The sequence below is a fragment of the Sphingomonas sp. CFBP 8760 genome (assembly GCF_014841615.1).
Classification (GTDB): Bacteria; Pseudomonadota; Alphaproteobacteria; order Sphingomonadales; family Sphingomonadaceae; genus Sphingomonas.
In genome coordinates this window covers 56,370-114,040 of the sequence record NZ_JACYUG010000005.1, presented here as the reverse complement: position 1 = coordinate 114,040, position 57,671 = coordinate 56,370, and the positions used below count along the sequence as shown (strand labels likewise).

The following is a 57,671-nucleotide window of genomic DNA, read 5'->3' as shown; positions in this document are numbered from 1 at the left end:
TTCTACGTGCCCTATCCGTCCCTCTCGCCAGCCGAGAAGCTGGCTGGGAGCGAGGCGATCGACTGGGCAGCAGTGAACGTGCCGCCCCCGCTAGACGGCGGACGGCTACCGCAGGAGCTGTTGCTCGAGATGCGCGACGGCGCGCCTGTTTGGCGCGTGACCGGGTGGGATGGAACGCATACCACTTTCGCAGCCAGTCGCGGTACCGTCCTGCGACCCGTCGATGCTCTTTACGCCGGTCGGGTCGCTGGCCGCTTTGCAAACGCACCGACGAAGCACGTAGAACGGCTGACCCGGGATCAGTGGACGGTTGCTGGCGGCTTCGATCGGCACCGTCCCCTTTGGAAGGTTGCGCTTGCCGACGCGTCCGGCACGGAGGCCTATGTGTCCTCGAATACGGGCGCCGTCGTTCAAGTGACCACTCGTCGCGAGCGGTTCTGGAATTGGCTCGGCTCGGTGCCGCACTGGCTCTATCCGACGGCTCTAAGACAGGATCAAACGGCTTGGCGTCAGGTCGTGCTATGGGTGTCTGGTCCCTGCATCGCCGCGGCGGTCGCGGGAATGTGGATCGGCATCCTGCGGACCCGCATCGGCGCACGGCGCTTCAAAGGCGGACGAATGACGCCCTACGACGGCTGGATGCTGTGGCATCATGTCGCGGGGCTGATGGGTGGTGCCTTCCTTGTCGCCTGGATCTTCAGCGGGTGGTTGTCGGTCGACCCCGGCCATCTGTTTCGCGGGACGAAGCCAGACGAGGCGGCGATGCGTAGATATCAGGCGTCCGATCCGATACCGGGCCTGGCACTCGACCGGCTCGGCATATCAGGCGAGGGTGCGGTTGTAGCGGCGTTGACTGACCATGCGAGAACTCCGCTCATCCTGCTGACCTATCACGACGGGCGGCGAGTAGTGTTGAATGCGGCAACACTCGCGCCATCCCAAGCTACAGAGGTGGCCATCGTGAGGGCCGTACGTCATCTGGAGCGCCCTGCGCCGCTACTCTCGGTCGATCGCCTGACGGCGCCCGATGCCTATTGGTATGCGGTTGGGATGCTACCGCGTCTGCCAGTGTTGCAGCTGCGTTTCGCCGATCCGGCACAGACTTGGTTCTATATCGATCCCGCTACCGGGGAAGTTCTCCGGACGGTCGATGAACGACAGAGGGCGTACCGCTGGGTATTCGACCTCCTCCACAAATGGGATCTGAACACGCTGACGCTGCACCGCCCGGCCTGGGATGGTCTGATCTGGCTGTTCTCGATCGCCGGTGTGGTGACATCGATAAGCGGCATTTGGCTAGGATGGCAAAGGCTCGCACGATGAACCGCGGGAACCCCCGTGTAGCGTGCAGGCGGGAGGTGTCTGCTGCGTAGGTGACCCTGCACGCATAGGCTCGACGACGGGGCATCGACTGTCAAAAGCTGAGGCCCATCCGGACAAACATCGTTCGTCCACCAAAGCCAAATGGCGAAACTGCGTTATAGGGTTGGGTCCCGGCATTGTCGGCCCCGTTGGTCCCGGCCGCAACCGAAGCCGTGCTCGACGCGATGTTTTCGTCCGGGTAAACGTCGAACACGTTCTGGGCGCCTGCGCTTAAGCGGAGCAGGCGTGTCGCCTGCCACGAAACCTCGATGTCTGTCAGCACGTCAGCGCCGAAGCGCTGGATGATGTCAGAGTTCGCGCTGGTCGCGGATACTGGCACGAAGGTGACGTCATAACCCGGCGTGAGTGCCGCGATCTGGGCTGGGGTACGGTTGGTCAGCGCCACGGTCGATACCTCGCCGTAGCGCGTGTTTGTCAGCGAGATTGCTAACGGTCCGCGCGAGTAGTTAAGGTCAAGCGTTACCTTGGTTCGCGGCAGGCTGTCCGAGAAGCGCAGCTGTTGCGTCACGTCAAACAGGGGGGTGGTGATACCAAGCGCGGCGAGCGGCGCAGGTGTCCCTGCAATACGATCGAAGACGGTCTTGTTGTAATTACCGGCGAGCGTTCCGCTGAACATTCCGTCCGCGATGCGGGTCCGATAGTTGACGACTAGGTCCACCCCCCGGGTTTTCGTATCGACGGCATTAGTCAGGTAGGACAGAGCGCTGAAATTGCCCTGGCCATTGACCGCAAGGAAGCTGGTCAGCCGCGTGTCCTGGAAGGTGGAAGAGATCGCAATGCGGTCGCGGACCTTGATCTGATAGGCATCGAGCGTTGCCGAGAAGCTACCAGCTTCGAGGACGACACCCGCCGAAACGTTGCGCGACTGCTCAGGCTTGAGGTCGGTAGCCCCGGCTAGGCGCGCTGCCGGACTGTCGACGGACGCCACCCGCACGATCGCCTGCTGGCCGCTCAGGATCAGCGTATTGGAGGCGTTATAACCCGATTGCGCGAGCGCAGGCGCCCGGAAGCCTGTGTTGTACGATGCACGGGCTGCCAACCCGCCAAACAAGCCGAGCCGTCCGGCCACCTTGAAATTCGTCGTGCTCCCGAAGTCGCTGTAGTTTTCGTGCCGCACGGTACCCTGCAGGAGCAGCCGATCGAACAATGTCTTCTCTGCATCGCCGTATACCGCCCAGCTGCGACGGCTAAGAGAGGCACGATCATCGGCACTGTTGCTAGGACCCGGCTGCGCACCGATGATCGCCGGCCGTCCGGCATTCGGCCCATCGAGGATCGGCACACCGCCGTTCAGATACCCTGCGGATGCCCCGGAAAACAGGCGATAGGTTTCCTCACGATATTCGAGGCCTGCAGCAACTTTGAGCGGTTCGGCGTCACTCAGCGATATCTCGCGTGTCACATCGAGATTATTCGTCCACTGGTAGAAATCGGAGCGTAGCCGGTTGAACCGCCGCGGCGTCGATGCCCCGTAAGAGACGTTGACGCTATTGTCGTAATTTAGGTCCTGCGTGTTGAGGCCGTAGACCGTCGATAGGTCCCAGCCAAATCCCGCAAGATTGTCACCGCGCAGTCCAATCGCTGTCGACAAATTCTCGATCTTGGAATCAAGGATGGGCCGATACCCGTCCGGGTTGATGCTGCGTATGGTCTCGTCCTGACCAGCGCGACGGAAAAAATACTCGATGTCGCCATCGAGGCGGTTGTACCCACCAAACGCATAGAGCTCGACATTCTCTGAGGCTGGGGCGACGAAGTTGTAGAACAGCTGTGCGTTCGTATTAGGCTGATCTCCGAAGCGGAACACGTTGCGATCGATCGTCGCCTCGCGCGGGTCGAGCGTGCCGTTCGACGGCGTCAGGCCGGTGCCCGAGCCGTAGTTGCCTGAGATTGCGGTGGGCCTTCCCGCAGCGTTCGTCCCGAAATACTGCTGCCGGGTATCTGGCCGGGACCTGTCCGTTCCTTCATGCTGCTGGAACGACGCAGTCAACCGGAACACACCGTCCTTGCTCACGCGAATACCCGACGAAACACTGGCCTCGCCGTAAGCACCATCCCCTTTGGTCGTGATACCACCAGTGACCTGCGCACTTGTTCCGACCGAGCGGTCGAGGATGAGATTGATGACGCCTGAAATCGCATCCGACCCATACTGCGCAGACGCGCCATCGCGCAGCACCTCCGCGCGCGATAGTGCGAAAGAGGGAATGGCGTTGAAATCGACCGAGACATCGCCTCGCCCAATGCCATTGCTGGAATTAAGATCGCTCGCGGTGTGACGTCGCTTGCCGTTAACCAGCACCAGAACCTCACCCGGTCCAAGACCGCGCAGCGATGGCGGCACCAGGTAATCGCCAACGCCAGATCCCAACGGCCGAGGCGTGTTGAAGCTTGGTACCTCGACCTTGAGCTGCTGGATAAGATCGACCCGACCGCTCTGCTGAAGTTGGTCTCTTCCGATTGAGTCGACTGGCGTCGATGACTGTGTCGACGTCCGTCCGCCAAACCGGCTACCAGTGACGATGATCGCCTCGCCTTCGGTCTCGACCGAGGGATCACGTTCCTGCGCCAGGGCGGGCATCGACGCAGCGGCCGAAAGCAGCAATGCTGCACGACATACACGAGAATTCACGCTAAACCCCTTGTCACGTAATGTTATCTTGTATCCTGATGGGCTTTGACCCGGGGATCGATGAGGGTCAAGCTGGAGGCGCTGAGTTGAACGGACGAAGAGCATTCATGAAGATGGTTGGTGGCACCGCTGCAGGAGCCTCGCTCACCGAAGCGCTGTCAGCACCCGAAAGTGCAGTAAATGATGTACCGGCGCGCTACGACGTTGATTGCCGCTTCACCAATTTCGACGCTGCTTATTATGGCGCGATGAAGCGGACAGTCGCTGCGACGTATCGTTGTCATGGCGAGTGGGTAAACCGTAACAATGCGCTGTTTTACGTAGCGCCCTGCCAGGGCCGTCCCGAGACGAGCGTTTGCATCAGTCCACCGACAGCGTTGCCAGCCTCATTGGAGCTCATACAGATGAGGTCGCGTTATGCGGCGGAGGGACGGAAGCGCTCTACGGCCTCATCGTCAATTAACGGCTCCTGAAGGCCGGTGAGGCGATCATTACTGCCCACGTCGATTACGAGGAGATGCAGCACGCCATGGCGTATCTCGCATCATCCCGCGACGCGCAACATGTCCGTATCGCCATCCCGGAGCCCTCGACGACAGCCAACATCCTTGCAGCCTACGAGAAAGCCTTGCGCGAAACACCGCAGGCGCGACTGTTGCTCCTGACGCATGTGTCGAACCGCAGTGGGCTCGTCCTGCCAATCCGCGAGATTGCGGCGATGGCCCGGAAACGGAACGTCGATGGTATCCTCGACAGCGCACAGTCTGTCGGTTTGCTGCCTGTCGCCGTGGACAACCTTGGTATCGATTTCATGGGGTTCAGCCTGCACAAATGGGTGGCTGCCCCACTCGGCACCGGTGCGCTGTACATCCGCCGCGGACGCCTGAGCGACATCACGCCGTGGCTGGGAAATCATATCCACAAGGATGACGATATTCGCGCTCGTGTGCCGACCGGCACCGTCGACTCGCAGCACGGCTAACCATACCCGCCGCTATCAGCGAGCATCGTTCATTAGAGCAGGCGCGCAAGCTGGAAATCCTGGCGGCCAAACGCGAACACTGGACGAGCGGCGTTCGTAGCCTATCTGGGGTGCAACTGGTTCATTCCGAAGAACTAGATCTGTGTGCTGTCATCGATGCCTTTAGACTACCCGGTCAAAAAAGTTGGGATCAGGCGCGCGCTGCGCAGCAGAGTTTCCTTGCAAAGCATCAATTTCTCGTCGTCGCTAAAAAGGGGCTGGCATCCGGGCCAGTGCTGCGGGTGACGCCCGCCTTATTCAATACGAGCAGCGAACTTGATCGACTGGTGGATGCTATTTGGGCAGAACCCGCTATGTTTACCTGACTACAAGGCGAAAACACGATCGGCCGCCAAGGCGCGCAAGTGAACAGTGACCGTCGCCGGTGACCTCGCTCCACCAGCAGCTACTGATGCTGGACGCGCACCTCGATGCGGCCATTCATTTCAGGCACCCCAGCTACGAATGGCGTAGACAGCAAGATTTCGCAGGTTTCGAACGAATGGATTTCACGCCAAGAAAGGATCGCTTGCATGAGTATTGCCGCAGGTAGCGTTCCAGCGCAGGTGTGACGAAAACACAAGATAGTTGCCAATCGGGGTTGGCGACGGCGTTTTGCGACATCGGGATGATACCGGCCGAAAACACCTGTCTGTCGTACAGTCATGATTGAAACTGGCTTTCCCAACCATCTGACCGCTGAATGGCGATAATGGAAAGGAAAGCCGCCATTCTGACCTTGAACATATTTATAAATAACCGGACATGCGCCTGGTAGTTTTAACTCGTAATTATTGGATTTTTTTATCGATGTGCAATTACCATCGAATATAGAAGGTGTGTTTAGCCAAAGCCGATGGTCGCTTACAAGGCTCTGCAAGTCAGCCGTGTTGAAGATCAGCTTTACACTGCTACACCGGCCCTCCGTTCTTGAGTTGTAAAGCGTGTACGAGTGTCCAATCCTGGTCATTTGCATATGGATCAGCAAAGTAGCCGGGTCGGCCATTCACGGTGGTTGGATAAATGAAGGCGGCCGATGCTCGTCCATCTGCGGTGAACAGGCTGAGATTGTTGCGCAACGTCTTACGAGCCATCGGCTGCCAGCGGCGATCTCCGGTGGCCCGCCCTTGCATGTCCCAGGCGAGGGCATTGAGACTGCTCCAATAGTGAGGAAAGGTATCACCCCACATTTTCGCCTTGCCGAACCAATAACCGTCCCAGTGTCGGATCGAGATGCCGTTCAGATGGTGATCGGGTTGTTGACCGTCAAACAGCTCAAGAAGTTCGATGTGTGGCTGCGCACCGCGGAGCCACTTCACATTGCCCGTCGCCTGATGAAGTTCGAGCAGGATGATAGCGGCCGGCGCCACAATCGACTGTTCGTAATTCACTTCAGAGGCAGGATATTGGGTACCTCGCTGCATCAGTCGGTCACCGTGCTGCACGAACAAGGCAGATATACGAGCATGCTCTGCCATCATTCCGGCAGCGTTCAGCGCCTGCAACCCTTCGGCTACCGGCAAGCCGATTGGATAGAATTCTACGCCGCCTTCGCGATAGAAACTTTCGACGGTGGCCGCAAAGCGGCGCAATGGCGCTGCGTCTTGTGTCAGGCCTGACATTGCGAGGTGCAATTGCATGACCCATGGCCAGTTATAGAGGCGCTTTCGCGGCTGATCCGCATCGTCGAATACATATCCGTCTTCACGCTGCAGATGGGAACAGACGAAGCTATAGTAACGGTCGAGCGAGTGCCGAATCTCGACATTTGGTGATTTGGTTTCTGCCAGCCATTTGGCAAGTAATACACCCATACCGACCCGCTCCCGGCCGCTGTTGCGGTCGCTGGCCCGTTCCCATCTGGCAGGCACATCCGCTTCGTTGTCGAAGACGATGTAGGCTCCGTCCCAAGGATCGCCGGCTTTGTGCCATTGTTGGCGCTGAGCGATGAATTCAACCCGGGCGGCAACGGTGGTGCGCAGATCCGGAACGGTATTGAGGACTGCTCGAGTAGCCAGACCGCTGCCATACCGAAGCGTGGCGATATGCTCACCAACTTCTCCTGCTGCGACATTTGCCTGCCATCCCTTGGACGTTCGTCGTAGCGGAACGGATATGTCGCCTATCTTCAGCGCTGGGGAACTGCCCAGCTGTCCTTGGAAGGTCAGCGTGGACGTCTCGCCTGGAAAACTGGTCCAGTCCGACGCATCGATGCGGACCATCTGCTGCGAACGGCGGAGCGCTTGGGCAAAGAAATCCTGCCAGCCCTTGTGCCAGAACATCGTCCAGCTGACGGTCGCGCTTTGTCCTGGCTGGAGCGTGTCGATTGCCGGGTGGACTAGGATCGTTCCGCGTGTGTTGGACAGCGTCACCTGATCGCGATCCTCGATGCTATAGCCATCCAACGCGCCCTGGGTAACAACCAAGCCGAGGTGCGGCGCCCGACCGCCCATCCGCAGCATTGCGATCCACGACGATGAGCCACCGGTCCAGATGTGGGCATGCGCGCGGTTCTCCAGCACGTCTGTGGCACTAGTGTAATGGTCATTGCACGGCATATAGATTGCAAGCGATGCCTTACCGCGCTCCCGCATCGAAATAGGCTTATTACCAGTGTTTCGGAAAATATAGCTTTCTTCAAGCGCATCGCCGACCAGTTTCCGATCGACTTCTACCAACAGCGATCCAAGCTGATAGCTGATTACAACGCCAGTGTTGCCGATCTGACGGATCGAGGTTGGTTCACCCCATCGTCCACGATGAAGTTGACCTGCACCAAGATCAGCAAAGCCAAGGCCCCACAATGAGCTGCGCGGCTGCCAAGGAGCATTCTGTGGCCCGCCGACCCAGCTCATAGCGGCAGTGTCGGTAGGGTTGATGATCGAGATCAGTGCACCCGTGTTACGATCGATCGAAATCCGGAAAACTGAGCTTTCCAAAAGAAGCCCATCTTTCGGCTGCTCTTCAGCACCTTGAGCGGATGCTGGCAGTACGGCACTTGCCGCCAAAGCTCCACTGACAAGTCCTGACAGCGCACTTCTTCTATCTAACATATGGCCATGCCCTCACTATGTGAGCGGGGTAGCGGTTTACTTCGGCTGCGGAAAGGCTTGCGGTGCTCCCATTGTCGTTTCTGAAGCCCTTGCCGATGCCCAGATGCACTGCATTGGGCGAAATTAGCCCGGCTGCGTGAGCGCCTACCGCCCGCAACGCCCTGCCGGAAAAGACATGATTGACGACAGCGGCGAATCCGCCGAACGGGTCGCCAACTCGTGCCACATCAAATATACGACAAACGCTGCCGGATTGATCTGCTGTGCGGCAACCCCGCTTCAAGGGTTTTCCGTCACCCTTGAACCTGAGGCGGACAGGTGCCATTTTTCTGAAACTCGATCACAATGGGAAAGCCTAGGCTGCCTCTCTGACCATTCCTAATCAGAGCCTAAACGGGAATTATGGCCCGCCGATACCATATGGCCATATGCACGGCATTGATGTCAGCACACATGGCTGCTGCGCAGCTTGGCCTAGCCTGCCTGGTGATATTAGCGGTAGGGGTCGTGTAGCCCAATCCCACCGTGGTCTTCCAATCGGTGGTGGAAGGTAAGCCAATGATATGGCTTGGAATTAATTATCGGTTGGGCTCTCAGGAAAGGCAGCCACCCCGCGCAAAGTCGGCTATCATCTACCGCCTCCCCGAAAGCGGCCCTTCCGTTAACGCCCACAAGCAGCCATTCCGTTCGCGAGGTCGCTGTGCCAACAGGCATGATGCTGTTCCAACCCCGCCTCGCTGTGCTCAGCGACCTGCCGTCCGTCGAGGACATCGTATGGCGCGCCTATTCCCCCTATGTTGAACGCTTAGGCCGTAAGCCCGGACCAATGACGGATGACTATAGCGCCTTAATTGGATCGAGCCGCGTGCATGTGGTCGACCGCGACGGGAGCGTTCAGGCGATCCTCGTGCTTATTCCCGAAGATCACGCCATGCTGCTGGACAACATAGCGGTTGCGCCTTCGGCTCAAAGACGGGGTTTGGGTCGCAAGCTAATCGAATACGCCGATAAGATCGCAAGAGAACGTGGCTACCGGTCCATCACGCTTTATACGAACGAGGTCATGACAGAAAACATCGATCTGTACGCCCAGATCGGGTATCTTGAAACGCACCGAGGCGAGGAAGCTGGTCTAAAGCGCGTCTATATGGCCAAAACCTTGGGCTGATCACCAATACTCGCGGCAGCCACTATGTCTGATGCCACCAACCCGCGACCTTCGCAGGGGATAAGCGGGGCTGGAAACCGTTAGTCTCGGGGAGCCTATTTGCGGACATTCGCAGCATCCGGCAACTTGGAGGCTTAACCTCTGCCTTGAGGGTACTCGGATGACAATGCTTTATATCTTCTCAGGCAGCGATAGATGTTTCGCGACCACAGCCGAAGTAGACGGGGCAAATCTGCCTCCAGCTCATACACCTTGTAGGCTAACGTCTACGGTCCGCGCCGATGACCCACGACTTGAGCTTGGGATGGGCAAAGGCACGCTCGCAGATATTCGTACTCACGGCTATTCTCTGAGAAAAATAATTGTCACCTTCGAGCCTTCCACGACCATGCCAGAAGCGATAGCGGCTCGATCTGATGTTGGCTCACCACCAAACATGGCCATTTAGCGATGTTCTCGCCGGTTAGCGAATAGCCATCCGATCGCACCTACAGCGATGAAAGCAGCAGCGATCGACACGATGATAGCGAGCTTATCAGGCCGCTGCTCCGCAACGCCCCGCACCACAACACTGCCGAAAATAGAAGCAGTCCACGTCGTAGCCAGGTTGAACGTGACACCATCATAGTGCCATCGGCGTCGACAAATGTCTCGTCAAGACGGACGTCTGCTCTCCACCACTTTCGGCCATTGGTTGTCGTCGATCCGGCGCCTTAATTCCCGATCGTTTGTGCGACACCCTTGGCCATCCCGGTCGCTGTTGATGAGCAGCCGGATCAGGCATCAGCTTCGCTCCGGCGCGGCAGCTTCCGGGAACACCTCACCTGGACTATGACAGGTGACATGGCGCACGAACTCGACGACATCGCCGCACAGATGGAATGCCCGGTTTGCGGGCGTACCTTGAACGTGCAGTACAAGACGCTGCGTCTTGAGAGAACCATCGAATGCCCGGGCTGCGGAGAGACGATCCGACCCATCGATGATACCCCGATCGGTCGCGTCCAGAAGCTCATCGACGACGACGGCGACTAGGCTGCACCTTTTGCCGGTAACGGCAGCCGATCACTCGCCGTCACAGCCCCTTCCCGCATAGGGTTACGCGAAGCCCTCGGCAGCGTGATTACGGAACGCTTCTTCGTCGCGGACATAGGCGCTGAGCATTTCGATCGACTTGTGCCGGCTGTGTTCCTTCATCTTGAACAGGGTGGCGCCGGTCCTGCCCGCCTCGGTGAGGAAGCCGGCGCGAAGGGAATGGCCGGCAAAAAGTGCCGGGTCGTAGCCCACCGCTGCAGCGCGCTTCTTCATCACCAGCGCCACCGACTGCTCGCTGAGCGCGGTGTCCGTGACCCGTCCATGCGGCGTCAGCCGGCGAAACACCCTCCCCTCACTGATCCCGGCCGCCTCCACCCAGGCGCGGTAATGGCGCACCGGTTCGATCCGCCGCCCCTCCAGAATGGCGACCGACTGCCCTGCCCCGCCCTGGTCGCCCTTGGAGAACGGGATCGTCACTGTCAGTCCGCGCGGATGCGGGGCGATGTCCTTGACCCGGATCCGGACCAGCTCGGAACGGTGGAATGCGCCCATCATCCCCATCGTCAGCAGCGCGCGATCGCGTAGCTCAACATAGTGTCGCCGGTGATCCCGCGGATGATGTCGCGCAGCACGTCGGCGTCGGCACGGCGCTTATTGCCGGGCTTGTTCGCGCGCTTGGCGTTGCGGATCCCGCGCATCATCGTGGTGAGGGTGGCGGCGCCGGTCTGCGTGGTGGGCGGCTCGAGCCCGGCTGCGCGGTGGACGAACACGATCGCGGCCAGCCGGCGCTCGATCGACGCCTTGGACAGTGGCCGCCCCGCCGAGAAGGTCGTGCCGATCTCGGCGATCTCGGCGAGGTGAGCGCCGGTCACTTCCGGCGTCGCCGACAGCGGCCGGTAGCCACGCGCCGCGCACCACGCCATGAACAGCCGTCAGTCCGATCGGTAGGCGCGTATGGTCGACGCGGCCGAGGCGCGCGCGACATACGCCTGCACCCGCGCGTCATCCTCCGCGGTGATGCCGGTCAGCAGCGGTTGTTCCGCACCGATCGCGGCTGCGATCAGCGCGAGGGCCGTGCCCCCTGCCCCATCCTCTTCTTCCGCGTTGCTGGTCATTGGTCGTCGTCGAGACGGACAGGCTCGCGAATGCTCAGCCGGTAAGGCTTGCCATCACCGCGCGGGAAGTGTGCCAGCACGAGATCGGCCGGACCCACGCCAATGTCGGCGTCGCCAGATTCGGTGACGACCTCGATCGCGGCGTCGATCGCATCGCGCAGCTCGCTAAGCGAGGTGACCGGCCAGCGACGGATCCCATGGCCGGTTTCGCCGCGCATCGCTGCTTCAAGCAACCGTTCGATGGCCTTTTCCATACCGGGCCGGGTCCGCTCAGTCGCGGTCGGGGCCGGTGAAGTTCGAAGCCGTGGACGGTCGCGCTTACGGACAGCCGACGGCAGCGGCCCGTTGGCGTCGTCAGCGATGATTTCCCCCTCGGTCATGCTCGGATCAGCCCTTTCTCGCGCATCGGTGCGTTACCGTTTCGTGGTAGCATGAATATACCACCATGATGTGTGCTACACTGGTATCGTTTAGCTCATCGCTATTACATTGAACTCTGTATCATTTTGGGAAGAATGCTATATATCCGCTATTTGAGGGATAGATGGAATGATAACAGATGCTACCATCTCCGTCCTTCATCTCAACGCAGGTGAGGAAGGAGAGAGCCATGAACGATCATCCGCTGATCACTCGACTACAATATGGCTGCCGACTTGATGACAGAGAACGTCAGGCGTTACGGGACTTATGTACAGACGTTCGCGACGTCGCCCGCGGCGTCAATATCGTTCGCGATGGCGAAAAGGCCGATCATGTTAACCTGATCATGTCAGGATGGGCAGCTCGCTATAAGGTGCTGCCAGACGGTGCACGGCAGATAACCGCGCTATTATTGCCTGGTGACCTTTGCGATCTTCGTTGTACCATGCTGGCGCGGATAGATCAGGGGATCACAGCGCTGACGCCAACGCGCGTGGCCTATATCGTGCCGCAGGCTATCAACCAGCTGGAACATACGTCGGCACAGATCGGACATGCGATGGCGTGGTGCTCGCTGGTCGAACATGCAACATTGCGTGCGTGGATCGTCAACATGGGACGTCGTCGGGCAGTAGAACGTGTCGCGCACCTGTTAAGCGAACTGGCCGAGCGAATGGCGATGGTCGCACCAAACGGTATGGCATCGCACTTCGTCCCGCTGACGCAGGAAGAGATAGCGGATGCGCTGGGATTGACGCCGGTACATGTTAACCGGGTAGCGCAGGAGCTGCGTGGGCAAGCGGTCATCTCATCAAAACGGGGTGGGTTCACGATTCTTGATCTTCCCGCTCTGCAGGCCATGGGTGGGTTCAACGGAGGTTATCTTAACCCGCACATGATACCTGCTGCTGCTTGATCCCAACTGTAGCTGGATCGCAGTACAACATTGCATCACTTCACTACGGCTTTGTCCCGGAGCCGATGCAAAATATTCCCCGAGATAATACGGCAGGATAGATGGGCATGATGCTGATCTGGCCGCGGCCGCTGCACTATTATCTTCCCCCCTCAGGCAAAGCCCTCAGCGGCATGGTTGCGAAACGCCTCCTGGTCACGAACATATTCGCTGAGCATCTCGAGCGACTTGTGCCGGCTATGCTCCTTCATCTTGAACAGGTTGGCGCCCTGTCGCCCCGCCTCGGTCAGGAAGCCGGCGCGCAGACTATGCCCGGCAAAAAGTGCCGGGTCATAACCCGCTGCGGCCGCGCGCGCCTTGACGACGAGTGCCACGGTTTGCGGACTGATGCCATGCGCCGTCAGACGGCCATGCGGGGTCAGGCGTCGGAACACAGGACCGCTACTGATGGCTGCGGCCTCAAGCCAGGCACGGTAATGACGGACCGGCTCCATGCGGCGGCCATCGAGGATGGCAACCGATTGCCCCCTGCCCTCCTGATCGCCTTTCGATACCGGGATATGGATGATCAGCCCCCGCGGATCCTCCACGACATGCCCAACCTCGATCGCCACCAGCTCAGAGCGCCGGAACGCGCCCATCATGCCAAGACTGAGCAGCGCGCGATCACGGTGATCCTGCAGACTATCACCCGTGATGGTTCGCACCATGTCACGCAGCACATCACCGTCGGCCGGATGCTTTTTGGCAGGGCGCTCGCCACGTTTGGTGTTGCGGATACCGCGCATCGCCTTTTCAAGAGCCGCGGCACCTTCCTGCGTGGTTGGCGGATCAACCTGGGCGGCACGGTGGGCGAATACGATCGCTGCCAGACGCCGCCCGATCGACGCCTTCGACAGGGAGCGGCCGCTGGAGTGCACACTGCCGGTCGAGGCAAGTTCGGTTAGGAACGCCGCAGTGACGGCAGGGGTCGCCGGCAGGGCGCGATAGCCACGGGTTTCGCACCAGGTACAAAACAGCCGCCAATCGGAGCGATAGGCCTGGAGGGTCGCGCTCGCCGATGCGCGGGTGATGAAGTCGTCCACCCGCGACTGATCGTCACGGCTGAGATCGGGTAACCAGGGCCGCAGCGCCTGATCATCTGACAGTGTCAGACCTTGTTCGATCATGCGACCGTCCAGTGTGTCACCGTCACTCACTGTGCAGACGACCCTAACCGGACCACGCGCTCTCGAATGTCACATCGCCGCATAATGACCTTTCGTCCCGTCATGGCCTCTGTCCGCATTTGCCTGTCCGATCGTACCGTCTTTGACGACGCTTTTAGCGATGCATCTAGCTAGCAGGAATCAGGCTTATCGCTAGTAACTATTGTGGCTGATCGCGGCAATCTCGTCGTACGTACTGATACTCGCCTATTATCTAGTTTTATGGTACATCTGGAATTCGATGCCACTCCATGCTAGCGATGCCATATGACGATTCAAGTCAATATCACACCGAATGGCCGCATGAGCCTGCCGGTTGGCATTCGTAAACGTTTGGGGCTTGAAGAGGGCGGTGCGGTCCTTGTCGAAGAGACGCCTGATGGGGTCATCCTGCGCACGGTGGAGCAGGCAGTGGCCAAGGCACAAGCCATTGCCAAGCGCTACGCCCAGCAGCCCGGTGCGTCCGTCGATGACTTTCTGGCAGCGCGGCATGAGGACAGCGGCGAATGACGCATGTCGTGCTTGATGCCTCGGCAGTCCTCGCACTGTTGAAAGGCGAGCGTGGGGCCAGCAAGGTCGCCGGGGTGATCGCGGACGCTTCGGTCTGCGCGATCAATCAGGCCGAGGTCATCAGCCACTTCGTCCATCTCGGCGCGCCGATCGACGAAGTCCGCGCCATGCTGGGTACCCTCCCCTATGCGGTCGTCGCGGCCGACGATGCCCTGGCATGGGAAGCTGGTGGCCTGCGATCGGTTACCGCATCCGCCGGGCTGTCATTGGGCGATCGGTTCTGCCTCGCGCTGGCGAAACGGCTTGGTGTGGCCGCCTATACCGCCGACAAGGCGTGGCGGGATATCGCCGGCGATGTCGGCGCCAAGGTCGTGATCATCCGCTGACGGCAATTCGTGTTCGACACCTCATCAGGCGTCAGACCGGCCCCGGCACCTTACCTCCCGCTCGTCTTCAAGGAGCCATCCTATGCGACCGCTTATCCTGCTCTCCACCTGCCTGTTCGTCGCCGCCTGTGGCTTCGGGACGAGCGCGCCGACCGTGATCGACGGCAGCAGTGCAACCGCCTTTGACCAGACGCTCAAGGCCGCCAAGGCCGATCTTGGCCCGAAAGACCGACTCAAGTTCGAAGCCGCGTTGTCGGAATTCAAAGCCCGGACATTTGCCAGGGCTGACTCCCGCCAGGAATATCAGCGCCTGCTGCGCAAGGGGCTGAATGGCCTGACCGCGCCGCGTATCGTTGAGCAGTTCGATCGCGACGTCGACCGGGTTGGCGGCCAGGCCGCAGATGCTGTCTTCGATGCGAAGCGCGCCTTGAACGGCAAATAGCGGTTTGCTGGTCCTCACATAGGCTGACGGTGCAGCTCATGAATGGCCTCTACGCGACGACGCAGCCCGTTATCGGGAACTGACATACCAAGATATCCTCCCACTCCAACGTGTGTATCGCGTCATTAAACCGTGGGAGCAAACACCTAAGACTGTTCATGCCGTCAGATACGGAGGTTAGCACAATGATTATCCGCTCATATGCCTACGCTGGCCTTCTGCTTCCACTCGTCACATTCTCCCATTCCGTCTCCGCGAAAACACCGGGCCGATACGACGCCATCCATTCCGGTACGCCCTGGATCGATCAGCGTGGCTTGCCGGTCAGTGCGCATGGCGGCGGGATCACCAAGGACGGTGATACCTATTACCTGTTCGGAGAAGCGCACCGCGACATGACGAACGCGTTTGCCGGCTTCAACTGCTACTCGTCGAAGGATCTGGCCAATTGGCGCTTCGAGAGCGTGGCGTTGCCCGTGCAGCAATCCGGCGCACTGGGGCCGAACACCGTTGGCGAACGGCCAAAGGTCATGCGTTCGCCCACCACCGGTAAATTCGTGATGTTCATGCACGCAGACGCCATCGATTATCGCGGACAGTTCGTTGGCTATGCCACAGCCATGAACATCACCGGACCCTACGCGTTCCAAGGCCCGCTGCTGTTCAACGGCAAGCCGATCGCGAAGTGGGACATGGGTGCGTTCCAGGATGAAGACGGCACTGGCTATGTCCTGCTGCACGGCGGCGATATCTATCGCCTTGCTGACGACTATCGGAGCGTCCGCGAGCATATCAACAAGGCGATGGCTCATGGTTTTGAGTCGCCTGCGATGTTTCGCAAGGGAAAAACCTATTATTTCCTGGGATCGAACCTCACGGGATGGGAACGCAACGACAACTACTACTTCACCGCCACGTCACTGAACGGTCCGTGGACCCGGCAAGGCACCATTGCGCCGGAAGGCACACTGACGTGGAATTCCCAGACCACCTTCGTGCTGCCGATCGCAGACGGGAAGAAGACCACATACATGTTCATGGGTGACCGCTGGTCATACCCTCGTCAGGCCAGTGCTGCGACCTATGTATGGCAGCCGCTCATCGTAACGGGTACCAAGATAACGATGCCCGTGTATCGCGATGCCTGGCGTCTCGATGCAGCAACCGGTGCGGCCAAACCAGGACCCGCTATCAGCGAAACCATCGTCGCCACCGATAAGCGGGTACGCTTCGCTGGTACTTGGCGGCAGGAGGCCGCGATTGAACCGGCACATCATGTAACCGACGAAAGTAGTTCGTCGTTCTCCGTAACCTTCACCGGCACGCAAGCCAGCCTGATCAGCGTGGCGCGGCCCGACGGTGGTTACGCGTACATTACCTTGCGTGATCGTCTCGGCAAGGAAATGATATCGTCCACGGTCGACATGTATTCGAAATATCCGGTTTCGGGAATCAAGTTCGTCACACCGTTGTTGGCGCGTGGAACCTACACGATCAGCGCATCGGTCGTAGGTGACGGATGGTACTGGCGCAACAAGAAGGGTGAACGGTCAGGCAGCGCAGGTCATGCCATCACGTTCGAGCGAGCGGAGGTCCGGCGCTGACTTGCCCGGCGTCCTATAACAATGACGAGCTGCGCACGCTCTTAGAGCCTAACCTGGATTGAGTTGAGCAATCTTACTGGATTGTGATTCATCTAGGACTGCGAAGACCAAGAGGATCACCTGGATTGAACGAAAACTGCTCGGCGCGAGCATGACATAAGCGGGCTACCCGTTTTCGTTGTCGCAATAACATTGGCGTTTGCGCATGCCTCGTTTCCGGGTCAGGATGAGCGAGGGTCGTAGGAACGATCATGCGATATGCTGCATTCCATGCAAGCCATTATCGGCAAGGAGCCCTATGAAGCCTGATTTCAAGCGCCTGTGGGCGTCCTTTCCCGATCACATAAAATATCCGACACTGAAGGATCTTTACACAATGATGGGGGGTGTAGCGCAGAAGAATATCGACGTTCCCGGGTTTGGCCCCAATGGCAACACCTGTGCCAGTCGAATATCTCACGCTTTGAACCAAACAGGCTCTCCCATCAACGCCGCCATGGTTCGTATGGCCCACGCCGAGAGCATCAGCGACGCCCACGGCCATCAGGTGATCTTCAAAGTCAACGATCTGCGCAAGTACCTTCGACGAACGCTTGGAAAGCCAATCCAAGATAAGACATTGCCATTCGATGATCTTTTTCGAAAGAAGCAGGGAATCGTATCGTTCAGCGTGGACGGATGGGGCGAAGCGACGGGGCATATCGCGCTATTTCGGTGTGGCGCGTATCGTGAACCCATTCACGACAATCAAGCGACGTATAACGCGCCACTGTCGAGGACGATATTAAGCGAATTTTGGGAGCTTACATGATGCGCGAGATAATTGCGAGTGCCTTGATAGTCGCAGCGCCTGCCGCTGCTCGTGACACGGTTCGGCGCGATGTTGAAGGCTATGCTGTAGCCTCTTGTTTGAGCACTCAGCCATCAACTTATCTACGAGATCAAGCGGACGGCTGGGCGGCACATATTGTTCAGCGCAAAGCCTTTCAGATGAAAGCCTTCGCTGCTCTTTCTCAAGTGGTGAAGGCAGCAGTCAACCATGAGCCGATGACGACCATCGTCGCGGAACAACCTCCTAAAACGATCAAGCAGCTGCCCATCCAATACTGCTCAGAAGTCATTGATATCCCAAATGTCCGCGCTCAGATCGAACGAACTATTACGCAAGTTCGTAATTAATTTCTAATATGAGTTTTGAGTAAATAGTTACCACAATATTTTGCAATGACGTAACGGTTGCGTAATCAGTTCGATCGAATGACCTGCCGTAATCATCAGTGTTGGTTTGTTGCTTATTTCGCCTTCCGCGATCCTTACTCACAATGACATTTTAGCAACACGGCGGATCATTCGCCTGATGGATGAAACTACCATCCAAGCCTCGGCTGACGCAATGGATGCCTTCCAGTCCTTGGCGAGGCATCGGCATTGGTTGAGCTACGCAAGGGTGCGCTCACCGATCCAGCGGCGGGACAAGACGAAGAACTTGCCGGTGTCGCAGCGCTGATGATGTCGATCGACAGCCGATTGACGTGCGCGACCATGGTTTCGAGCTTCTGTCCGGCATAGCCGCCATCGCGGCCCTGAGCACCGAATCCGTGTACCAAGCCTTTCAGGATGCTGCCCAGCGGATCTGTCACTATATGGCGTTTGCGCCCCTTGATTTTCTTGCCCGCATCGTAGCAGCGCGGGCCGCCCGCTTCGGCGGTCTTCACCGACTGGCTGTCGATAATGCCAGCGCTTGGCTCCGGTTGGCGGCCCTCTGCGACGGCAGTCCAGCCGCAGTTCTTATATCGCCAGCGCCATCCAGCGTGCCGAATGGTTGGCCGCGTTTATAACCTCATCTTGACCGTGACGAAGGCCGATCGGGGCTGGGTGGGCGCCACCACGGGATAGCCAAGATAGGAATATGGGTCGAACGCTCGCCGGTTGCCGAGGTTGACCATGGACGCGGCGAGCGTGAACCGGCCGATGTCGTAGGATGCTTGCGCATCAATCGCGGCATAGCCCGGCGCCGCAATGGTGTTAGGCAGCGTCAACTCGCGCGCGGTAAAGGCGCTGATGCCGGCACCGATCGCGAGTCCCTTGGCGGGCCCACGTACCACCCGGTAGCGTACCGCGACGCGTCCGCTGCTCTTGGGCACGCGGATCAATCGATGACCGGGGGCCACGCCATCGTCGCGGGTGTCTGTGTAGGCATAATTGGCCAGCAGCGAAAAGGCAGGTGTCGGCTCCCACACCATGTCGAACTCGACACCGCGGGCGCGTTGCCGCCCGCTCTGGACGTAGAAGCCGACATTGGCGGGATCGGCGGTGACGACATTATCGTGGGTCTGCCGGAACACCGCAACCGTACCCGATAGGCCTGTACGGGCCAGCGCCAGCTTCACACCGCCCTCGATGTTGCCCGACGTCTCCGGCACCGGTGTAACCGTTCCGATGAAGCCGAACGGAGCGCGGAATGCGGTTGCGTAGCCGGCGAACAGCGCGACGCCCTTCGTCACGTCGAGCGTTGCGCCGAGCCGGGGCGAGATGTGCGTGTAGGTTTTATCGTTGGCGACGCCAATGTTGCTGTTCTCGACGAACTTGAGCGAGGTCAGGCGCACCCCCCCGGTCAGATGGAGTGGGCCGTAGGTCGCCTGATCCTGGATGTAGCCTGCGAACGTTGTGAAGCGATCGTCGGTGTAGGAGTTGACCGGAAGCTGCGGGGTGTAACGCAGATCGTAGCTCGGGTTTGACAGGTCGATCGTGCCCGAGGGGCTGTCGCTAACGAACAACCCCATCGCGCTGTAGAAGCTGGTCCAGTCGTAATTGACCCCGACGAGCAGCTTGTGCGTCCCACCGAGAACATTGACGTCGCCGGCCAGGTTGGCATCGACCGTCGCCTCTTTCGTGCGGTTTCGCATGGTGATCGGAAACACGTCGTAGAGCGGCGCGACTGTCCCGGTTGGGAAGATGCCCGGATAGACGAAGCTGCCCTGTTCATCGATCACGCTCGAATAATAGCGCCCGCCCACCGTCAGCTTCAGGCGATCCGAGAAGGCGTGGCGTAGCGTCGCCTGCCCCATGCGGATGTCGTTGGTCGTCAGCGGCTGATCGATCGGCGAACCGGGGAACGCATTGCGGTCGATCGTGCCGGCTAGCGCGGCATCGGCAGGAATACCGGAATATTCAAGATTGCTGCGACGGCTGAACTGCCCTTGCAGCAACAGGTCGGTCACAGGATCAATCTGGAACGAGACGCTGGGCTGGGCTGACCAGCGCTTGCCATGCACCTTGTCGATCCAGCTGTCGTTGCTCTGATACTCCCCCGTGATCCGCGCTGCGATCCTGTCAGTCAGCGGCACGTTGATGTCGCCATAGGGATTCCACGTCGATAAGCTGCCGGCACGCATCGCCAGATACCCGCCTGCCTTGTCGTTGGGCCGGACGCTTTCAAGGTTGATGACCCCGCCGAGCGGCGTGCCGATGCCGCCTCCATAGAGGGTGGCGGTCGGACCTTTCAGGACGTCGATCCGCTCGGTGCCGACGAGGCTGTTGGGATCGTAAGCCTGCTGGTTGCCGGCGAACACTGACAGGCCGTCGAGGTAGACCTCGGCGGGGAAGCCGCGGATGATAGGGGGGATAAACAATACCTCGTCGGATCGCGTCGGGGTGACGCCCGAGACGTTGACCAGCGCGTCGCCGAGGGTCCGACGATCCTGTTCCCGGATCAGCGTGCGTGTCAGCACCTGAACTGATTGAGGGACTTGGATCAGCGGCGTGGTAGTTTTTGTCGCCGCGTTGGTCTCCGTCTCGGCATAGCTGGGGCGCTGGCCGGTCACGATGATGTCGTTCCCTGCCCAGCTTGGCGTTTGCACGGCCTCATTCGATGCGGTTTGCGCTATGGCGGAGGGTGCGAGCCCCGTGGCAGCGATAACGGTGAGACTCGCCGAGATGAGAGGATGCCGCCTAATCACGTCATAATCCCCAATCGCCTGGCCGCTGCGGTAACCGCAGCATCGACCTGCCCATCCATCCAGAGTGTGCGGCCGGTAAGCTCGGCTACACGCGTTGGCCCTGCTTCCTGTGGCGTTCCGTTACGGAAGGGCGGTTCGGGAGCATATTCCATGAGTAGCTGCACCCGACGCGCGGCTTCCTCACCCTTCAGATGAGCAGCAAGTGTCAGCCCGAAATCGATGCCGGCAGTGACACCGCCCCCGGTCATGCGGTTGCGATCGATCACGACGCGTTTGTCGACATGGCGCGCGCCCATCCGCGGCAGCAGATCGGCGACTTGCCAATGTGAGGTGGCGTCATAGCCCTTGAGGAGCCCTGCGGNTGACCGCTGGTCATATCCTCGTCAGGCCAGTGCTGCGACCTATGTATGGCAACCGCTCATCGTGACGGGTACCAAGATGACGATGCCCGTGTATCGCGATGCCTGGCGTCTCGATGCAGCAACCGGTGCGGCCAAACCAAGACCCGCAATCAGCGAAACCATCGTCGCCACCGATAAGCGGGTACGCTTCGCTGGTACCTGGCGGCAGGAGGCCGCGATTGAACCGGCACATCATGTAACCGACGAAAGGGGTTCGTCGTTCTCCGTAACCTTCACCGGCACGCAAGCCAGCCTGATCAGCGTGGCGCGGCCCGACGGCGGTTACGCGTACATCACCTTGCGTGATCGTCATGGCAAGGAATTGATGTCGTCGACGGTCGACATGTATTCGAAATATCCGGTTTCGGAAATCAAGTTCGTCACACCGTTGTTGGCCCGCGGAACCTACACGATCAGCGCATCGGTCGTAGGTGACGGATGGTACTGGCACAACAAGAAGGGCGAACGGTCAGGCAGCGCAGGCCATACCATCACGTTCGAGCGAGCGAAGGTCCGGAGCTGACTTTGCCGGGGTCGATAACAGTGACGAGCTGCGTAGGCTGTAAGGTGTTTGATCCTGCGGTTTGATGATGCGACCCTTTTCATTGGGATGGAAAGAGGCCGCATGGAACGAGATCGTCACGGGAGTGGCCCGCCTGAACGGCATATGTCTTGGCTTTGCGCTCCCAATTTCTAGGTTCAGGACCTATTAAACGGGTTGCAAGGCGGGTTCGGGATTGATTCAATGGTGGGGTGAGGAGGCGTTGCCATGGGTGATCTGGTCTTGCTGTCGGAGGCGCAGATGCGCCGGATCGAGCCATATTTTCCGTTGTCGCATGGTATTCCGCGGGTCGATGATCGCCGTATCGTCAGTGGCATCATCTTCGTGATCAGGAACGGCCTGCGCTGGTGCGATGCACCGGCCAGCTATGGACCGCACAAGACGATCTACAATCGCTTCATCCGCTGGAGCAGGCTCGGCGTGTTCAACCGCATCTTCGAAGCGCTCGCTGCCAAAGGTGGTCGATCGGATCAGTTGATGATAGATGCCACGCACCTGAAGGCACATCGCACAGCGGCCAGCCTGTTTAAAAAGGGGATGTTCCCCGCCGTATCGGACGGACCAAAGGCGGCCTGAACTCCAAGCTGCATGCCGTCTGCGACGACCGCGGCCGTCCGCGCGTCATGCTCCTGAGCGAGGGGCAGATGAGCGACTACAAGGGAGCCGCGCTCATCCTGCCGGTGCTGCCAAAGACCAAGGTCCTGCTCGGCGACAAAGGCTACGACGCCGACTGGCTGCGCCAGGCGCTCGCCAAGCGACGCATCGCTACGTGCATTCCGTCGAAAGCCAACCGCAAGGTCCAAATCCCACACGACGCTGCCCTCTATCGCCGACGCCACAAGATCGAGATCATGTTCGGACGCCTCAAAGACTGGCGGCGCATCCACACCAGCTACGACAGATGCGCGCACACCTTCATGTCTGCCATCTGCATAAATGTATCGTAGACGATTGTGAGTGGTGAAAAGGCAGCTGTGGGGCCGTACCGCCCCAACGCCCTTTTGCTTCCGTGTTTGCAGATGCCGTTAGATAGTGACGAGCAAGAAGTAGATGCGTGATTGCGCGATGTTACCGGATCACCACAATTGAGCAGCCCCTACTGGGTGGTCAGGTTTGAATGTTACTGCATCATTACCTCCGCCGCCGTTTTTAGGGCCAGCGGCTGATAGCCCAAGCTGCTGCGCGCGCGGATATCCCATACGGCTTCCTTCCACTCCATCGAAAGGCTGGTACCATCAAACCGTGGGATCGAGCATCTAGGCAACGTCCACAATAGGATCGTGCCAGTCGCGCGATTCTTCGATGACAGTATGGCGGGCGGCGCGAGTATGCGTATGATCCCGCTCAAAGAATAGTAATGGGGGCGGGATGATCCGGGTATTGGCCTTGGCGGCAACGCTGGCGATCGGCCTGCAGGCAACTGGCACGACGCAAGATGCGGCAATGCCCAGCGATGATGCCGAGATCTTGGTGACGGGCAAACGCATGAATGCGATCCGCCTGGAGTATCGCGGTGATGCGCAGCGGTGGATCTGCTTTCCGCGCGTAAAGCCCGAAGACGAAAGGCTCGGACGGGTGATGTGCGCGGCACTCCGGGTGTGCGTCAAGGGCGGCTCGCGGGCGCGGACTGCGGCGCGCAACTGCCTTTATGCGGCAATGGACAGGTATCAGACAGTCGCCGTCGCCGAGGTCGCACTGGGGCTGCGTCCGCCTGCGCCGGAAGCCACCGGCACGCCGCCATTGGCGGGCGAGTGGGAGTTTCAGGGCGTGCGCACCGCGCTGGTGGCGGGCAAGGCCATGTCCGAAACACCCTATGGCGAGCGTAAGTGCATCATCGCTGCGGCGCTGGAGCCCATGGTGCAGAACCTGATGGGCGTGCCCATCCTGCGCGATGCGTCGCCAGAATGCGTACCACTGCTGCGCACTATAGGCGGCGGCGGCATCGAGGCTTCGGTGCGCTGTTCATACAAGGGGGTCCAGACGGTTCAGCGATTGACGGGACGCTATGAGGGCGAGCGTATCCGCTGGGAGGACCGACGCACGCCGTTGAATGTATCTGACGGGATGGCGGTCGAGATACGGTATCTGGTGGAAGGACGGCGCGTGGGCGAGTGTGGGGCTGGAGAACAGGGAGCGCGGTAGCTGTCAGCAGCTTGCCGGCCGCCGGCGCTCATTGCCGGTTCAGCTGTGGCAGATAGATTTCAATGAAACGAGTGCATCACCTTGATGGAAACACCGGGAGAGCGGCAATGAAGGGGCTTGGCAGGGCGTTTCGAAATTTTGGGGCGATGATGGCCGGCACGGCGATCGCGTCGGCGGGGCATGCGCAGACCGTGCCCGCCACCCAAACCGCGCCGGTGATCGTGACCGGGCGGACGCTGCCCGCTGCGGAAGCGCCGAAATCGGCCACGTGCGAGGCATTGTCGCGCGATCCGCATTTCCGGGCGGTGAACGCTGCGGCTGCCGCACTGGGCGTGCTCGGGCCGACGATCTACCAGCCGACCCGATTGCCGCGAAACCCGGACTATCGCGCGCCGCCGTCGGTACCTGAAGGATCGGCGCTGCCCGTGCTGACGAAGACGCGCTTCGCCGTGCGCGATGCTGTGTACGGTCCCAGCGGAGAACCGACGACCCCCGGTTCGCCGCCAGCCGGGGAGGCGGTGGCGCAGGCTGATCCGGGACCTGCCGCCACCGCCGTGACCAACCTCGATCAAGCAGTCGTCGCCTGCCGTGAGGTCTACAGGAGCGGCGGCGTCGGATATCTTGTCAACGCAGGAAGGGAGGGACTTGGCGCTAACGGTGCATTCGTGGCTGCGAATGCCCGCTTCGCCAACGGCCGTGCCGAGATCGCCCGAAACGACAAGACCCTGCCAATGGCTTTCGCCCTGTTCGACCAAGGCCGGTATCACGAAGCGCTAACGTGGTTCAGGAAGGCGTTTCAGAAGCTGCCCTATGAGGATGGCGGAGACGAGGCGGCTTTATTTGTCGGAAAGCTCTATCTGCAGGGGCTGGGCGAAAAGTCGAATACCAAGGAAGGTGTGAAGTGGCTGAAGAAGGCGGCGAACGCGGGTTTCAACCCCATTCTTCACACACCGATCTTCGATCCCAGGCAGCCGGCCCGCAACACCGCTATCGGCGAGGCCTGCGTGATCCTGGGCAATGTCTATCGCAGCGGCTTCGAGGGGATCGCGAAAGACCCCGATCAGGCGCGCGACTGGTATGAGCGCGCCTACGCGGTCGGGCATATCGCGGCAGCGCAGGTGTTGGGCGACCTATATTACAAAGGCGTCGACACGCCGCGCGACGTGCGGAAGGCCGCCGTTTACTACCAGAAGGCGGCGACGTTCGATCTGGCAGCCGCGCAGGTGGCACTAGCCGATATCCTCGTGACCGGCGAGGAAGGTGTGCCGCAAGACCGTGAGCGGGCGTTCGCCTGGTATCGCGCAGCAGCGATGAACGACAATGACGTGGCGCTGCTGGCGCTGGCCGATGCCTACGCCAGGGGCGAAGGCGTGGCGGCCGATCCCGTGATGGCTATGGGCTTCTACAAGACCGCGGCATTCAAGGGGAACATGGCGGCCAAGGCAGCGCTGGGACGCTATTTCTACGAGGGAAAGCTGCTGCCGAAGGACGGTGCCGTGGCGCGGCGCTGGTTCGAGGAAGCGGCGATCGGCTCTGATCCGGAGGGCATGTTCAACCTAGCGGCGATGCTGGCCAATGGCGAGGGCGGACCGAAGGACATGACCAAGGCCTGGATCTGGTTGAGGCTGGCTGGCGCACTGGGACATGAGCGCGCACCCGTCGCGCTGACGGTGGTGGAAGCGCGAATGACGCCGGCCGAGCGAGATGCGGCGCGGGCGGTGGTGCGACCGAAAAGGTGAGAGATAGTATGGACGATTTGTCAGAATTTCCCGTCCCATGATCAAGACACCCACGAGTATTTTTGGTGCCGGACGTTGCTTGCAACTCTTGCAAGTAAAGATGTTTAACTGGTTGTACTGTTTAGCTGCGCATTAGCGCTACGCCTTCATCAACTCAATCGCGCGGGTTAATCGACAGAATTGTGCTCATCTGGCCGGCCTCCAGCCGCAAATGATAAGCTTGGACTGATATTCGGCCTGACCGAAAGTCCTTGATGATCCATGCCGATTAGAATTTCATCTAGTGGATTGATTCCAACGTTTGGTGCCCACGCCTGACTGCGGTGATGATGTCTCCGGGATCGGCGCGCCAGACGAAGGGTCTGGGCTGCTGATTGTGCTCCTTGATGAAGCGGTTGATGGCGACCTGAAGGTCGACGACGGAGTGGAAGACCCCGTTCTTCAGGCGGCGACGGGTCAGCTTGGCGAAGAAGCCCTCAACCGCGTTCAGCCATGAACATGACGTCGGCACGAAGTGGAACGTCCAGCGCGGGTGGCGATCCAGCCAGGCGCGCACCCTGAGCTGTTTGTGGGTCGCGTAGTTATCCAGGATGACGTGGACGGCCTTGTTCTGCGGCAGCTCGGCCTCGAGGGTGTTGAGGAAGCGGATGAACTCCTGATGGCGGTGACGCTGCATGTTGCGCCCGATCACCGAGCCATCGAGGACGTTCAGGGCGGCGAACAGCGTCGTGGTGCCATTGCGCTTGTAGTCGTGGGTCATGGTCGCGCCACGACCGCGCTTGGAGCGGCAGACCCGGTTGCGTGCGGTCGAGCGCTTGGATCTGGCTCTTCTCATCCACTGACAACACGATCGCATGGGCAGGCAGGCGGCGAGACGTACAGGCCGACCACATCGTGAAGCTTCTCGGCGAACGCCCGGTCGTTGGACAGCTTGAAACTGCGCCAGCGGTGCGGCGCCAAGCCATGGTCGTGCCAGATCTTCACCACCGAGGAGGCCGCGATACCGACCGCCTTTGCCATGGCGCGCACCGTCCAGTGTGTCGCCTCGTGCCCAGGCGGCTCCAGCGTCAACGCCACGACCTTGTCGACCAGCGTGGGTTTGAGCGGCGCGATCCCCGGCGGTCGCGCCTTGTCGCGCAGCAGGCCATCGACGCCCTCAGCCATGAACCGCTCCTGCCAGCGCCACACGCAGGTCTTCGACTTGCCCGTCGCCGCCATGATCGCAACCGTGCCCAGACCATCGTCGCTCAGCAGGACGATCCGCGCCCGCCACACATGCTCCTGCGGTGAACAACGCGCCGCCACCAGCGCCTCGAGCCGTGTCCTGTCCAAAGCCGTGGCGGCAATGCTGATCCCACTACGCATCCCCCGACCATCGCACCCGAAGACGATACCAGGAAGCCTATACGGATGCTTCTGTCCCGATCATTCCACTAGGATAATGGCCGCCTTGCGAATCACCCTTTCCTTTATAGAGGAAAATTATCCCGGTCGGCAGTAAAGGTAACGATACGAAGGTCGGGGAGTTGCCTTGGCAAACCTATTAACTTGCAATTATTCGAAATGACCCTTTTAGCTTTTGAGATTCACCGGATGCTGTTCGCGTCAGGACGTGTATCCGGTGCCCGCACCGCGTCACGCTCGGCGTCGCTCAGACGACGAATGTTGCGGATCAGGCAGCGTTGGGCACCACTTCCACTAGCCCGCGGAACGATCAGCTCAGCGTCATAGCCGGAACATATACGTTGGGTACCACGGGCTTGAATCGCGAGATCAAGGGCCCAGTCGATTTGCGAGCAACCAGGAGAGAGTGACAGCTCATAGGTCGCCCGGCGCGAAATGTTGGCATAGACCCGGTCGGGACCGCCATTCGTGAAGCCAGTCACCTGAGACGAGTAGAAACATTCTTTCCTTGGTGGGCGTTCGCTCCCGAGCGCAGCTGGCAGGGCCGACGCGCTTGTGGCCATCAAAGCCACGATAGATACTGTTGTTCTGATCATGGCGATCATATCTCCGTCATAGGCCCAGGTCACAATGACACCTTTGTTCTCTTGGTATAACCCACAGAACCGCCAGCTCTCTTGCCAAAAGGCAAAAGACGACGAGCCCCTCGTTGTGACAAGCGGCTTGCTCTCGGCATCTGAAATAAATCCGGCTACCAACCAAGACGATGATACCGCCATAAGACAGACACTGGACCTTCAAGACCCGCCTTGGGAGTTCTGGCTGGTGTCGAGAACGCGCCCACGTTTTCCTTCCTCCGGCTTGAGCCTTACATTCAAACCTGAACATCCCGGTTGATGGTGTAGGCGATATGCACAGTGATATTGGCTTCGGTCTCGGCATAGGAGGCGCTCCCGAGCTATAGCCATCGTAGTCCAGTTGATATCGAGCTTATTTGGTGTTTTATTTGGACACTGAAGCCCCTGACGGAGCCGGTGCTGATCGACGTTTGGTCTGCCACCCAGCAGATTAATCCATTAAAAAATAACCGCCGGAACCTAAAGAGTTCCGGCGGCCGAGTGTTTCCCCGGGGGGGGGGGGGGGAACTGGTGAGGACAGAAATATAAAGACGTTCTCTAAAACATGATATCGATGGGTCGCTTGTTGAGAGGAATAGCCCGTTTCACGCATCTGGCTTAGTTGCCGAATTGAATTCGGCCGCCAACCAATACGCGGATACCGCCATAGGCCAGACGCTGGACCTTCGGCGTCCCGTCCTCGAAGTTCTGGCTAGCGTCCAAGAGTCGCAGCACGCCCTGCTTTCTCAGATTTCGGCCCTCCAGATAGACCTGGAAGTTCCTGTTAACGTTATAGGCGATCTTGGCATCGATATATGTCGTGGCGTCAACGTAGGATGGCGATCCCGGATTGTAGCCATCGCCGGCAAGAGGATTGCGAACGTTGGTATAGCCATCACCGGGGTAATTGAAATCGATATTATTGCCGCCACACGGCGTGATGCAGACAAATTGCGTCGTCCGCCGCTGATAGGCAAGACGCGCATTCAGCTTGCTGTCGTCGTACCAAATGGACGCATTGATAAAGTATTTGGACTCGTTCGTCGGCAACTGCACGTCACCCGTCAGCGGCGCCCGGATGCCCCCAATTTCGGTATCGGACTTGGCAGATGAAATGTTGAAGTCGGCACCTGTGTACTGCAATAGCCAGGGGAGGAAGGTGAACGCCGTGCGCGTCGCTATCTCCCAGCCCTTGCGCTTGTACCCGGGACCATCCTCGTAAGTTGGGATGTTGAAGACCGTGTCGCCGACCGGCTGGCCGGTGATCGGATTGATCTGATCGCTACCGGCAAATACCTGCCGGTCCGCATTGGTCGCGAGCGGATTGCCGATCTTCACATCCTGCACGAAGTAGGCGAACGAGATCGAGGTATCGCGGTTTGGATACCATTCCAGGCTGTAGTTGTAGTTCCACGACGTGAACGGGCTGAGTGCTGGATTGCCGATCCGGCCGCTGCATCCGTTCGGGATCGAATCGTCCTGAAGGATGCGCTCGTCAAGGAGGCATTCACCCGCCGGTAGCAAGGTACCAATACTCGGCCGTGCGACGTTCTTGCCGCCATAAGTACGGGCCACGAGCTTATCGTTGAATGCCCACAGATTGGCGTTGTAGGTTGGTAGCCAGTCGGTTGTCCTGTTCTTGAACGTGACGTTTCGGCGGAAGAACGAGTCCGTGAACGTCGTTGCCGTGGGGTTGGCATAGGTCCGGACACGCAGCGTTAGAAATCCGGTTCCGCGCACGTCAGTGAAGACGCCGCGCACACCGGCGTTGCCAGTGAAGCGCAGCCCGAGCGGCAGGTCCTGCTCCGCATCGGCCATGAGGTAGACGTTCTTGGTGACCTCCATCGTATCTGTCTTCGGCTGATCATAGACCTGACCGTCGCTGGCGGTGCAGGTCTTCACGCAGTCGAGGTTCATGAACTTGTAGGCGTCGAGCTGCTCGAAAATCTTCTGCGGTAGAAGTCCGTCCCTGGTGGTGCCGGTCGAAGCACCTGGGAAGCCTTTGAAAAAGTCCACGGTCGCCGGCTCCACAGACCCCGCGAACAGGTCACGCAACTGTTGGGGGGTTACGACCTCGTTGCCCGAACGGGAGGCGGTTGGATCCGCAGAAGGTGTGAAGCCGAAAACGCAGGGTCGCCCGCCTGTTCCAAGCGAGCCCGCCGTGTCCTCGCAAGCGAACAGCTGGCCCCGGACGTTGGCGGTCGGCACACGTACCGGTGCGACATAGCCGGCAGTGCCGAAGGTTCCGCGGGCCGATGTTACCTCGTAGCCACCGCCACCCCAACGCTCGATCCGCCGGTCCCGATATTGCGCACCGGTTTTGATCCGCGTGATGAAGGGGAAGATGTCTTGGGTGCGATAGGCGACATCAAATCTGGCGTTCTTTTCCGACGTTTCGCCAATTACCGGGGTATAGGTCAGCTGCGTGTTAGCCGACGTCAGCGGTAGTTGCCCAACCGTGTAGCGATTGGGGTCGCCAACGACGCCGAACGCCGGCGTCACCGGGTTGACCGCGGCGCAACCGGGCGCTGTCCGCGGGAATCCAGCAGGTTGAGTCGCCAGACAGGTAGCCGGCGCCAACTGCACATACCGCTGCGGATCATTGAGATCGACGTCAGACGGCAGTTCCAATGTCCAGAGGCCACTCGGCGTGATCGATGCAGTCACATCGCCAATGAAGGTCGACCTGCTGGTACGGAAATCCTCACGGGTAGAGTCAGCCAGGGAAATGCCGGCCATGGCATTTATCTCCAGCCGCTCACCGACATAATCGCCACCGATTTGAGCGTAGCGAGTTTTGACTTCGGTGTTGTTGTCGATTTGATCAACGCCGCCTCGGTTATTAGTGGTGGTAAGCTGCGTCACGTTGTGCAGGGCGTCCACTTCGACGCTACCTGGGCGCACGTTGATTACGTCGCCGCGCAGTGGGTAATTGCTGGCAGTAGATGTCGTGCTGATATTATACGGCGTTGTGCCATAGACCGGATCCAGCAACAGATAGGCGCCCGGCCCACCCGGCGCGTTAGGATTGATCGTATTCTGCTGCGGATAGGTGCCAGTTGGAATGAATGTCCCGGCGGCTTGCGCAATGGGGACGCCACCGGATGAGAAGGCGCGCTGCCTGTCATGACCGGATCGGCTGCTCTGGTTGACCTTGGCATAGACAATGAAATCGTCCGTTACCTGATAGTCAGTGCGAAAATCGATCGACGTGCGGACCTCGTCGTTAGTCTGCACGAGCTGACGGAAATTGTCAGGAAAATAGTCGTTCCACTGGTTGAGGCAGGTCCGCTGCTCGAAGATACGCTGCGTTCTCTGGTTGCTGCTGCTGCTGGCCAACGCGAGATCAGGGAATACCTGCAGGCATTGTGCCTTCGAAGTGGCGCCAGCTGCCTTGGTTAGCAGGGTCCGCGGCGTCTCGGCGCTGTTGCCGAACACGGTGTCTGCTTCCCGATCAGCCGTCAGCGTATCCAGATTGAACGAAAACGTCTTTTCTGGCGAATTGTCGAAGTCGAACCGACGAAGATAGCCGCGAGCACCTCCGGTGACATTTTCCTGGAAGTGCTGTTGGAGTTGGATTTCGGTGCGATTGAAGCTGCCGATGACGCCCAGACGATCGTTGAAAAACTTGTGTGTGGCCACGACGTTAACGTCGGGAGACCATCTATCGCCTAGGGTGGTGCGTTGCCCACCCGCCCGAACCGAGAAATACGGCTTTTTGAAATCGAGACCCGAGCGCGTCTTGATCTGGATCGTGCCGCCCAGCGAACCCTCAGTCATATCGGCGGTAGAGCCCTTGACCACGTCAACGCTCTTGATGAGCTCTGCCGGGAGTTCGCGAAGATCGGCACTACGAGCCGCACCTGCACCCGCGGCGACATTGGTGCCGAGCACGCCCAGGCCGTCCAATTCAACGCGCGTCAGGTCTGGTCCATTGCCGCGGACAGCGACGCTGTCACCCTCCCCTGACCCATTGCGGCTGAGCGCGACGCCAGGGATGCGCGAAATAGCCTCGTTAACATTGCGATCAGGGAAGGAGCCGATGTCGTCGGCAACAATTGAATCGGTGGCGGTACGTGCGTTGCGCTTGCGTGCAATCGCTGACTGCTGACTGGCACGGGCACCAACAACGACGATGTCATTGATCTCAATGCCTGGCTCGGCCGCACCGATCTTAAGTTCGGGGGTTGGCTGAGAGACGCCTGGCGAGGTCTGTGCGTTGATCGTACCGGCTGGGGCGGTCGTGCCCGATTGCTGGGTCGGATCCGCCGACGCTTCGCCGACACCGCACGCCAGCATCAGGCTCAACACAGTCCATGAAGACGTCACTACCATGCGACGCCGCTCGAATTCCCTTTTCATTAATTTGCCCCTCTCCTGTGTGGATCGGCAAGCGTGTCACGCCCGCGTATGTGGGTTTTCCCACCTTACGCCGTACCTTCCCGTCAGCTTGCATCGGTGGCATCAACAGACCAACGATATCTCACATAATGGAACGTACTACCAAATCTGTAATATGACTAGCACCTGTTTCGGCAATGGCAACATCTCATGTCTAACAAATATATAGAAATCATTTTGGTTTAGATTGCGCCTGCGGGCTTATCTTACTCTCGACCGGCTCGTGCGGTAACTTTTTTGCTCTAGGTGTTTAGTCCCGGCATCTGGTGGATCGGGTCGACGATGAACCGGTCTGGCTCTGAGGTCCAGATCCTGGCGATGTATTCGTAGGGTGTGAGACCACTGAGCGTCTTGAGCCGGCGAGCGAAATTGTAGGCGACCATGAAGTCGGCGAGGTGCGTCCGGAGCTGGTCGTGGCTCTCGTAGTGGAAGCGTTTGACGGTCGCCTTTTTGATCGTCTGGTTCATCTGCTCGACCTGGCCGTTGGTCCATGGATGGTTCAGTTTGGTGAGCCGGTACTCGATGCCATTCGCTTTGCAGATCATGTCGAAGCGCATCTGGCGGGACCAAGCGGTGTTGCGGTTGCACGGCTGCGCGGCGAACTGAATGCCCCCTTCGACTTTGCTCAGGACAGGATTGTCGGTCAGGATGGTGTGGATGCGGTAGGGTACGGCTTTCAGCAGGTGTTTCAGGAACTCCCAGGCTGTCCGTCTGTCAGCCTTGTCGACCAGCTGGGTGACCGCGAACTTGCTGGTGCGGTCGATGCCGACGAACAGGTACAGCCCTTCGACAGGCTTGTCTGTGGGAAATGGTATATCCACGAGGTGCCTGAGCGGGGTGGCCACCCCGCTCAGGCGGCGGATGTGAGGCCGTTCGACAGGCTGGTCGACATAGACCGTTCCTGAGCAGGGCCGCATCCGTCTTCCCAAACCCCGGACAGTTGCCAGGGGCCGTGTCCACGGACCCCGCATGACAAGCTTGGGAGACCGGATCATGTCTCAACCCGACCTCTTTGTCGGCATCGATGTTGCCAAGGACGAACTCGTTATTCACCTTCATCCGACCGGAACGTTGTGGCGCGTTGCCAACAGCAAGACAGGTCTTGCCATGCTCGGCCGCAAGCTCACCCGGCTGGCCGGTACGGCCTGCCTGCGGATCGGCTTCGAGGCATCCGGTGGTTACGAGCGCAAGCTTGCTATCCTGCTCGATCGGCTGGGGCTTACCGCCTATCTCCTCGATCCAGCACGGGTGCGCAGCTTCGCCCGCGCCGAGCGACAGCTGGCCAAAACGGATCCGCTCGATGCCGCCGTCATCGCACGATGCCTTGCCGCGCTGCACCTCGATCTCACGGCCCATGTCCACGACCCCGAAGCCATCAGGCTTGCCGAGCATGTTCGTCTGCGCGACCTCGCCGTCGCCCAGGCGGTTCAACTGGGCAACCAGCTCGAGAGCATCGCTGATACCGCTATGCGTCGCCTTATCGTCGCCCAGGTCGTGCGGCTCAAGGCGTTGGCCCTACGTGTAGGCGCTTGCAATCGTAGCGCCCTCCGCTCGCAATCAGAGCCGTTTGCTGCTCGGATTAACTGACATTGGGGCGGCGATGCGGCTCACGTTCTTCGGCACTGTGCTCGTAATTAGCACGTCGTGCTTGCAATCGGAACGGCTCTGCTCGCTTTATCGGACATCGGGCTGCCGCCTACAGTGACCGCAATCCGTGGAAGCGTAATGACCTTGTAATAGTAACGCACAATAAGTTAGTCTCTCCCAAACAAAAGGAGGGGACCATGATTCGCGCCTATCGCCGGGCTTTGATGCTCAATTCGACCGTTTACTTCATGACGATGGGGACCGCTGCCGTGGCGCAGGAAGGTCCTTCCGCTACCGCTGACGCGACCCCTGCTGTGCAGGATATTGTTGTCACCGGCGTGCGCGCCTCGAACCAGCGGGCCGTCCGTATCAAGCGGGCCTCCGACCAGATCATCGATACCGTGTCCGCCAGCGAGATTGGCCAGTTGCCGGATTTTAACGCTGGAGATGCGCTCAAGCGCGTGACCGGCGTGAACACCCTGCTGTATCAGGGTGAGCCGCGCTTCGTGATCGTCCGCGGTTTCAACCAGACCTATAACGATCTTCTCATTGACGGCTTCAGCCTAGCGTCGACCGATATCAACCTCGGTCAGAGCAGTGCTGGTGGTCGCCAGATCTCGATGGAAGTGCTGCCATCGAACCTTGCCTCGCATATCGACGTCATCAAGTCCGCGCTGCCGTCCAACGATGCCAACTTCATCGGCGGCCTCACGAATTTCGCGACGGCGAGCGCATTCGATTTCAAGCGCACCACGCTGACGGCATCGGTCAAGGGCGGGGGCGCTCTCGACAGCAAAGGCAATGGCGGCGACCATTTTGGGGGGCAGGCGGAAATCGCCGGGGCCACGCAATTCGGTGCCGATCGGCAGTTCGGACTGTACCTGTCCGCGACCTATTGGAAACGCCAGATCAATGTTCCCCAGATCGAAACGGGCGGCACGCGCAACTGGTACACCGCTACTGGCACGTTGACGACGCCGTATGGCGGAACGGGCTTCGCCGTGCCGTCCCAGCGTCTCTATTATAATTACCAAAACGAACGCGAACGGCTCGGTTTTCAGGGCCGCTTCGACTGGAAGCCGACCGATGCGCTGTCCGCGTTCGTCAGCGCCTATCATTTCGACCAAAGTGAACGATCCGATCGCAATGACCTGAACGCAGCCGTGCAATCTGCTGCCACGGTTACAAACCAGACCGCCACCAGCGGGACCTTGTCGAACATTACCCAGACTGCGCAGCTTGGGCGCTATCGCTGGAAACGCGACGTCTCCGGCATTTACGGCCGCGCCGATGCGGATATGGGTGGCGGCTGGCGAAGCGATGTGGGCGCAAGCTGGTCGCACAGCCGGGTCGACAACCCCCAGACCGTCGATGCGTTCGCACAGACCCGGCTGCAATATACCTACGACACCAGCGAAAACGTCCCGCTGTTCACGCCTGTGAACGGCACGGCCGCGGGCAATCTTGCCCTGTATCCCGCCAATCTTCACCGCGAGGAGCGGTATCGCCTCGGCGAGGACCGCTACGATCTACAAGCCAATCTTGGCTACAATGCGCATTCCGAAGACCGCGGTTTCGGCGTGATCGCAGGCGCTCGTTTCACTGTCATCCGGCAGGCCGTCAGTCTGACCAGGACCAATTACACCGGGCTACGTTACACGCTGGCCGATGCGGTTGACGGCACGTTGTGCGGTTTTGTGTGCGACACACCGATTCCGACGGTCGACGCGGGCAAGGTTGACGGTTTGTTTGCTGCGGCACGCGCAGGCGCGACTGCCACGATCGACACAGCGGCCCAAGCGGGCGGCACTTACAAGACCAGCGAAGATGTCGCGGCGGGTTACCTTCAGGCACAGTATCGCAGCGATGCGCTTTTCATCGCAGGCGGTGTGCGCGTAGAGCATACTAAGGCGGGATCGAGCAGCACTCAGGCGACTAACGGTGTCTATGCGCCTGTATCGGCAAACCGGACATACACCAATGTGCTGCCATCGATCTCGGCGGTGCTGAACACCAGCGACAGCAGCAAGCTGCGGTTAGGTGCCAGCATGACGGTCAGCCGGCCGAGCTTCGGCGCGTCGTCTTTGCGTGGGGGCGTACTGAACACGATCAGCAATCCACCGTCGCTGACTACCGGCAACCCGGAGTTGAAACCACGGCGCGCGACGAACCTCGATATCGGGCATGACTGGTACATCGATAACGGCCGCGGCATCCTGACCGTCGCGGCTTATTACAAATGGATCAAAGACGACATTTTCACCTTCGGCACGCTGGAGACGATCCCCGGCGTCGCGGTGCCCGTGTTGGTGACGCAGGCAAGGAACACCGATCGAACGGTGCGAGCTTACGGTGTCGAGTTCGGTGCTTCCTATGACCTTACCTTCCTGCCTGCGCCGTTCGACGGGTTCGGCGTCAGTGGCAACGCATCCTTTGGTCGTGCCTATTTCCCGATCACTCTGTTCGATCAGTCTGTGCGGGTGTTCAACAACCTGCCCAATCAGCCCGCCCGGATCTTCAACGCTGCCTTGTCCTATGACAAGGGGCAGGTTCACGGCCGACTTGCCTGGAACCATCTGAGCCAGCTGTGGGACGATCGTTTTCCCAATTTCACGCCTGCCGGGTTCTACGCCAATCGTTTCCAGCAGCCGACGAACAACATCGATCTGCAACTCTCCTACGACGTCACACCGAACGTCACGGTCAGTTTCGATGCACTCAACCTGACGAAACAGGGCATCGAGCAGCGATACGGTCGCGATCAGGAGTTGTTGCAATCGACATGGAAGCTGCCGCGACAGATCCTGTTCGGTGCGAAGGTGAAGCTATGACGACGCGGAGGATGCTGTTGAAGGGAACGGGACTGGCACTGGCGGGCGTCGCAGCTTCGGGGATACGGGCGGCTGACCGCACCCCGCCCGATGTCGGGCGAAAATTCTCGGCCGATGGGCGGGTGTTGCCGTTCGCAGGCAACACGATCATCTGCCACGTGCCCCAACAGGGCTCCGGGTCGGAAGCGTTCGATGCGCTGCTCGATATCTACCGCGCGTTGCCGGGGGAAACCTGGGCGCGCAAGGTGACGGCACTTCCGCCTTCAAGCTATCACATGACTATCTTTGGTGGAGCGAACGACAAGGCGCGGCGCTATCCGCTGTGGCCCGCAGAGTTGCCGCTCGATATGCCCATGACGGAGTGCGACCGCATTTTGGGTGAACGGTTGCGGACGTTCCGCCTCGGCGACGACGCATCGCCTTATCGGATGCGGATCAATCCTGAGGCCCCACCCACCAAGGAGACACCGCTGACGGTTCGCCTGCTTCCCGCCGACGCGGGTACAGAAGCGCGCCTGCGCCGTCTGCGGGATCGGCTGGCGCAAGTGACTGGCATCCGCGAACCGGATCACGATCAATACCGGTTCCATATAACCCTTGGATATCAGTTCGCGGCGCTGACGCCGGAAGAGGACGCGGCTTGGCGTCGATCGCTGGCCGCCTGGAAGATGATGATCGCCCGGCGCGCGCCTGTCATTACACTCGGCAATCCGGAATACTGCCTGCTGAAGGACATGTTCGCCTTCAAGCGGCAGTTCTTCCTGTCATGAGCGGGATGGTGTCCCGCCTGGGGCTGCTGATCGGTGGCATGATGCTAACCGGTGCGGCCCCCGCCGCCCCGCCCGAACGCTACCTGACCGGCAACGGCGTCGATCTTCGCGACGTTCTGCCATTGCCGCCCCTGCCGGGTTCGGAACTGGAGAAACGTGACCGGGCGATGTTCCGCACCGGCAGGCCATCCGTCGGCAGTCCTCGCTGGCGAATGGCGGCATCGGACGTCGATGAAGGTACGGCAGCGATGCTCCGGGATTATTCCGATGCCATCGGCATCGCGCTAACGCCCGATCGCTACCCAGCGCTCGCGCGGCTGTTGATCGCGATGCGTCCTGATGTTGCAGCGGCGATAAATGCCGTCAAACCGCTCTATGCCCGGCGCCGCCCATTTCTGCTCGATCAAGGGCCGGTCTGCGAGGACAAGGTGCAGTTGTCGCACAGTTTTGACTATCCCTCTGGCCATACGAGCTGGGGCACGTCGGTTGCTTTGATACTGGCCGAACTGCGCCCTGACCGGGCCGATGCGATACTCGGCCGAGGGCGGGAATATGGTAATAGCCGTGTCATCTGCGGCGCACACAGCGTAAGCGCGGTCGAGGCGGGTCGGCAGGCCGCAGCCGCGATCGTCGCTGTGTTGCACGGGTTGCCGCGCTTCAGGGCGGATCTGGACGCGGCGCGTCAGGAGCTTGCTGCCGCCCGCTGAGGAGCAGAGGTAGTGAAAGGTGTCTGCGCCCTATCTTACACAGGCAGCGGCGTGTCCCCGTCCTTTCGCGCTCTGACGTGGGCCTATGGCTGCGCGCATGGCGGCAAGACGCTCTTCTGGACCGCCAGCGACCTCTATTTTACCTTCTATATGACCGAAGTCTGCGGCGTCGCACCGCTCTATACCGGTATCATCATCGGTTGCTCATTGCTGTTCGCGGCGCTGGCCGATCTCGGTCTTATTGGCTTGCTCACTCGGCGCGGAATAGGGATTGAACCCGCCCGGATGCAGGCGTGCGGTTCGGTTGCGAGCGCCGCGGCGCTGCTTTTGTTCGCTTCCGTGGCATACGTACCGCCGGATATGCGGCTGGGGGCGAGCATCGTTACCCTGTTTACGTTCCGGGCTGCCTATGCCCTTCTCGATGTGCCGCAGAATGCGCTCCTGGCGCTGGCTACATCGACAGATGAGCAGCGGCGCAGGATGACGGCAGTCCGTAATGCTGCGGGGGCCGTCGCCAGAACTGCCCTGGCTTTCGCCTTCGTACCCGTCATGGCCCATCAGGGGCCGATCGATGCCGGCAGGGCCTTTCTGGGGATGGTTGCGCTGCTGTCGGTGTTTACGATCGTTGGGGCGCTAATCCTGTCACGGCTTGTCGCTGGTCATACTCGCTCGATTGTACAGACTATACCCGATGGCATCCGGCCACACGGCGGTCGCACGTTGATGGCGATGATGACCGTCATGACGATCGCGACGACCATCTTTAGCCAGATCGAACCTTATCTCGCGTCATACGGCATGGGTCGGCACCTGTCCGCGAGCGCGTTCATGGGCTTGATCGCGGTGGGGGCAGCCCTGTCGCAAACTGCATGGTTGTCCTGCAGCATTAGCCGCTCTCCATCTGCCTTGCTCGGTTATGCCCTGGCCATGATGGTGGGTGGCAGTTGCCTGCTGGTCTTCGTTCCACGCGACGTTCTGATCGCCAGCGGTGGTGCCGCCTTGTTGTATGGTATCGGCTTGGGAGGCGTTCTTTTCGTTCTCTGGTCGGGCATCGCTCGCAGTGCGTCTCACGGAGACGCCGTAGGTGTCATCGGGCGTTTCACCGCAGTTGCGAAAATGGGTCAGGGTGTCGCCGTGGTCATCGCTGGCGCGCTTCTCGACGGATGGCTTTCGCGCACGGATGGCGGGGCGCTTGCGGCGGTGATGGCTGGTGCCATTGCAACAGGCGCAATGATCCTCTTGGGCCTGTCGATCATCCAACGTGGACAGGCCCACCATATGCTAACATAATTGACGTTAGTAATAGGAGTACCTGTCGCGGTGAATGCATCTACCGTCGAAGCCAGTTCACTTACGCCGCGCTTTGGTAAAACAGTCTGGCGGGAGAATGCGTTTCGGACACTGACGGGCAACGAACGCGACCTGTTGGGCGCGATCCGGCGCGATGCGCCGATATCTCGTGCCGAACTCGCGCGACGGTCGGGGCTGGCGTTGCCGACCGTCAGCCGCCTTGTTGACCAGCTTTTGCGCGATGGCCTCCTCATAGCGGACGACAAAGTGATGATGAGCAGGATGGGTCAGCCCAGTCTGCCGCTGTCGCTCGCGCCACACGCGGCCTATGCCTTCGGCGTCGCGGTAAGAGCCGACATGATGACGGTCGATCTGGTTCACCTGTCGGGGCGCGTGATCGCCTCGCGAAATGCCCCAACGGCCGGTGCGTCGCGCACCGACATCGCAACGATGATAGCGACGCTGATTGATCAATTGCTCGAGGACGGCGGTGTTCCACCGGAACGCCTCTGCGGCCTGGGTCTCGCGCTGCCTGGATTTTTCGTGAGTGACCCTCTCAGGATCAACGCGCCACTCGGCATGGAGGATTGGGCGACGGCCGATCTCGAACAGGATCTGGGCCAGGCGTTGGGACTGACTGCGATCGCCGACAACGATGGCAGTGCGGCTGCGCTGGGTGAATATCTGTACGGGCACGGCGACACCTGCCCCAGCCTTGCCTATCTTTATATTGATGGCGGGCTAGGCGGCGGAATCATCCAAGACGGCAAGCTCATGCGGGGCAGCCGTGGCAACGCCGGTGAGTTCACAGGGCTTCTTCCACCAGCGATGCGTGCTGACCGGCCTACGCTGACATCCTTGAGGGCGATATTGGCCGAGGATGGCAAATCCTATTCAAGTCTGTCGGACATGTTGACGAGCATTGAACCGGAAATGGGAGGGATCGAGCGCTGGTTGGATCGGTGTGTACCCGCGGCAGACGCGGTCATATCCGCCATCGGTGCAATCTCGGATCCGGATGCGATCGTGATTGGAGGGCGTCTGCCGTCCTTCATCGGCGAGCGATTGGCCAGGCGGCTTTCCTTTTACACCGTACCCGTCCGCGGACGCGATCGCGCGTTTCCAAAACTGCTGGTATCAAAGGTGGATGGGGATGCAGCGGCGCTTGGCGCGAGCGCACTCTGCTTCAATCGAAGTCTGCTCTAGCGGGGCAATTTTTACCGTGCGCCATCATTGCCCTGCGGGCTTCTCTAAAATCAGCGTTTCTGACGAGCGCGGAAACCTGACCGAGCCGCAACGCATTTCCGTTGGTCCAGGCTTGTCAAAACTGTTCTGGAAACCCGCTTCGCAAAAGGCTATGCCTTCGACGACTTTAGAGAAGATCGGGCGTCTATGCGGGTCGGCTATGCCAGGGTCAGTACCACCGACCAGAACCCCGAGCTTCAGCTCGAGGCGCTGCGCCGCGCCGGGTGTGAAAAGGTCTTCACCGAAAAGGCCTCTGGTGCGCGCGATGATCGGCCCGAACTCGCTCGTATTCTGGAAGACGTCTTGCGCGCTGGCGACTCCCTCGTCGTGTGGAAACTCGACCGGCTCGCCCGGTCGCTCAAGAAGCTAATCGCGACGGCCGAGGAGTTGGAGCGCGAGAAGATCGGGCTGGTTTCGCTGACCGAGAGTATCGACACGACGACGCCCGGCGGGATGCTGACCTTTCATGTCTTTGGCGCCATCGCGCAGTTCGAACGCGCACTGATCCGCGAGCGCACCACTGCTGGCTTGGTCGAGGCGCGTAGACAGGGGCGCAAAGGCGGTCGTCCACCCGTCATGCGCGCTAGCGACATAACAGCCGCCCGCGCGATGATGCAGGAGGGATCACTGCCGGTACGCGATATCGCCAAGCGCATGGGCGTTTCGGTCGCAACGCTCTACCGCTACGCCGGCAAGCGTGGTTCTGCCGCCCAGGCACAGGAACCCGCTACCGCGCATGGCTGACCGGGCGAAGCGGCCGCCCGGCGAGGCGCTGGTCGATCTTCGCCGACGATTGTCGTTGTTGCCTCCGCGCGATCCTGGTCGCACCGATATCGTTGCCCGCGCAGCGGACGCCTATGGGATATCGATCTGCACAATGTACCGCGCGCTGCGCGAACTGAACCGGCCGAAGTCCGTACGCCGCAGCGATCATGGCAGCACGCGGATCGCCCCGCAGGCGGAAATGGAGCGCTATGCCGAGATCGTCGCCGCGCTGAAGATCAGGACCACGAACAAAAAGGGCCGGCATGTCTCGACAGCACGCGCCATCGAGTTTCTGGAAACCGATGGCGTCGAGACACCCGAAGGCCTTGTGAAAGTTGCGCCCGGTCTTCTGAAGCGAGCTACCATCGACCGGCTGCTGCGATCGTCGGGGCTGGATTATACGCGCGTCACGCGTCCGGGAGCGGCAGTCCGCTTCCAGGCACGACGATCGAACGAACTATGGCATTTCGACATGAGCCCATCCGACCTCAAGCATGTCGAAGCGCCGCTGTGGATCGAGCAGGGGCGCGGCAAACCGACGCTGATGCTGTTCTCGGTCGTCGATGACCGTTCGGGCGTGGTCTACCAGGAATATCGCTGCGTCTATGGCGAGGACGCGGAATCGGCGTTGCGCTTCCTGTTCAACGCCTTTGCAGCCAAGCCGGAGCCGGAACTTCCTTTCCAGGGGCTGCCGGTGACGATCTACATGGACAACGGTCCGGTCAGCCGCTCGCGTGTATTCCAGTCGGTGATGGGCAGCCTCGGCGTGCGCGTCCTCACCCACCTGCCGCCCAAATCTGACGACCGACACACCGCAGCCCGCGCGAAGGGCAAGGTCGAGCGGCCGTTCCGTACGATCAAGGAGGTGCACGAGACACTGTACCACTTCCACAAGCCCAAGGACGAGGAAGAGGCGAACCTGTGGCTGCGACGCGCGCTCGTCACCTACAACAATGCCGATCACCGTTCCGAACATCGAGAGCTTTGCGACGATGTTCCTGAACTACGATCTGCTCGCCAAGCGCTGGGTGCCCTACAGCTACGTCTACCCCTTCGCTGAGGGGCTTGCAGGCGTGCTCATGATCTCGGGCGCGCTCACTTGGCTGTCAGTGCCCATTGCGCTGTTCATCGCGACGATCGGTGCCGTGTCGGTGTTCAAGGCGGTTTATATCGACAAGCGGGAACTCAAGTGCGCTTGCGTTGGCGGCTCGAACAATGTGCCGCTCGGCTTCATCTCGCTCACCGAGAATCTAATGATGATTGCCATGGCCGTGTGGATGGCTCTCGCCGCCCTCGGCCTCGTGACCAGCTGAGTTCATTTGATGAACCAGACCCCGACGCACACGGTCAAAACCTCCGCCCCGGCCAACGTGGACGCCTCCTCCACGGCGGCATATCGTGCGGCGCATCACCGGATGATGACCGCGATGAACGTCCCCTACACCGTGAGGCAGACGTGGACTTCATGCGCGGCATGATCCCGCACCACGAAGGCGCCGTTGCGATGCCCAAGGCGGCGTTGGAACATGGCCGTGATCCTGAGCTTCGGCAGCTGGCTCAGTCCGTTGTCGCCACGCGTTCCTGGCCGGCGCGGTCGCTCTTGTTCTGGCGGCGATCATCACCGGTGTGTTCGTGAACTCGAGCAGGGGCGAGGTGTCACCGACGGAGCACCTTAACGTTCATTGAGCGGCATGCGGCCAGTCGGATTTGAAGAGTAATGCTTCTGGTAGGCCGCGCATTCGCCCGTGTGCCAACCAGCGGCTACAGGTGTTGGGCGGTGGACCGGCAAACTACAGAGCTGAATGCCAGGATCAGCGAGCTTCGGCGAGTCCACACGTCCCTACGCCGTCTCGCGCGGCAGTACGGAAGCGGCGTAGCATGGCCATGCCCGAGCCTGATGGCATTCTAGAATGTCGGTCAGCTGCCGTCCACCCGGCCGTAATTCTCGGGAGCTGCACCAGACTTTACCCTTCGAGAACATCGACACCTAGCAGGGTTCGGACAGCCGGGGAATCCTCCTGACGACCTAGTCGAGCATCGACTGGCTCGTCAGGATGTCGCGAGTGCCGCTGCGACCGCCTGATCCAAATCGGCCAAGATGTCGTCGATATGCTCCAAGCCGATCGATAGGCGAACATAACCATCCGATACCCCGGTCGCGAGTTGCTCGTCGGCGGACAATTGCGAATGCGTGGTCGTAGCGGGATGGATGGCGAGGCTGCGAGCGTCACCAATGTTGGCGACGTGGTAGAATAGATTGAGGGCGTCGATGAAGCGTCGACCCGCCTCGCGGCCCCCATCCAGCTCAAAGCCAATCAGCCCTCCCATGCCGCCAGCCAGGACGTGGTCCGCCGTCGCTCGCGCCTTACCCGTCAGCAACGAAGGGTGGATCACCCGAGCAACGCCAGCGCGGGCCTGCAAGAAATCGACGACCTTCAGGGCATTCTCACAGTGGCGCGGCATGCGCAGGGGAAGCGTCTCGACTCCCTGCAATATCTGAAAAGCATTAAACGGCGAAAGTGCGGCGCCGCAGTCGCGTAGTAGGACGACGCGGGCACGCAGCGCATAGGCGATCGGCCCGAGCGGGCGAGCTGCCTCGGTCCAGACCGCGCCATGATAGCTGGCATCGGGCGTGTTCAGCTGCGGTTGCCTTTCGGGCAACGCGCTCCAGTCGAAATTGCCGCCATCGACGATCATGCCGCCAATCGAAGTGCCGTGGCCACCGATGTACTTGGTAGTCGAATAGACGACGACCGCTGCGCCATGATCGAACGGCCGTGCCAGCAGCGGAGCGGCCGTGTTATCGACAATCAGAGGAACCCCGAGCGGTCGGCCCAGGGCAGCGATCACCGCCAGTGGTGCCACGACCAGCTTGGGATTAGGCAGGGTCTCGACGTACCAGGCCCGCGTCCGTTCGTCGGTAGCGCGTACAAACTCATCGGGATCGGCCGGGTCGACGAAGCGCGTCTCGATGCCCATATCGCGTAATGTGTTGGCGAACAGATTGTACGTGCCGCCATACAGGTCGGTGCCGCTGACGATGTTGTCGCCAACCCGGGCGAGATTCTGGATCGCATAGGTCGACGCGGCCTGACCGGAGGCGACGGCGACTGCTGCCGCGCCGCCTTCAAGCGCGGCGATACGCTGTTCGAGGACATCCGTCGTCGGATTGCCGAGGCGTGTATAGATATTCCCGAGTTCGCGCAGGGCGAACAGGTCAGCGGCATGCGCGGCGTTCCGGAATTGGTACGACGTGGTCTGGTAGATCGGCGGAACAACCGCCCCGGTGCTCGGATCGGCGCGCCAGCCGGCGTGCAGGGCGAGGGTTTCAGGACGGTAGGTCGGGTTCGTCATGGTAGGTGCCTCGTGTGCCGTGATGTTCGCTGCGCTAGACGTTCAAACTGAAATACGCTTTCCATCCGCAGAAATCGACGGACGCTGTGCGGCACCTTCCTTCTTAGCAAAAGCTGAGAGATCGGCCATGCTGAGCCTGTTTGTAGACCTAGCTGTCATGCGCTTGCTTCCTCTTCCGCGTTGGTTGCTTCTTGCACCAGCGGGAAAGCTCGACCCTCGGATTAAGGTAATCAGCGGGCCCATACTCTACAATACATAGTCGGGATTTGGTCGTTATAACCAGCACGATTCCCCATTGATAGAATCTACCAAATACGGAGACTAAACACTGCATAGCAGGCCTGCATCAGCCAGTGCCGACCAAAATCCGATCGGAATAAAAAAGTGGTAGAGGTCCAGCGTCTCCGCCATCCGCCTTGGATCGTTGATCCCGGGAAGTACGGCGGCGACGCATGGATGCGCTAGCGGAAATTGGAGCGCGGCCGCAGCCAAAGGCACCTGCCATGTATCGGCTATCGTTTCGATCAGCCGCACCCGTTCGATCACGTTCACAGGAGCTGGGCCATAGTCATAGAACGGCACACCATGGCCCCGTGTACCGGTGGCAAGAATGCCGCTGTTATAGGGCGCACCGGCAATCACCGACACACCGTTGGCGACGCACAGCGGGAACAGGCTGTCGAGCGGCGTCTGTTCCAGCAGCGTGTAGCGATTGGCGAGCAGCAGCACGTCGAGCGGCGCGACGTTGATCGCGTCGATGCACACCTGCACCTCGTTCACGCCCAAGCCAAATGCGCGGATCGCGCCTTGATCCCGCAAGGAGACCAGCGCGTCGAATCCGCCGCCGCGCGTCAGCTGGTCCCAGTAACCGTCATGCGCGTCGCCCTGCACGTACCGGCCGATATCGTGGACCAGCAGGATGTCGATGCGGTCCAGCCCAAGCCGGTGGAGGCTCGCCTCGAACGACCGCAGGATGCCGTCGCGGCTGTAGTCATACGCGATCCGGAACGGCATCGGCGACAGGAAGCCGTCGCACTCCTCCTGCTCGGTGACGGACGCGTCCGGGACCAGCAACCTGCCCGCCTTGGTCGACAGGATCACGCTGCGATCGCCTTCGCGCAGCGCGTCCCCGACCCGACGCTCGCTCAGCCCGCGACCGTAGAACGGCGCGGTATCGACGAGATTGATGCCGGCTGTCACTGCGGCATGCACCGCGGCCTGCGCGGTCGCATCGTCGACGCGCCGGTTCAGATTGCCCAGCGACGCGGCGCCGAACGCCAGTTCGGTCACCCGTAGTCCGCTTTTCCCGAGCGGACGGGTCGGCAGGGCGGGTCGTGCGTCCGTCATCGCCCGCTCACCCTGCGCTGACTGCGGCGACGAAGTCCTGCCGCTGTTCGCCCAGGCCCGCGATGCCCAGGCTGACCACGTCCCCGGCCTTCAGATACCAGGGGGTCGGCTTCTGCCCGAGGCCCACGCCCGGCGGCGTGCCGGTGGTGATGATGTCGCCCGGCTCCAGCGCCATGAACCGCGAGCAATAGGCGACGATGTCGGCCACCGTGAAGATCATCGTCGCGGTGCTGCCGTCCTGCACGCGCTTGCCGTTGACGTCGAGCCACATCGTCAGCGTCTGCGGATCGCCGACCTCGTCGGCGGTGACCAACCACGGGCCTACGGGTCCAAACGTCGGGAAGCCCTTGCCCTTGTCCCAGGTCGGGCCGCGCTCGATCTGCCATTCGCGTTCCGAGACGTCATGGACGACGCAATAGCCCGCGACATGGTCCAGCGCCCGTTCGCGGGCGATATCGTGCCCGCCGGTGCCGATCACCACGCCCAGTTCGACCTCCCAGTCGGTCTTCACCGATCCGCGCGGGATCGTGACCGGATCGTTCGGCCCCTGGATGCAATTGACCCATTTGCTGAACACCACCGGCTCTTCTGGGATCGGCAGGTTCGATTCGGCGGCGTGGTCGGCATAGTTCAGGCCGATGGCGATGAACTTGCGCGTACCGGTGACCGGCGGGCCATAGCGGACGCCCTCGGGGACCAGTGGCAGGTCGTCGATCGCAAGCGCGGACAGCGTGCGCAGCGCGTCCGGTGCGATCTCCGCCGGGCCGAAATCGGTGACGTGCGCCGACAGGTCGCGGATGCGGCCGGCGGCATCGATCATGCCGGGGCGCTCCTGCCCGGCTTCGCCAAAACGACAGAGTTTCATGACGATCCCTTCACGTTAGAAAAATTGGCCGGCGCGTTCGCAAGGATCGCACCGTCGATCGCGGCAATGGCGTTGACGCCGGTGAGCGTCATCGCGACCTTCATCTCACTCGCCAGCATGTCGAGCATGCGGGCGACGCCCGCCTCTCCGCCCGCCGCCAGCGCATAGAGCCACGCCCGGCCGAGCAGCACGCCCTTTGCCCCCAACGCCAGCAGGCGCACGACATCCAGCCCGATGCGGACGCCGCCGTCGGCCAGCACGGTCAGGCGATCGCCGACCGCCGCGACGATCGGCGGCAGCGCGGCCACGGTCGACAGCACACCGTCCAGCTGGCGGCCGCCGTGATTGGAGACGACGATCCCGTCCGCGCCGTAATCGGCCGCGGCGCGCGCATCTTCCGGATCGAGGATACCCTTGATGATGAGCGGGCCGTCCCATTCGGCGCGCAGCCAGTCCAGATCGCTCCAGCGGATACCCGGATCGAAATTGGCGCCCAGCCAGCCCATGTAATCGTTCAGGCCGCTGTCGCGCCCCAGCACCGGTTCCAGATTACCGAGTTGGTGCGGACGCCCCCGCAAACCGACATCCACCGCCCAGCCGGGCTTGCCGATCGCCTGCGCGATCCGCCGCACCGCAGCGCCCGGCCCCGACATGCCCGAATGCGCGTCGCGGTAACGGATGCCCGGGATCGGCATGTCGACCGTGAAGACCAGTGCCTCGGTACCGGCCTGCTTCGCGCGCGCGATCAGTTCGCGCATGAAGCCACGGTCACGGATCACGTAAAGCTGGAACCACAGCGGCCCCGTGGGCGCACCGCGACGCAGTTCGTCCATCGCGCAGATGCCGACCGTCGACAGCGCGAACGGCAGCCCGTGGCGATGCGCGCCGCGTGCCGCCTGAACCTCCCCCCGCCTGCGGTACATGCCCGCGATCCCGACCGGGCCGAGCACCACCGGCAGCGGCAGATGCCGCCCGAACAAGGTCGTGCCAAGGTCCAGCGTCGCAACGTCATGCAGCACCCGCTGACGCAGCGCCAGCCCGCGCAGATCGGCGACGTTTCGGTGGAGCGTCTCCTCCGTAAAGGCACCGCCGTCGGCATAATCGAACAGGAAGCGCGGCAGACGCCGGCGTGCCGCCGTCCAGAAATCCTCCACCGATGCGATCGCGGTCATCGGCCGCTCACGCCATCGTCCAGCCGCCGTCGACCGCCATCAGACAGCCGGTCGTATAGGCGCTTTCGTCCGACGCCAGATACAGCGCAAGTGCCGCGATCTCGGCCGCAGTGCCGATCCGTCCCATCGGCTGGCGCGCGACGAAAGCGCTTCGCGCAGCCTCCGCATCGCCCGTCGCGGCAAGCCGCGCGTCCAGCGACGGCGACTGCACCGTGCCAGGGCAGATGGCGTTGCAGCGGATGCCGCTGCCAACATAATCCACCGCGACGGCGCGGGTCAGGCCCGCCAGCGCGCCCTTCGACACGCAATAGGCGAAGCGATTAGGCACCCCGATCATCACGCCCGCCACCGAGGCGACGTTGACGATCGATCCACGCCCCGCCGCGATCATCGCGGGCAGCATGGCCCGCGTCATGCGCATCGCGGCGTCCACATTGAGCTCGAACGACAGTCGATACCCGCGCTCCGTCGTCGAAAGCAGGTCGCCCGCATCGACATAGCCCGCGCAATTGACGAGGATGTCCACCGTTCCGACCGACTCTCCCAACGCGTCCACCACGGCGGCATCAAGCAGTTCGATAGTCATCGTCGTGCATCCCGTAAGCGTCGCCAGCGCCTCCGCCTGCACGTCCAGCGCTATCACCTCGGCACCCTCGCGTACGAACAGCTCGACCGTTTCGCGACCGATCCCCTGTGCCGCGCCGGTCACCAGCGCGCGCTTACCGGCCAATCTGCTCATGTCATCTCCTTGTTCGATAAATGATCGCTCAGTCGGAACACGGCATGCGCCTCTGGCCATGGTTCCCCGTCCCCGAACGGCGCGCGTTGCAATGTCGTCATGCGGAGCTGCCATGCTGCTAGGTCCGGGTCCGTTCGTTCGCTCTCCGCCAGACCCGCTGGATCGAACTCTTCGCCCAGGTGCAGGATCATCACCAGCCGGTGCCCGGCACGAAAGATCTCCATTTCAGCGATGCCGTGCCGATGCAGCGCCTTGATGACGGCCCGCGGCGTCTGACCGGTGGCATGCGCGTCGTCATAGGCTTCCAGTGTTGCCGACTCGGCGGCCAGATCCATGATCCTGATGACCCGCCGCATCTTCATCGGTCCCCCGCTTCACTCCAGTCGCGGCCTTTTGCCGATACTGCTCCGGCGTCATGCACCAGCCGACGTCCACCAACCTCCGAGGCCGAGGAGCTGCAAATCCATACCAGCACCAGTCGCCTGATACTTATTTACGACGTCACTGAGATTTCAGATTATATTGCAGACGATGGGTGCCTTCGCAAGCAGTTATCTGTCTCACGGTAGCGCCGGGGGCCGAAATGGCTTGCAACGCTCCTGCGTCAAACGGGGACGAGCGCGACCAGGGATCGTAGCCGGCGTCCCGCGGATCGCATAAGCCATCCATTTTCTCTTTGTACGCCGGTCTCAGGCCGAACCTGCGCGGCCAATTCTGTCCGCCGACCGCGGAGGGGCGTGGGCCCATGCGCCTAAACCATCCCAAGTATCCGTTGCAGTGCGGCCTGGAAGTGTCGCCCCAACGCCGCTTCTGCCTCGTCGGTGTCCCGCCTGTGGCACGCTTCCAGGACATCGATATGCTCGCGCAGCGTCCGTATCATCCGCGGCGGGGTGGATGTCACATCGAGGCGGATGAGATCGACGTAGTTTTTCAGCCGTCGCGCGGTAGTTTCGATCATCGGGTTCCGCAGCGCGCCGATCATGGATCCGTGGAAGCGTTGTTCCAGATCCTCCATCGTGATCGCGGCCGCCTCCGTGATGCCATCCCGTTCGATGAGTTCGAGAAGGGTGCGATGTTTCTCGAGCAGCCCGGTGATTTCGGCCAAGTTCGCCGTCTCGGCATACGCGCGCGCCGCCGACCGCTCGATCACCGAGCGGAACTGATAGGTCGATCGCGCCAGCTCCATGTCGGCCTTCAAGAACTCGATACCGGATCGTGCATGGATCTTCAGGATACCTTCGGTCTCCAGCACGCGAAGTGCCTCGCGCAGCGGCTGGATGGGGACATCAAGCAAGCGCACCAGTTCGCCTTGCGAAATGAAAGACCCTGCCGGCACCCGCCGATCGAAGAGCCCCTCGAGTATGCGCCGATAGGCAAGGTCGCCCAGACGACGCCCCGACCCCGACGGTTCCGAAGCAGCAAGGGAACGTGATTTCGCGCGGGAAGATGCGGGTGCTGGCTTATTCATAACTGCCACCGATACCGACTTTTTGAGGCTACCGCCAAGCCGAGTCGAAGTGGAGTGCCGCCGTATCATTTGGCTAGTTCCTTACGGACCCCAGCTGCGTCGATCACCGCACGCGCCGCCTGCGGCCATGCGGCCCCCCCGACGAGCACGTTTCCGTCCAGCCGGTTGTCCATATACGCATCCCATGAACCGCCCAGCTTGCCGCCATTGTACCAATTACCCGTAGCGCGGTTCTCGATCGTCGTTCGATGCGGCAGATAACCGTCCATCGTATTGGCATTCAGCCAGATCCCGGCCCCGTCGATCACGTTCTGGCGAAGAAGGGTGTAGCGTGAGCCCTCGTCCAGATAGAGGCCGATCGCTCCCGGCACATCGTACACATAGTTTTCGGCAATCAGCGCGCCGGGATCGGCGGACAGATGGTAGATCGCACCGCCATCCTCGAACCACGTTTTGACGCGATGCACCCGATTGCCGCGGACTACGGTGTCGCGCAGGATCGTCGGGGTGTCGTAGACGATATTGCCGGGCTGGTCGTAATAGCCGCGCGTACGCGAGCGATAGGCTCCGCTGCCACCGGGGTCATTGACTCCCCACCCCCAGCCGATGTCGATCCCGTCATAGGGCGCGCCGGATACGTCGTTGTGTTCGATGATCGTCCCGGCGGCGTAGGTGACGAGGACAGCAGCCTGCTCCTTGAAATCCTGGGAGACGTTCTCGATCCGATTGTCAGCAATTACGACGTTGCGGACGCCCATCTCGGCACGCGGCGGATGATGCGCGTCTGGGGTGATGCCGCCGACCATGATCGCACCGCCGGACAGATCTCTGAAACGGCTGTGCCGCACCTCCACTCCGGCCGCGCCGAACCCGATCCCGCTGGCATTCGCATCCGGATTGTTACCGATGCCCAGCGCGATCTGACCGAGGTGGGCGAATTCGGCATGATCGAACGTAACCCGCACTGCCGCCGCGACCTGCACCGCCGCGGGCTGTTGCCGCCAGCGATTGCGCATCGTCTCGAACGCCCAGCAACCCCAGCTGCAATCGCGCAGCGGATCAGCCGGGTAGCCGGGGACCACACCCGCAAGATACGCGCCACTCTGCTGGCTGGCATATCCCTCCGCGCTCGAAGGTCCCAACCAGCTGGTATAGCCGAAGGCGATCCCGGAAAATTGGAGATCAGCGACCGGCCGATCATAACTGCCCGCGATCGACGCCAGCGACTCCAGCCGTGGCAGCACCGCCTCGGTGCGTGACATGTTCTCGCCAGCGCGCGGCTTGTAATAGAGCTTTCCCGCCGCAGGATCGACGTACCACTGACCCGCTTCCCGCAGGAATGCGAGCGCATTGATGAGGAACATGCGGGCGCTGGCGACGGACACCGGACGTCCCAGCGTGTCATAGCCAATCAGGTTGTTGCGCCAGCCGGGTTGCTGCATCCGGATCGTATCGCCTTCGATGCTCGCAACCATCGCACGCCGGTCGGTGAAGAAGCCGGTGTGTTCGACCTCGATCCGCGACTGATCGGGCAATCCGGCCAGGAAACCCCAGGCCGGATCGATGATCTTCATGCCGGTAGCGGTGATCTCGACAGCCTTGCGGGGGATCTGCACCTGGGCACGCTGCGCCATCCGGCCGTCGACCCAGAAATGGCGCGGGTCCAGCCCGCGCGGCACGTCGGCGACCCAGATGTCGCGCGCCCGATCCGCAAGCGTCCAGCCGGTGACGGCAGAGCCGCCCGAGATCCGCGGATGGGCGCCCGGCGCCGCCTGCCAGCGAACCACATTCCCATCCTGCCCGCCATCCTCGGCACCGAAACGCAACGGTACCGTCAGGGGATACAGGCCCTCGGCAAGCGTGACGGTAACGGAATGCGTGCGATTGGCGCGTCGCACCGCCTGCTGCGCCCGCTCAAGCGTGCGGAACGGGTGTGCAATCGATCCATCGCCGTCGTCGGATCCCGCCGGCGATATCGCGATCGCGACCGGCACAGCGGCGGGCGCGACCGGAAGGGTAATTCCGCCGAACGCCGCATGTGTATCAGGTCCGCTGTTGCGGGGAGGCAGCGGGATATCGGGCATCGGCGGCAGTTGCTGCGCGTTCGCTGCCCCGGCGCACCCCAACAGCATCAACGCCGAACGACTGAATGAAACCCTAGTCACTGCTCATCTCCCGCTTGTGCTTCCAGGCTGTAAAATTGCTCGGCCGCGCCAGCGAACAACCGGGCCTTGTCGCCGCCCTGCGATCCGGTCAGCCGCGCCGCATCGTCAAACCAGCTGCGACAGGTCACGCCGTCACGGGCGAGGATTGGCCAGTCGCTACCCCACATCAGCCGCGGGCCGAAACTTGCCACCAGATGGGCGACATATCCCGCCAGTGCATCCGCCGACGCACCGGGCGCCTGTTCGGTGCGCAGGCCGGACAGCTTGCACCATGCTCCCGCCGCGGCCAATGATGCCATGCCGTCGCGCCATCGATCGGCCATGCCCGGGGCGGCGTCGGGCTTCGCACCGTGATCGATGACCACCGGCAGGTCGGGCCAACGCGCGGCGAACTTCTCCAGCATCGGCAGGTGGCGCGGCTGGACCAACGCATCGAAGGTCAGGCCATGATCGATCATCGCGCGCACTGCGGGCGCAAGCCCATGCCCCAGCAACCAGTCGGTATCGTCGATGGACTGCAGCATTGGCCGCAAACCGCGCAATTTCCTGTTCGCGGCTAAGCTCGCGATTCGCGTGGGGGCGTCGGGTGCGGCCAGATCCACCCAGCCGACCACGCCGAGCACCAGCGGATCGTGCGCAGCGACTGCCAGCATCCAGTCGGTGTCGGCATCAGTCGGCTGCGACTGGACGAGCACAACCCCGTCAAGTCCGACACCCGACGCCGCGCTCCGCAGGTCCTCGGCGCCGAAATCCCGGTGCAACGCGGGCGTTTCCGCGGTCGGCCATTCATGTCCGGGTGTCGCCAGCGACCAGAGATGCACATGCGCGTCGATCACTCCCATGGATCAGCGCACCGACCGGATCGGCAGAACGAGGAACGACCCCGCCAGGACGAACACTCCCGACACGACGAACAGCACCGCGTAGTTGTTTCCCGTCGCCGTCAGCAGCGCCGCCGCCATCACCGGGCTGAGGATCTGGGGCACGTTGACCGCAGTGGTAAGGATGCCGAGATCCTTGCCGGTGGTGTCTTCTTCGCCCGGCTTGGGCTTAGGCAGCACCTGCGTCATCAGCGCCAGATCGACCGACATGAAGGATCCATAGCCAAGGCCGATCAGCACGGCGTACACGATCATGCCGTTCGGCGTCGGGGCAATCAGCGGCATGACGACGGCGATCGCCATGATGAGGCTGGCGAGAAACACCAGCGGCTTGCGACGGCCGAGCCGGTCGGACAGCACGCCTGATCCGATACCAGAAAACACCAGTGCGACGAAGGTAATGACCGACATCGTCGCGATCATCGCATTGGCCTTGGCCTGCGACAGCCCGATATGATCCTGCAGGATGTATAGCAGGTAGGTCAGGATCGCCTGATAGCCCATGTAGATCGCGAACCGGCCGAGGAACGCCCACGCGAAATCGGGATGCTCGCGCGGCGATATCCAGAATCCCTTCAGGAATTGTCCGAGGCGGAACGGTGTGGCCGGTGTCAGCGTCGCCATCGGTTCCGGATTGATAACGACGAACGCCAGCGATGCGATGATGATCGCGGCACCGACGATAGCGTAGGCCAGCGGGATGTTGGACGCGAGCGAACCGGCGAAAAAGGTACCGAACGATACGCCCGCCGTCATCGCGCCCCCGACGACCCCGGACGCGAGCCCGCGCTCCTCGGGCGGGAAGCGGTCGGCGACCAGCGTCGTGATCGCCGGCTGCATCGCATTGAGCGTCACCACTGCCACCAGCCACATCGCCGTGATCGCGACCAGCCCCGGCATGTGCGGCGTCAGGATAATCGCGCTGCCGCCGATGGTCGCTCCGACGACGATCCACGGCGTCCGGCGACCGAAGCGGCTGCGCGTCCGATCAGACAACGCCCCGGCGATAGGTGTGCTCAGTGTACTGAACACCGATGTGATCGCATAGATCACGCCCAGCGTCTGCGTCTTGCCAACGGGGTCAAGGTTCTGGATCTGGTTGGGCAGCAACACGCCCAGCACAGAGGCGTACAGCGTCAGCAATGCGAAAAATACGACACCGAGCGATACGAGCAGCACCCATTTTCCGCGTTCCCTCACCCATGCGGCGGAACCGCAGTGCGAGCTCGTGTCCGCTTCTCCGACGTCGGTCGGCTGGACGACGCTCATGCCGGTCGCTCCCATGTCGGAGCCGGGCCGAGATCCGCGAGCGCCAACGGCTCGGGCGTTCGATGCTGGGCCCGCGCCGCCTCGCTCAATACCAGCCCGTGGCCAGGCCGGTCGTGCCCGCGGATCAGGCCGTCCCGGATGACATACGGCTCCTCGACCAGGTGTTCGAAGTTCTGGAAGCTATACTCCAGCCACCGGACACCGGGCAACGCCAGCGCCATGTTGACGCCGATTTCGAGGAAGCTGTTGCCGAAGGTCACCTCGACATTATGCTCGCCCGCAAGCCAGCCCGCCCGCATCACGTCGCTGACCTGACCGTGAACGTTCAACATGTCGCATGCATCCGCCGCCAACAGCCGGCGCTTGCCCGACACGTCCAGATATTCTCCGCTGTTGACCCGCGTGCCGGGACAGGCGAGCCGCAGCCGGCGTAACCCGTCGAAGTCGTCGCGCGGAATGGGGTCCTCCACCCAGTAGATACGGTGGCCGGCCCGGGCGAACAGGTCCAGCGCCGCCTGTGTCTCCGCGGCCGTCCATGATTCATTGGCGTCGATCATCACGGGCAGACCGCCATCGCCGGTCGCCGACCTCAGCAGATCCAGCCGGTGAAGGTCGCGCTGCACATTGGTGTGGCCGACCTTGATCTTGTAACCGCGAAAGCCCTGCGTGGCCGCGACCCCGAACAATTCCGTAAACTCTTTATCAGAAAGATGGAAATCCAGTCCGCTTGCATAGACCGGCACCGCGTCGCGCTTCTCGCCCAGCAACTTCCACAATGGCATGTCGGACGACTGGGCAAACAAATCCCACACCGCATGCTGTATTGCTTCCTCGAAGGGGAGCAGCAGGCGTCGAACGCTGCCTCCGCGCGGACGCGTCACCTGCAACGCGACGGCACCCGGCTCGCGTCCCTCAAGAGCAGCGAATGCCTCCTGTCGAAAAGCGAGCGCGATATCGGCCTCGCGCATCAGAGGCTGAAACAACACTTGTGTAAAGCCGAGTCCGACGCGCCCGGACTCATCGATCAGTTCTATCGCGACGATGTTCGCTTCTCCGGTCGACACTTGCGAATCGCCGATCGTTCGGTTGCGCCGGAACTGAAATCGCGAAATGCGAAAATCGGCAATCCTGGTTTTGCTCATATCATCCCCGCCCACTTTTTTGGATCCGACCGAGCGCGAGGCGCCAAGATCATGTCATCTCTTCTATTTGAACGACACGACCGATACCCGTCAACAGACATTCCATATTACGGTACTGAAATCTCACATTGACAGTCGAGAAACCTTGGCTGATATCGACCCGGTAACCCGGGATAGCGGGGCATCAGGAGGGGAATGATGATGAAAAAGGGATATCTGCTTGCCGCAGTGGGCGGGTTTGCGCTCGCGTCAGCCGGTCACGCGCAGACCGCACCTGCTGATGGTCAGGATACGGCGCTTGCGGTTTCGACGTCCGACCAGTCCGTCGCGGTACCAGCGGATCCAGCGGCCGAGCAGGACATCGTCGTCACCGGTATCCGCGCCAGCTTGCGCTCTGCTCAGGCAACGAAGCGCAACGCATCGCAGATTGTCGATTCGGTTTCCGCCGAGGATGTCGGCAAGTTCCCCGACGTCAACATATCCGAATCCTTGCAGCGGGTGACCGGCGTGGCGATCGATCGCAATGGTGGCGAAGGCCAATTCATTACGGTCCGCGGCCTCGGCCCGCAGTTCAATACCGTGCTCGTCAATGGTCGCATCATGGCGACAGACAATCCCGGCCGCGAGTTTTCGTTCGACGTGTTGTCGCCGAACATGATCCAGCGCACTGACATCTTCAAGAGCACGGTGCCGCAACTTCAGGAAGGCGGTATCGGTGCCACCGTCAACATCGTCACGGCGCGTCCGCTGGACGGCAAGGGTGGGCTGCACCTGACGGTTGCCGCCGGCGGCATGTATGACACGCTCCGTGACAAGGCCAGTCCTGACCTTTCTGGCGTTGCATCGTTTGCCAACGAGGACAAGACTTTTGGCGCGGTCGTTTCCGCCAGCTATACCAACCGCTACAGTCAGAACGACCAATTCATTATTCACGGCTGGTTGCCCGGAACGCAGGGACTGATTGCGGGCACCGCGAACGCTACAGGGCTCGGGGCCACCAGCCTGGTCGACAGCGCCAGCAATATCTTCACGCCACGCGATTCGACCTTCAATCGCTCGCTGGAAAATCGGGAGCGTCTGAACGTCGCGGGGACCGTGCAGGGCAGACTCGGCGAGAAGCTGCTTCTGACGGTCGATGGGCTGTACTCAAAGTTTAATGTCTTCAGCTCGGGGCGGACCTTCGGTGCCTTCTACACGCCGCGCTTCATCGGGCTGACCACGAACGGTAATGGCACGGTCACCGGTTTCAATCGCCCGGGTTCTCAGTTCCTGAGCGCCAACCCCGGCCTGACCGATCCGGCACTAGCCGATCGTCGCGTCACGCTGTCGCAGAACGACAATTACGCTTCCTATGCCAACCGGCTTACCACCAGCTATCAGGTTGGCGGCAACCTGAAATGGAGCGTCACGGACGCACTGGACCTCAGGTTCGATGCCTCCAGGACCGAAGCGAAGAACCGTACGCCGAATGCGTTCGTCGTGGTCGGATCGCTGGCGCAGACATCGCCGCGTTGGGATCTGGTGAGCGGTTCCGATCTGCCGATCCTGTCGAATCTCGGTCCGATCACCGACCCGAGCCTGATGCGCGCGCACTATACGTCGATCGGCGAGGGCCGGGTGCGCGATACCGGCAACGAATACCACTTCGATGGCGACTTCCGCAACGAGGACAGTGGTATCGTCAAGTCGATCCTGTTCGGTGCGGCCTACAACGAGCGTCACAAGACGCGCACGAATGCGGACAACTCGGACACCGTATGTTCGTATTGCGGCTATGACATACCGATGCCCGCGAACCTGCTGTCAGCCTATACACTGGACAACTGGCTGCCCAAGACATCCGGCAGCGACAAGGCGCCGATCAACTTCCTGACGTTCGATCCAAATGCCGTCATCGCGTATCTCTCGCAACCGAACGTGCTGGCCCTGGCGCGTCAGGGTCGCACCGCTGCC

The 57,671-nt window shown here is 61.1% G+C and carries 45 protein-coding genes and 6 pseudogenes (2 of these 51 cut by a window edge); 26 read left to right on the top strand and 25 right to left on the bottom strand.

The annotated features are described in order from the left end of the window. A protein-coding gene (locus tag IFT82_RS08475; RefSeq protein WP_244646607.1) for a PepSY domain-containing protein crosses the window boundary here: on the top strand, positions 1-1,323 show its 3' portion. Its footprint begins 150 nt before the window's first position; 1,323 of the gene's 1,473 nt are visible here — the last part of the coding sequence; the start codon falls outside the window, past its left edge; its stop codon occupies positions 1,321-1,323. Between the two features lie 91 nt (positions 1,324-1,414). On the opposite strand, the gene IFT82_RS08470 is transcribed toward IFT82_RS08475, so the two are convergent. After that, positions 1,415-3,964, bottom strand: coding sequence for a TonB-dependent receptor plug domain-containing protein (locus IFT82_RS08470; protein WP_192125877.1), 2,550 nt, complete (start codon positions 3,962-3,964; stop codon positions 1,415-1,417). Positions 3,965-4,544: 580 nt separating this feature from the next. Here IFT82_RS08470 and IFT82_RS08465 point away from each other — a divergent pair. Next, a complete protein-coding gene (locus IFT82_RS08465; protein WP_244646606.1) occupies positions 4,545-4,997 on the top strand; it encodes an aminotransferase class V-fold PLP-dependent enzyme in 453 nt (150 codons plus the stop codon). A gap of 110 nt (positions 4,998-5,107) precedes the next feature. Further along, positions 5,108-5,362, top strand: coding sequence for a hypothetical protein (locus tag IFT82_RS08460; RefSeq protein ID WP_192125876.1), 255 nt, complete (start codon positions 5,108-5,110; stop codon positions 5,360-5,362). A gap of 585 nt (positions 5,363-5,947) precedes the next feature. Here IFT82_RS08460 and IFT82_RS08455 read toward each other — a convergent pair. Beyond that, positions 5,948-8,044 carry a hypothetical protein gene (locus IFT82_RS08455; RefSeq protein ID WP_192125875.1) on the bottom strand — a complete coding sequence of 699 codons (2,097 nt, stop codon included), beginning with the start codon at positions 8,042-8,044 and terminating at the stop codon, positions 5,948-5,950. 757 nt (positions 8,045-8,801) lie between these two features. Between IFT82_RS08455 and IFT82_RS08450 the strand changes: the two genes are divergently transcribed. Both IFT82_RS08450 and IFT82_RS08445 read left to right on the top strand, forming a co-directional pair. Next, positions 8,802-9,257, top strand: coding sequence for a GNAT family N-acetyltransferase (locus IFT82_RS08450; RefSeq protein WP_199860396.1), 456 nt, complete (start codon positions 8,802-8,804; stop codon positions 9,255-9,257). A 741-nt stretch (positions 9,258-9,998) separates the two neighbouring features. Further along, a complete protein-coding gene (locus IFT82_RS08445) occupies positions 9,999-10,292 on the top strand; it encodes a transposase (protein ID WP_244646605.1) in 294 nt (97 codons plus the stop codon). A gap of 63 nt (positions 10,293-10,355) precedes the next feature. On the opposite strand, the gene IFT82_RS20820 is transcribed toward IFT82_RS08445, so the two are convergent. From IFT82_RS20820 to IFT82_RS08435, 4 genes are read right to left on the bottom strand one after another with little or no spacing between them, the layout of a single operon-like run. Then, positions 10,356-10,847 (bottom strand): site-specific integrase, encoded by a 492-nt coding sequence (locus IFT82_RS20820; RefSeq protein WP_244646604.1) that lies wholly within the window; start codon positions 10,845-10,847, stop codon positions 10,356-10,358. A gap of 8 nt (positions 10,848-10,855) precedes the next feature. Next, positions 10,856-11,215 (bottom strand): hypothetical protein, encoded by a 360-nt coding sequence (locus tag IFT82_RS20815; protein WP_244646603.1) that lies wholly within the window; start codon positions 11,213-11,215, stop codon positions 10,856-10,858. A gap of 9 nt (positions 11,216-11,224) precedes the next feature. Then, positions 11,225-11,407, bottom strand: coding sequence for a hypothetical protein (locus tag IFT82_RS20810; RefSeq protein WP_244646602.1), 183 nt, complete (start codon positions 11,405-11,407; stop codon positions 11,225-11,227). Then, positions 11,404-11,787, bottom strand: a complete 384-nt coding sequence (locus tag IFT82_RS08435; RefSeq protein ID WP_192125874.1) for a hypothetical protein — start codon at positions 11,785-11,787, stop codon at positions 11,404-11,406. The genes IFT82_RS20810 and IFT82_RS08435 overlap by 4 nt, the downstream gene beginning before the upstream one ends. Positions 11,788-12,017: 230 nt before the next feature. On the opposite strand from IFT82_RS08435, the gene IFT82_RS08430 reads away from it, so the two are divergent. After that, the gene (locus tag IFT82_RS08430; RefSeq protein ID WP_192125873.1) at positions 12,018-12,746 is read left to right on the top strand and encodes a Crp/Fnr family transcriptional regulator; all 729 of its coding nucleotides are present in this window, start codon (positions 12,018-12,020) and stop codon (positions 12,744-12,746) included. A 152-nt stretch (positions 12,747-12,898) separates the two neighbouring features. Here IFT82_RS08430 and IFT82_RS08425 read toward each other — a convergent pair whose 3' ends face one another. Beyond that, the gene (locus IFT82_RS08425; RefSeq protein WP_192125872.1) at positions 12,899-13,915 is read right to left on the bottom strand and encodes a site-specific integrase; all 1,017 of its coding nucleotides are present in this window, start codon (positions 13,913-13,915) and stop codon (positions 12,899-12,901) included. 306 nt (positions 13,916-14,221) lie between these two features. On the opposite strand from IFT82_RS08425, the gene IFT82_RS08420 reads away from it, so the two are divergent. The 6 genes from IFT82_RS08420 to IFT82_RS08395 all read left to right on the top strand — a co-directional run bounded on the left by IFT82_RS08420 (position 14,222) and on the right by IFT82_RS08395 (position 18,075). Further along, entirely contained in the window at positions 14,222-14,464 is a 243-nt protein-coding gene (locus IFT82_RS08420; RefSeq protein ID WP_192125871.1) for an AbrB/MazE/SpoVT family DNA-binding domain-containing protein, read from the top strand. Next, positions 14,461-14,850: a type II toxin-antitoxin system VapC family toxin gene (locus IFT82_RS08415; RefSeq protein ID WP_192125870.1), complete on the top strand. Its 390-nt coding sequence runs from the start codon at positions 14,461-14,463 to the stop codon at positions 14,848-14,850. Before IFT82_RS08420 ends, IFT82_RS08415 begins: the two co-directional genes overlap by 4 nt. 82 nt (positions 14,851-14,932) lie before the next feature. Then, positions 14,933-15,292: a hypothetical protein gene (locus IFT82_RS08410; RefSeq protein ID WP_192125869.1), complete on the top strand. Its 360-nt coding sequence runs from the start codon at positions 14,933-14,935 to the stop codon at positions 15,290-15,292. Positions 15,293-15,477: 185 nt separating this feature from the next. Further along, positions 15,478-16,896: a family 43 glycosylhydrolase gene (locus tag IFT82_RS08405; RefSeq protein ID WP_192125868.1), complete on the top strand. Its 1,419-nt coding sequence runs from the start codon at positions 15,478-15,480 to the stop codon at positions 16,894-16,896. A 298-nt stretch (positions 16,897-17,194) separates the two neighbouring features. Then, positions 17,195-17,707: a T6SS effector amidase Tae4 family protein gene (locus IFT82_RS08400; protein ID WP_192125867.1), complete on the top strand. Its 513-nt coding sequence runs from the start codon at positions 17,195-17,197 to the stop codon at positions 17,705-17,707. Further along, entirely contained in the window at positions 17,704-18,075 is a 372-nt protein-coding gene (locus tag IFT82_RS08395; protein WP_192125866.1) for a hypothetical protein, read from the top strand. The genes IFT82_RS08400 and IFT82_RS08395 overlap by 4 nt, the downstream gene beginning before the upstream one ends. Positions 18,076-18,336: 261 nt before the next feature. On the opposite strand, the pseudogene IFT82_RS08390 reads toward IFT82_RS08395, so the two are convergent. The 3 genes and pseudogenes from IFT82_RS08390 to IFT82_RS21440 form a co-directional block, all read right to left on the bottom strand. Next, positions 18,337-18,662, bottom strand: a pseudogene (locus tag IFT82_RS08390) (transposase); the annotation flags it as partial. A gap of 66 nt (positions 18,663-18,728) precedes the next feature. Beyond that, positions 18,729-20,720, bottom strand: a complete 1,992-nt coding sequence (locus tag IFT82_RS08385; RefSeq protein WP_199860395.1) for a TonB-dependent siderophore receptor — start codon at positions 20,718-20,720, stop codon at positions 18,729-18,731. Positions 20,721-20,851: 131 nt separating this feature from the next. Then, a pseudogene (locus tag IFT82_RS21440) lies at positions 20,852-21,216 on the bottom strand (DJ-1/PfpI family protein); the annotation flags it as partial. 809 nt (positions 21,217-22,025) lie between these two features. Here IFT82_RS21440 and IFT82_RS08370 point away from each other — a divergent pair. The 3 genes from IFT82_RS08370 to IFT82_RS08360 all read left to right on the top strand — a co-directional run bounded on the left by IFT82_RS08370 (position 22,026) and on the right by IFT82_RS08360 (position 25,699). Continuing rightward, positions 22,026-22,765 (top strand): IS5 family transposase gene (locus tag IFT82_RS08370; RefSeq protein ID WP_244646601.1). Its coding sequence is split into 2 segments (ribosomal slippage): positions 22,026-22,359 and positions 22,359-22,765, totalling 741 coding nucleotides; the frame shifts between segments, so codons are not numbered across the junction. A gap of 421 nt (positions 22,766-23,186) precedes the next feature. Further along, positions 23,187-23,960 carry a DUF3617 domain-containing protein gene (locus IFT82_RS08365; RefSeq protein ID WP_192125863.1) on the top strand — a complete coding sequence of 258 codons (774 nt, stop codon included), beginning with the start codon at positions 23,187-23,189 and terminating at the stop codon, positions 23,958-23,960. A 107-nt stretch (positions 23,961-24,067) separates the two neighbouring features. Further along, on the top strand, positions 24,068-25,699 hold the full coding sequence (locus IFT82_RS08360) for a tetratricopeptide repeat protein (protein ID WP_192125862.1): 1,632 nt from the start codon (positions 24,068-24,070) through the stop codon (positions 25,697-25,699). Positions 25,700-25,979: 280 nt separating this feature from the next. Here the strand turns inward: IFT82_RS08360 and IFT82_RS08355 are convergent. The 4 genes and pseudogenes from IFT82_RS08355 to IFT82_RS08340 form a co-directional block, all read right to left on the bottom strand. After that, positions 25,980-27,064: pseudogene (locus IFT82_RS08355) on the bottom strand (IS630 family transposase). A gap of 221 nt (positions 27,065-27,285) precedes the next feature. Then, positions 27,286-27,708, bottom strand: coding sequence for a DUF6491 family protein (locus IFT82_RS08350; protein ID WP_192125861.1), 423 nt, complete (start codon positions 27,706-27,708; stop codon positions 27,286-27,288). A gap of 630 nt (positions 27,709-28,338) precedes the next feature. Next, positions 28,339-32,019, bottom strand: a complete 3,681-nt coding sequence (locus IFT82_RS08345; protein WP_244646624.1) for a TonB-dependent receptor — start codon at positions 32,017-32,019, stop codon at positions 28,339-28,341. 344 nt (positions 32,020-32,363) lie between these two features. Then, positions 32,364-32,903, bottom strand: a pseudogene (locus tag IFT82_RS08340) (integrase core domain-containing protein); the annotation flags it as partial. Positions 32,904-33,114: 211 nt separating this feature from the next. Between IFT82_RS08340 and IFT82_RS08335 the strand changes: the two are divergent. The 10 genes and pseudogenes from IFT82_RS08335 to IFT82_RS20445 all read left to right on the top strand — a co-directional run bounded on the left by IFT82_RS08335 (position 33,115) and on the right by IFT82_RS20445 (position 42,952). Continuing rightward, positions 33,115-33,708, top strand: coding sequence for an IS110 family transposase (locus IFT82_RS08335; protein ID WP_192125860.1), 594 nt, complete (start codon positions 33,115-33,117; stop codon positions 33,706-33,708). 197 nt (positions 33,709-33,905) lie between these two features. Next, positions 33,906-36,539, top strand: coding sequence for a TonB-dependent receptor (locus IFT82_RS08330; protein WP_192125859.1), 2,634 nt, complete (start codon positions 33,906-33,908; stop codon positions 36,537-36,539). Further along, on the top strand, positions 36,536-37,309 hold the full coding sequence (locus IFT82_RS08325; RefSeq protein ID WP_192125858.1) for a DUF1868 domain-containing protein: 774 nt from the start codon (positions 36,536-36,538) through the stop codon (positions 37,307-37,309). The genes IFT82_RS08330 and IFT82_RS08325 overlap by 4 nt, the downstream gene beginning before the upstream one ends. Beyond that, on the top strand, positions 37,306-38,016 hold the full coding sequence (locus tag IFT82_RS08320; RefSeq protein ID WP_207105757.1) for an acid phosphatase: 711 nt from the start codon (positions 37,306-37,308) through the stop codon (positions 38,014-38,016). The genes IFT82_RS08325 and IFT82_RS08320 overlap by 4 nt, the downstream gene beginning before the upstream one ends. A gap of 51 nt (positions 38,017-38,067) precedes the next feature. Beyond that, the gene (locus IFT82_RS08315; RefSeq protein ID WP_192125856.1) at positions 38,068-39,306 is read left to right on the top strand and encodes an MFS transporter; all 1,239 of its coding nucleotides are present in this window, start codon (positions 38,068-38,070) and stop codon (positions 39,304-39,306) included. A gap of 30 nt (positions 39,307-39,336) precedes the next feature. After that, positions 39,337-40,512: an ROK family protein gene (locus tag IFT82_RS08310; RefSeq protein WP_192125855.1), complete on the top strand. Its 1,176-nt coding sequence runs from the start codon at positions 39,337-39,339 to the stop codon at positions 40,510-40,512. A 186-nt stretch (positions 40,513-40,698) separates the two neighbouring features. After that, on the top strand, positions 40,699-41,295 hold the full coding sequence (locus tag IFT82_RS08305; RefSeq protein WP_192125854.1) for a recombinase family protein: 597 nt from the start codon (positions 40,699-40,701) through the stop codon (positions 41,293-41,295). Beyond that, positions 41,288-42,310, top strand: a pseudogene (locus IFT82_RS08300) (IS481 family transposase); the annotation flags it as partial. The gene IFT82_RS08305 and the pseudogene IFT82_RS08300, both read left to right, overlap by 8 nt. Beyond that, a pseudogene (locus IFT82_RS08295) lies at positions 42,288-42,629 on the top strand (MauE/DoxX family redox-associated membrane protein); the annotation flags it as partial. The pseudogenes IFT82_RS08300 and IFT82_RS08295, both read left to right, overlap by 23 nt. A 152-nt stretch (positions 42,630-42,781) precedes the next feature. After that, positions 42,782-42,952 carry a DUF305 domain-containing protein gene (locus IFT82_RS20445; protein ID WP_199860406.1) on the top strand — a complete coding sequence of 57 codons (171 nt, stop codon included), beginning with the start codon at positions 42,782-42,784 and terminating at the stop codon, positions 42,950-42,952. Positions 42,953-43,365: 413 nt separating this feature from the next. On the opposite strand, the gene IFT82_RS08285 is transcribed toward IFT82_RS20445, so the two are convergent. The 11 genes from IFT82_RS08285 to IFT82_RS08235 form a co-directional block, all read right to left on the bottom strand. Continuing rightward, positions 43,366-44,670 carry an O-acetylhomoserine aminocarboxypropyltransferase/cysteine synthase family protein gene (locus IFT82_RS08285; protein WP_192125853.1) on the bottom strand — a complete coding sequence of 435 codons (1,305 nt, stop codon included), beginning with the start codon at positions 44,668-44,670 and terminating at the stop codon, positions 43,366-43,368. Positions 44,671-44,991: 321 nt separating this feature from the next. Then, a complete protein-coding gene (locus IFT82_RS08280) occupies positions 44,992-46,017 on the bottom strand; it encodes an aldo/keto reductase (protein WP_192125852.1) in 1,026 nt (341 codons plus the stop codon). A 7-nt stretch (positions 46,018-46,024) separates the two neighbouring features. Next, positions 46,025-46,882: a fumarylacetoacetate hydrolase family protein gene (locus tag IFT82_RS08275; protein ID WP_192125851.1), complete on the bottom strand. Its 858-nt coding sequence runs from the start codon at positions 46,880-46,882 to the stop codon at positions 46,025-46,027. Continuing rightward, positions 46,879-48,054 (bottom strand): FMN-dependent L-lactate dehydrogenase LldD, encoded by a 1,176-nt coding sequence (gene lldD / locus IFT82_RS08270; RefSeq protein WP_192125850.1) that lies wholly within the window; start codon positions 48,052-48,054, stop codon positions 46,879-46,881. Before lldD ends, IFT82_RS08275 begins: the two co-directional genes overlap by 4 nt. Before the next feature lie 7 nt (positions 48,055-48,061). After that, a complete protein-coding gene (locus IFT82_RS08265; RefSeq protein WP_192125849.1) occupies positions 48,062-48,793 on the bottom strand; it encodes an SDR family oxidoreductase in 732 nt (243 codons plus the stop codon). Continuing rightward, positions 48,790-49,128: an L-rhamnose mutarotase gene (locus IFT82_RS08260; protein ID WP_192125848.1), complete on the bottom strand. Its 339-nt coding sequence runs from the start codon at positions 49,126-49,128 to the stop codon at positions 48,790-48,792. Before IFT82_RS08260 ends, IFT82_RS08265 begins: the two co-directional genes overlap by 4 nt. Before the next feature lie 416 nt (positions 49,129-49,544). After that, positions 49,545-50,261 (bottom strand): GntR family transcriptional regulator, encoded by a 717-nt coding sequence (locus tag IFT82_RS08255; protein WP_192125847.1) that lies wholly within the window; start codon positions 50,259-50,261, stop codon positions 49,545-49,547. 65 nt (positions 50,262-50,326) lie between these two features. Further along, on the bottom strand, positions 50,327-52,393 hold the full coding sequence (locus IFT82_RS08250) for a right-handed parallel beta-helix repeat-containing protein (protein ID WP_244646620.1): 2,067 nt from the start codon (positions 52,391-52,393) through the stop codon (positions 50,327-50,329). A gap of 29 nt (positions 52,394-52,422) precedes the next feature. Further along, positions 52,423-53,268 (bottom strand): amidohydrolase family protein, encoded by an 846-nt coding sequence (locus tag IFT82_RS08245; RefSeq protein WP_192125845.1) that lies wholly within the window; start codon positions 53,266-53,268, stop codon positions 52,423-52,425. Between the two features lie 3 nt (positions 53,269-53,271). Then, the gene (locus IFT82_RS08240; protein WP_192125844.1) at positions 53,272-54,576 is read right to left on the bottom strand and encodes an MFS transporter; all 1,305 of its coding nucleotides are present in this window, start codon (positions 54,574-54,576) and stop codon (positions 53,272-53,274) included. Next, entirely contained in the window at positions 54,573-55,718 is a 1,146-nt protein-coding gene (locus IFT82_RS08235; protein ID WP_192125843.1) for a mandelate racemase/muconate lactonizing enzyme family protein, read from the bottom strand. The genes IFT82_RS08240 and IFT82_RS08235 overlap by 4 nt, the downstream gene beginning before the upstream one ends. Positions 55,719-55,913: 195 nt before the next feature. On the opposite strand from IFT82_RS08235, the gene IFT82_RS08230 reads away from it, so the two are divergent. Then, positions 55,914-57,671: the 5' portion of a TonB-dependent receptor gene (locus tag IFT82_RS08230; protein WP_207105755.1), read on the top strand. The gene runs 1,107 nt beyond the window's last position; the window shows 1,758 of its 2,865 coding nt (coding positions 1-1,758); it begins with the start codon at positions 55,914-55,916; its stop codon lies off the right edge, out of view.

What these genes read in the sequence shown, in the direction of transcription:
- IFT82_RS20815 (WP_244646603.1), bottom strand. Translation starts at nt 11,215, where the DNA reads ATGGCGTGGTGCGCGGCGCGTGGCTACCGGCCGCTGTCGGCGACGCCG.
- IFT82_RS08320 (WP_207105757.1), top strand. Translation starts at nt 37,306, where the DNA reads ATGAGCGGGATGGTGTCCCGCCTGGGGCTGCTGATCGGTGGCATGATG.
- IFT82_RS08425 (WP_192125872.1), bottom strand. Translation starts at nt 13,915, where the DNA reads ATGATCGAACAAGGTCTGACACTGTCAGATGATCAGGCGCTGCGGCCC.
- IFT82_RS08400 (WP_192125867.1), top strand. Translation starts at nt 17,195, where the DNA reads ATGAAGCCTGATTTCAAGCGCCTGTGGGCGTCCTTTCCCGATCACATA.
- IFT82_RS08245 (WP_192125845.1), bottom strand. Translation starts at nt 53,268, where the DNA reads ATGGGAGTGATCGACGCGCATGTGCATCTCTGGTCGCTGGCGACACCC.
- IFT82_RS20820 (WP_244646604.1), bottom strand. Translation starts at nt 10,847, where the DNA reads ATGATGGGCGCATTCCACCGTTCCGAGCTGGTCCGGATCCGGGTCAAG.
- IFT82_RS08330 (WP_192125859.1), top strand. Translation starts at nt 33,906, where the DNA reads ATGATTCGCGCCTATCGCCGGGCTTTGATGCTCAATTCGACCGTTTAC.
- IFT82_RS08395 (WP_192125866.1), top strand. Translation starts at nt 17,704, where the DNA reads ATGATGCGCGAGATAATTGCGAGTGCCTTGATAGTCGCAGCGCCTGCC.
- IFT82_RS08470 (WP_192125877.1), bottom strand. Translation starts at nt 3,964, where the DNA reads ATGCCCGCCCTGGCGCAGGAACGTGATCCCTCGGTCGAGACCGAAGGC.
- IFT82_RS08360 (WP_192125862.1), top strand. Translation starts at nt 24,068, where the DNA reads ATGAAGGGGCTTGGCAGGGCGTTTCGAAATTTTGGGGCGATGATGGCC.
- IFT82_RS08405 (WP_192125868.1), top strand. Translation starts at nt 15,478, where the DNA reads ATGATTATCCGCTCATATGCCTACGCTGGCCTTCTGCTTCCACTCGTC.
- IFT82_RS08410 (WP_192125869.1), top strand. Translation starts at nt 14,933, where the DNA reads ATGCGACCGCTTATCCTGCTCTCCACCTGCCTGTTCGTCGCCGCCTGT.
- IFT82_RS08285 (WP_192125853.1), bottom strand. Translation starts at nt 44,670, where the DNA reads ATGACGAACCCGACCTACCGTCCTGAAACCCTCGCCCTGCACGCCGGC.
- IFT82_RS20445 (WP_199860406.1), top strand. Translation starts at nt 42,782, where the DNA reads ATGCGCGGCATGATCCCGCACCACGAAGGCGCCGTTGCGATGCCCAAG.
- IFT82_RS08275 (WP_192125851.1), bottom strand. Translation starts at nt 46,882, where the DNA reads ATGAAACTCTGTCGTTTTGGCGAAGCCGGGCAGGAGCGCCCCGGCATG.
- IFT82_RS08305 (WP_192125854.1), top strand. Translation starts at nt 40,699, where the DNA reads ATGCGGGTCGGCTATGCCAGGGTCAGTACCACCGACCAGAACCCCGAG.
- IFT82_RS08250 (WP_244646620.1), bottom strand. Translation starts at nt 52,393, where the DNA reads ATGCTGTTGGGGTGCGCCGGGGCAGCGAACGCGCAGCAACTGCCGCCG.
- lldD (WP_192125850.1), bottom strand. Translation starts at nt 48,054, where the DNA reads ATGACCGCGATCGCATCGGTGGAGGATTTCTGGACGGCGGCACGCCGG.
- IFT82_RS08450 (WP_199860396.1), top strand. Translation starts at nt 8,802, where the DNA reads ATGATGCTGTTCCAACCCCGCCTCGCTGTGCTCAGCGACCTGCCGTCC.
- IFT82_RS20810 (WP_244646602.1), bottom strand. Translation starts at nt 11,407, where the DNA reads ATGACCAGCAACGCGGAAGAAGAGGATGGGGCAGGGGGCACGGCCCTC.
- IFT82_RS08280 (WP_192125852.1), bottom strand. Translation starts at nt 46,017, where the DNA reads ATGACGGACGCACGACCCGCCCTGCCGACCCGTCCGCTCGGGAAAAGC.
- IFT82_RS08435 (WP_192125874.1), bottom strand. Translation starts at nt 11,787, where the DNA reads ATGACCGAGGGGGAAATCATCGCTGACGACGCCAACGGGCCGCTGCCG.
- IFT82_RS08420 (WP_192125871.1), top strand. Translation starts at nt 14,222, where the DNA reads ATGACGATTCAAGTCAATATCACACCGAATGGCCGCATGAGCCTGCCG.
- IFT82_RS08325 (WP_192125858.1), top strand. Translation starts at nt 36,536, where the DNA reads ATGACGACGCGGAGGATGCTGTTGAAGGGAACGGGACTGGCACTGGCG.
- IFT82_RS08350 (WP_192125861.1), bottom strand. Translation starts at nt 27,708, where the DNA reads ATGATCGCCATGATCAGAACAACAGTATCTATCGTGGCTTTGATGGCC.
- IFT82_RS08265 (WP_192125849.1), bottom strand. Translation starts at nt 48,793, where the DNA reads ATGAGCAGATTGGCCGGTAAGCGCGCGCTGGTGACCGGCGCGGCACAG.
- IFT82_RS08260 (WP_192125848.1), bottom strand. Translation starts at nt 49,128, where the DNA reads ATGGATCTGGCCGCCGAGTCGGCAACACTGGAAGCCTATGACGACGCG.
- IFT82_RS08335 (WP_192125860.1), top strand. Translation starts at nt 33,115, where the DNA reads ATGTCTCAACCCGACCTCTTTGTCGGCATCGATGTTGCCAAGGACGAA.
- IFT82_RS08240 (WP_192125844.1), bottom strand. Translation starts at nt 54,576, where the DNA reads ATGAGCGTCGTCCAGCCGACCGACGTCGGAGAAGCGGACACGAGCTCG.
- IFT82_RS08235 (WP_192125843.1), bottom strand. Translation starts at nt 55,718, where the DNA reads ATGAGCAAAACCAGGATTGCCGATTTTCGCATTTCGCGATTTCAGTTC.
- IFT82_RS08345 (WP_244646624.1), bottom strand. Translation starts at nt 32,019, where the DNA reads ATGCTGGCGTGCGGTGTCGGCGAAGCGTCGGCGGATCCGACCCAGCAA.
- IFT82_RS08465 (WP_244646606.1), top strand. Translation starts at nt 4,545, where the DNA reads ATGGCGTATCTCGCATCATCCCGCGACGCGCAACATGTCCGTATCGCC.
- IFT82_RS08255 (WP_192125847.1), bottom strand. Translation starts at nt 50,261, where the DNA reads ATGAATAAGCCAGCACCCGCATCTTCCCGCGCGAAATCACGTTCCCTT.
- IFT82_RS08415 (WP_192125870.1), top strand. Translation starts at nt 14,461, where the DNA reads ATGACGCATGTCGTGCTTGATGCCTCGGCAGTCCTCGCACTGTTGAAA.
- IFT82_RS08430 (WP_192125873.1), top strand. Translation starts at nt 12,018, where the DNA reads ATGAACGATCATCCGCTGATCACTCGACTACAATATGGCTGCCGACTT.
- IFT82_RS08365 (WP_192125863.1), top strand. Translation starts at nt 23,187, where the DNA reads ATGATCCGGGTATTGGCCTTGGCGGCAACGCTGGCGATCGGCCTGCAG.